Annotated in this window: 49 protein-coding genes, 4 tRNA genes and 2 pseudogenes (1 of these 55 only partly in view); 44 read left to right on the top strand and 11 right to left on the bottom strand. The window is 55.5% G+C overall.

The window, feature by feature from the left end; all coding sequences use genetic code 11:
- Positions 1-83: 83 nt before the first annotated feature.
- Both CPH65_RS20265 and parE read right to left on the bottom strand, forming a co-directional pair.
- Positions 84-443 (bottom strand): TIGR02301 family protein, encoded by a 360-nt coding sequence (locus CPH65_RS20265; protein WP_157747832.1) that lies wholly within the window; start codon positions 441-443, stop codon positions 84-86.
- Positions 444-531: 88 nt separating this feature from the next.
- Positions 532-2,613, bottom strand: a complete 2,082-nt coding sequence (parE, locus tag CPH65_RS20260) for a DNA topoisomerase IV subunit B (RefSeq protein ID WP_096175523.1) — start codon at positions 2,611-2,613, stop codon at positions 532-534.
- Between the two features lie 361 nt (positions 2,614-2,974).
- Here parE and CPH65_RS24030 point away from each other — a divergent pair, with 361 nt between their 5' ends.
- The gene (locus tag CPH65_RS24030; protein ID WP_157747831.1) at positions 2,975-3,148 is read left to right on the top strand and encodes a hypothetical protein; all 174 of its coding nucleotides are present in this window, start codon (positions 2,975-2,977) and stop codon (positions 3,146-3,148) included.
- 29 nt (positions 3,149-3,177) lie between these two features.
- Here the strand turns inward: CPH65_RS24030 and CPH65_RS20255 are convergent, their stop codons facing one another.
- From CPH65_RS20255 to CPH65_RS20245, 3 genes are all read right to left on the bottom strand, one after another.
- The gene (locus CPH65_RS20255; RefSeq protein ID WP_096175522.1) at positions 3,178-3,639 is read right to left on the bottom strand and encodes a hypothetical protein; all 462 of its coding nucleotides are present in this window, start codon (positions 3,637-3,639) and stop codon (positions 3,178-3,180) included.
- 267 nt (positions 3,640-3,906) lie between these two features.
- Positions 3,907-5,316, bottom strand: a complete 1,410-nt coding sequence (gene glnA, locus CPH65_RS20250) for a type I glutamate--ammonia ligase (protein ID WP_096176533.1) — start codon at positions 5,314-5,316, stop codon at positions 3,907-3,909.
- 213 nt (positions 5,317-5,529) lie between these two features.
- Entirely contained in the window at positions 5,530-5,868 is a 339-nt protein-coding gene (locus CPH65_RS20245; protein WP_096175521.1) for a P-II family nitrogen regulator, read from the bottom strand.
- 683 nt (positions 5,869-6,551) lie between these two features.
- Between CPH65_RS20245 and CPH65_RS20240 the strand changes: the two genes are divergently transcribed.
- From CPH65_RS20240 to CPH65_RS20200, 9 genes are all read left to right on the top strand, one after another.
- Positions 6,552-8,183, top strand: a complete 1,632-nt coding sequence (locus tag CPH65_RS20240; protein ID WP_096175520.1) for an NAD(P)H-hydrate dehydratase — start codon at positions 6,552-6,554, stop codon at positions 8,181-8,183.
- A gap of 201 nt (positions 8,184-8,384) precedes the next feature.
- A tRNA-Leu gene (locus CPH65_RS20235) sits at positions 8,385-8,469 on the top strand.
- Positions 8,470-8,683: 214 nt separating this feature from the next.
- On the top strand, positions 8,684-10,033 hold the full coding sequence (gene tig / locus CPH65_RS20230; RefSeq protein WP_096175519.1) for a trigger factor: 1,350 nt from the start codon (positions 8,684-8,686) through the stop codon (positions 10,031-10,033).
- A 645-nt stretch (positions 10,034-10,678) separates the two neighbouring features.
- Entirely contained in the window at positions 10,679-11,326 is a 648-nt protein-coding gene (locus CPH65_RS20225) for an ATP-dependent Clp protease proteolytic subunit (protein ID WP_096175518.1), read from the top strand.
- Between the two features lie 254 nt (positions 11,327-11,580).
- Complete coding sequence (clpX, locus tag CPH65_RS20220; RefSeq protein ID WP_096175517.1) at positions 11,581-12,849, top strand: ATP-dependent Clp protease ATP-binding subunit ClpX; 1,269 nt, start codon at positions 11,581-11,583, stop codon at positions 12,847-12,849.
- A gap of 462 nt (positions 12,850-13,311) precedes the next feature.
- Complete coding sequence (lon, locus tag CPH65_RS20215; protein WP_096175516.1) at positions 13,312-15,744, top strand: endopeptidase La; 2,433 nt, start codon at positions 13,312-13,314, stop codon at positions 15,742-15,744.
- A gap of 238 nt (positions 15,745-15,982) precedes the next feature.
- A complete protein-coding gene (locus CPH65_RS20210) occupies positions 15,983-16,288 on the top strand; it encodes an HU family DNA-binding protein (RefSeq protein WP_256385200.1) in 306 nt (101 codons plus the stop codon).
- A 282-nt stretch (positions 16,289-16,570) separates the two neighbouring features.
- Positions 16,571-17,026, top strand: a complete 456-nt coding sequence (locus tag CPH65_RS20205; RefSeq protein ID WP_172891555.1) for a hypothetical protein — start codon at positions 16,571-16,573, stop codon at positions 17,024-17,026.
- Positions 17,027-17,093: 67 nt separating this feature from the next.
- The gene (locus CPH65_RS20200) at positions 17,094-17,537 is read left to right on the top strand and encodes an acetyltransferase (protein WP_096175513.1); all 444 of its coding nucleotides are present in this window, start codon (positions 17,094-17,096) and stop codon (positions 17,535-17,537) included.
- Positions 17,538-17,615: 78 nt separating this feature from the next.
- Here CPH65_RS20200 and CPH65_RS20195 read toward each other — a convergent pair whose 3' ends face one another.
- Both CPH65_RS20195 and CPH65_RS20190 read right to left on the bottom strand, forming a co-directional pair.
- Positions 17,616-18,776 carry an IS30 family transposase gene (locus CPH65_RS20195; RefSeq protein ID WP_096176532.1) on the bottom strand — a complete coding sequence of 387 codons (1,161 nt, stop codon included), beginning with the start codon at positions 18,774-18,776 and terminating at the stop codon, positions 17,616-17,618.
- Between the two features lie 279 nt (positions 18,777-19,055).
- Positions 19,056-19,132, bottom strand: a tRNA-Val gene (locus tag CPH65_RS20190).
- 392 nt (positions 19,133-19,524) lie between these two features.
- Here CPH65_RS20190 and CPH65_RS20185 point away from each other — a divergent pair.
- Both CPH65_RS20185 and CPH65_RS20180 read left to right on the top strand, forming a co-directional pair.
- A tRNA-Asp gene (locus CPH65_RS20185) sits at positions 19,525-19,601 on the top strand.
- Between the two features lie 51 nt (positions 19,602-19,652).
- Positions 19,653-19,729: transfer RNA gene (locus CPH65_RS20180), tRNA-Asp, on the top strand.
- Between the two features lie 231 nt (positions 19,730-19,960).
- Here CPH65_RS20180 and CPH65_RS20175 read toward each other — a convergent pair.
- Positions 19,961-21,064, bottom strand: coding sequence for a carbohydrate kinase family protein (locus tag CPH65_RS20175; protein ID WP_096175512.1), 1,104 nt, complete (start codon positions 21,062-21,064; stop codon positions 19,961-19,963).
- Between the two features lie 624 nt (positions 21,065-21,688).
- On the opposite strand from CPH65_RS20175, the gene CPH65_RS20170 reads away from it, so the two are divergent.
- From CPH65_RS20170 to dnaE, 28 genes and pseudogenes are all read left to right on the top strand, one after another.
- Entirely contained in the window at positions 21,689-22,054 is a 366-nt protein-coding gene (locus CPH65_RS20170) for an NADH-quinone oxidoreductase subunit A (RefSeq protein ID WP_096175511.1), read from the top strand.
- Positions 22,045-22,626, top strand: a complete 582-nt coding sequence (locus CPH65_RS20165) for an NADH-quinone oxidoreductase subunit B family protein (RefSeq protein ID WP_096175510.1) — start codon at positions 22,045-22,047, stop codon at positions 22,624-22,626. Before CPH65_RS20170 ends, CPH65_RS20165 begins: the two co-directional genes overlap by 10 nt.
- 96 nt (positions 22,627-22,722) lie before the next feature.
- Positions 22,723-23,325 (top strand): NADH-quinone oxidoreductase subunit C, encoded by a 603-nt coding sequence (locus tag CPH65_RS20160; protein WP_096175509.1) that lies wholly within the window; start codon positions 22,723-22,725, stop codon positions 23,323-23,325.
- Positions 23,326-23,342: 17 nt separating this feature from the next.
- Positions 23,343-24,533, top strand: a complete 1,191-nt coding sequence (locus CPH65_RS20155; protein WP_096175508.1) for an NADH-quinone oxidoreductase subunit D — start codon at positions 23,343-23,345, stop codon at positions 24,531-24,533.
- 117 nt (positions 24,534-24,650) lie between these two features.
- Entirely contained in the window at positions 24,651-25,766 is a 1,116-nt protein-coding gene (gene nuoE / locus CPH65_RS20150) for an NADH-quinone oxidoreductase subunit NuoE (protein WP_096175507.1), read from the top strand.
- An 8-nt stretch (positions 25,767-25,774) separates the two neighbouring features.
- A complete protein-coding gene (gene nuoF / locus CPH65_RS20145) occupies positions 25,775-27,079 on the top strand; it encodes an NADH-quinone oxidoreductase subunit NuoF (RefSeq protein ID WP_096176531.1) in 1,305 nt (434 codons plus the stop codon).
- 5 nt (positions 27,080-27,084) lie between these two features.
- A complete protein-coding gene (locus CPH65_RS20140; protein WP_096175506.1) occupies positions 27,085-27,429 on the top strand; it encodes a pentapeptide repeat-containing protein in 345 nt (114 codons plus the stop codon).
- A 2-nt stretch (positions 27,430-27,431) separates the two neighbouring features.
- Positions 27,432-29,516, top strand: a complete 2,085-nt coding sequence (gene nuoG / locus CPH65_RS20135; protein WP_096175505.1) for an NADH-quinone oxidoreductase subunit NuoG — start codon at positions 27,432-27,434, stop codon at positions 29,514-29,516.
- Between the two features lie 11 nt (positions 29,517-29,527).
- A complete protein-coding gene (nuoH, locus tag CPH65_RS20130) occupies positions 29,528-30,577 on the top strand; it encodes an NADH-quinone oxidoreductase subunit NuoH (protein WP_096175504.1) in 1,050 nt (349 codons plus the stop codon).
- Positions 30,578-30,590: 13 nt separating this feature from the next.
- A complete protein-coding gene (locus tag CPH65_RS20125; RefSeq protein WP_096175503.1) occupies positions 30,591-30,836 on the top strand; it encodes a hypothetical protein in 246 nt (81 codons plus the stop codon).
- An 18-nt stretch (positions 30,837-30,854) separates the two neighbouring features.
- On the top strand, positions 30,855-31,127 hold the full coding sequence (locus CPH65_RS20120; protein WP_096175502.1) for a hypothetical protein: 273 nt from the start codon (positions 30,855-30,857) through the stop codon (positions 31,125-31,127).
- On the top strand, positions 31,128-31,616 hold the full coding sequence (gene nuoI / locus CPH65_RS20115) for an NADH-quinone oxidoreductase subunit NuoI (RefSeq protein ID WP_096175501.1): 489 nt from the start codon (positions 31,128-31,130) through the stop codon (positions 31,614-31,616).
- A gap of 66 nt (positions 31,617-31,682) precedes the next feature.
- On the top strand, positions 31,683-32,297 hold the full coding sequence (locus CPH65_RS20110; protein ID WP_096175500.1) for an NADH-quinone oxidoreductase subunit J: 615 nt from the start codon (positions 31,683-31,685) through the stop codon (positions 32,295-32,297).
- A gap of 64 nt (positions 32,298-32,361) precedes the next feature.
- The gene (gene nuoK / locus CPH65_RS20105; protein WP_096175499.1) at positions 32,362-32,670 is read left to right on the top strand and encodes an NADH-quinone oxidoreductase subunit NuoK; all 309 of its coding nucleotides are present in this window, start codon (positions 32,362-32,364) and stop codon (positions 32,668-32,670) included.
- A gap of 8 nt (positions 32,671-32,678) precedes the next feature.
- A complete protein-coding gene (gene nuoL, locus CPH65_RS20100) occupies positions 32,679-34,637 on the top strand; it encodes an NADH-quinone oxidoreductase subunit L (protein ID WP_096175498.1) in 1,959 nt (652 codons plus the stop codon).
- Positions 34,637-36,148, top strand: a complete 1,512-nt coding sequence (locus tag CPH65_RS20095; protein ID WP_096175497.1) for an NADH-quinone oxidoreductase subunit M — start codon at positions 34,637-34,639, stop codon at positions 36,146-36,148. Before nuoL ends, CPH65_RS20095 begins: the two co-directional genes overlap by 1 nt.
- A 34-nt stretch (positions 36,149-36,182) precedes the next feature.
- Positions 36,183-37,631: an NADH-quinone oxidoreductase subunit NuoN gene (nuoN, locus tag CPH65_RS20090; protein WP_096175496.1), complete on the top strand. Its 1,449-nt coding sequence runs from the start codon at positions 36,183-36,185 to the stop codon at positions 37,629-37,631.
- Positions 37,632-37,805: 174 nt separating this feature from the next.
- Positions 37,806-38,573 (top strand): biotin--[acetyl-CoA-carboxylase] ligase, encoded by a 768-nt coding sequence (locus tag CPH65_RS20085; protein ID WP_096175495.1) that lies wholly within the window; start codon positions 37,806-37,808, stop codon positions 38,571-38,573.
- A gap of 122 nt (positions 38,574-38,695) precedes the next feature.
- Entirely contained in the window at positions 38,696-40,360 is a 1,665-nt protein-coding gene (locus CPH65_RS20080) for a ribonuclease J (RefSeq protein WP_096175494.1), read from the top strand.
- 92 nt (positions 40,361-40,452) lie between these two features.
- Positions 40,453-40,857, top strand: coding sequence for a methylmalonyl-CoA epimerase (gene mce, locus CPH65_RS20075; RefSeq protein ID WP_096176530.1), 405 nt, complete (start codon positions 40,453-40,455; stop codon positions 40,855-40,857).
- A 20-nt stretch (positions 40,858-40,877) separates the two neighbouring features.
- A complete protein-coding gene (locus tag CPH65_RS20070) occupies positions 40,878-41,159 on the top strand; it encodes a DUF1467 family protein (protein WP_096175493.1) in 282 nt (93 codons plus the stop codon).
- 204 nt (positions 41,160-41,363) lie between these two features.
- A complete protein-coding gene (locus CPH65_RS20065; protein WP_096175492.1) occupies positions 41,364-41,723 on the top strand; it encodes a transposase in 360 nt (119 codons plus the stop codon).
- A gap of 147 nt (positions 41,724-41,870) precedes the next feature.
- Positions 41,871-43,082 (top strand): annotated as a pseudogene (locus CPH65_RS20060) (IS256 family transposase).
- A gap of 36 nt (positions 43,083-43,118) precedes the next feature.
- Positions 43,119-43,628, top strand: a pseudogene (locus CPH65_RS20055) (IS630 family transposase); the annotation flags it as partial.
- Between the two features lie 635 nt (positions 43,629-44,263).
- Complete coding sequence (gene proS / locus CPH65_RS20050; RefSeq protein ID WP_096176529.1) at positions 44,264-45,586, top strand: proline--tRNA ligase; 1,323 nt, start codon at positions 44,264-44,266, stop codon at positions 45,584-45,586.
- 68 nt (positions 45,587-45,654) lie between these two features.
- Entirely contained in the window at positions 45,655-46,923 is a 1,269-nt protein-coding gene (locus CPH65_RS20045; protein ID WP_197703896.1) for a lipoprotein-releasing ABC transporter permease subunit, read from the top strand.
- A gap of 280 nt (positions 46,924-47,203) precedes the next feature.
- Entirely contained in the window at positions 47,204-47,869 is a 666-nt protein-coding gene (locus tag CPH65_RS20040) for an ABC transporter ATP-binding protein (RefSeq protein WP_244574667.1), read from the top strand.
- A 599-nt stretch (positions 47,870-48,468) separates the two neighbouring features.
- Positions 48,469-51,945 carry a DNA polymerase III subunit alpha gene (gene dnaE / locus CPH65_RS20035; RefSeq protein WP_197703895.1) on the top strand — a complete coding sequence of 1,159 codons (3,477 nt, stop codon included), beginning with the start codon at positions 48,469-48,471 and terminating at the stop codon, positions 51,943-51,945.
- Positions 51,946-51,955: 10 nt separating this feature from the next.
- On the opposite strand, the gene CPH65_RS20030 is transcribed toward dnaE, so the two are convergent.
- Entirely contained in the window at positions 51,956-52,219 is a 264-nt protein-coding gene (locus CPH65_RS20030; RefSeq protein WP_096175491.1) for a LysR substrate-binding domain-containing protein, read from the bottom strand.
- A 62-nt stretch (positions 52,220-52,281) separates the two neighbouring features.
- On the opposite strand from CPH65_RS20030, the gene CPH65_RS20025 reads away from it, so the two are divergent.
- Positions 52,282-53,145: an epimerase gene (locus tag CPH65_RS20025; RefSeq protein WP_256385199.1), complete on the top strand. Its 864-nt coding sequence runs from the start codon at positions 52,282-52,284 to the stop codon at positions 53,143-53,145.
- Between the two features lie 17 nt (positions 53,146-53,162).
- On the opposite strand, the gene CPH65_RS20020 is transcribed toward CPH65_RS20025, so the two are convergent.
- Positions 53,163-54,083, bottom strand: a complete 921-nt coding sequence (locus CPH65_RS20020) for a DMT family transporter (RefSeq protein ID WP_096175489.1) — start codon at positions 54,081-54,083, stop codon at positions 53,163-53,165.
- 186 nt (positions 54,084-54,269) lie between these two features.
- Between CPH65_RS20020 and CPH65_RS20015 the strand changes: the two genes are divergently transcribed.
- The gene (locus CPH65_RS20015; RefSeq protein ID WP_096175488.1) at positions 54,270-55,133 is read left to right on the top strand and encodes an AraC family transcriptional regulator; all 864 of its coding nucleotides are present in this window, start codon (positions 54,270-54,272) and stop codon (positions 55,131-55,133) included.
- A 4-nt stretch (positions 55,134-55,137) separates the two neighbouring features.
- Here CPH65_RS20015 and CPH65_RS20010 read toward each other — a convergent pair whose 3' ends face one another.
- Entirely contained in the window at positions 55,138-55,509 is a 372-nt protein-coding gene (locus tag CPH65_RS20010; RefSeq protein ID WP_157747828.1) for a hypothetical protein, read from the bottom strand.
- A gap of 298 nt (positions 55,510-55,807) precedes the next feature.
- Between CPH65_RS20010 and rpsB the strand changes: the two genes are divergently transcribed.
- Positions 55,808-56,641, top strand: a complete 834-nt coding sequence (gene rpsB / locus CPH65_RS20005) for a 30S ribosomal protein S2 (protein WP_096175486.1) — start codon at positions 55,808-55,810, stop codon at positions 56,639-56,641.
- Between the two features lie 109 nt (positions 56,642-56,750).
- Positions 56,751-57,671 carry the 5' portion of a translation elongation factor Ts gene (tsf, locus tag CPH65_RS20000; protein WP_096175485.1) on the top strand. Its footprint extends 3 nt past the window's final position, so the window shows 921 of its 924 coding nt (coding positions 1-921); the start codon lies at positions 56,751-56,753; its stop codon lies beyond the right edge, outside the window.

Below are 57,671 nucleotides of genomic sequence, written 5' to 3'. Positions count from 1 at the left end.
TTTGCAGGTCGATGAAGGCAAAGGTTTCCAAAAGGTTAAAGTTTTCCGTAGAAATTAACCGGTATGGTTAATTGCGGATGCGCCTAGCGCGTATGTCTCAGCTTGAGATTGGTCAGCAGGTTCTGCCCTTCCGTATGGTAGATCTTGGTGATCTTTTTGGCTTGAGCGTTGCACTGGCTATAGGTGTCGGCGAAGGTCCGATAGCTTTTGTTAAAGCGGTCGGTCAGCTGCCGCTGGCGCGTATCATCGGCATTTTCGGCTTCCAAAATGGCCGCCATCTGATCGTGCCAGACCTGCGGTTTACTGCCATTGCAAAGTGGGTCGAGATACATCAGGGCACCGACCACCGCGCTCAGGCGTCTGAGGCTCTGTTCATAAGGGGGCAGGTTGTTTTCGATGGCGACCGATTGGCCCGGTGCTGCGAATGCCGTGATCAAAAGCATCAGAAACAGCGATATGCGCAAAGGTCGTGCGGCATCAACCCGCTTTCGAGCTGTGTGCGTCTCGTGCCCGGCGCTTCGTGGGGTCGGTCTAGATGTCGAGATCGGTCGCAAAGGCTGCATTTTCCTGAATGAACTCAAAGCGTGACTCGGGCTTGTTGCCCATCAGGCGCGTCACGGCTTCCTTGGTTTCGCCCGGAACCATGTCAACGATCTGCACCCGCAACAACGTCCGATTGCTGGGGTCCATCGTGGTTTCTTTCAACTGAGCGGGCAGCATTTCACCAAGACCCTTGAAGCGCCCGATGTCGATTTTCCCCTTGCCCTTGAACTCGGATGCGAGCAGCTCATCCTTGTGCTGATCATCGCGGGCATAAAGGGTTTTGCCGCCCTGTGAGATACGATAAAGCGGCGGGATGGCCAAATAAAGGTGGCCGTTGTGAATCAGTTGCGGCATCTCACGCTGGAAGTAGGTCAGCAGCAAAGAGGCGATATGGGCACCGTCGACGTCCGCGTCCGTCATGATGATGATACGGTCGTATCTGAGCTCTTCGTCGTTGTAGTTCTTGCGTGTGCCACAGCCGAGGGCCTGTACCAGATCAGCCAGCAACTGGTTGGCGTGCAGTTTGTCTGCGCTGGCGTTGGCGACATTGAGGATCTTGCCGCGCAAGGGCAGGATGGCCTGGGTTTTGCGGTTGCGTGCCTGTTTGGCCGAGCCACCAGCGGAATCGCCCTCGACGATGAACAGCTCGGTGTCGCCCTTGGCGTTTTGTGAGCAGTCCGCGAGTTTGCCGGGTAGGCGCAGCTTGCGCACGGCGGACTTGCGGTTTACATCGCGTTCCTTGCGGCGGCGGAGGCGTTCCTCTGCGCGGTCAACAACCCAGTCGAGCAACTGATTGGCCTGCTGCGGTGCATTGGTCAGCCAGTGGTCGAACTGATCGCGCAAGGCCTGCTCGACGATGCGGGTTGCGGCTGTCGTCGCCAGTCGATCCTTGGTCTGGCCGACAAACTCGGGTTCACGAATGAAGACCGAGAGCAGGGCGCCGGCGCTTGTCATCACGTCGTCGGCGCTGATCAGGGCACCCTTCTTGTTGTTGGTCAGTTCCGCATAGTTTTTCAGGCCACGGAGGAGGGCTGTTCTAAGGCCACTTTCGTGTGTACCGCCTTCCGGGGTTGGCACGGTGTTACAATAGGAGTGAGAAAAGCCGTCACCACCATACCAGCACACGGCCCACTCGACAGCGCCGTGCCCGCCGGTCTTTTCGGTCTTGCCGGCAAAGATCTCGCGCGTCACGAAATTCTGCTTGCCAAGCGTGGCTGAGAGATAGTCCTTGAGGCCACCGGGGAAGTGGAATGTGGCTTTTGCCGGTACATCAGACGCGTGTTCCAGCAATTCGGGAGCGCAGGCCCAACGGATTTCAACGCCGCCAAACAGATAGGCTTTCGAGCGGGCCATATTCAGCAGCTGCTCGGGCTTGAAGCGCGCTTTCTTGCCGAATATCTCGTAATCGGGCTTGAATGAGACCTTGGTGCCGCGCCGATTATGCACGTCGCCCAGCTCCTCGATCTGACCCTGCGCGATGCCGCGGGCAAAGCTCTGGCGATAGAGCTTTTTGTTGCGGGCCACTTCCACAACGAGGCTTTCAGACAGGGCGTTGACCACGGACACCCCGACACCGTGCAGGCCGCCCGAGGTCTCGTAGACCTTGGAATCGAACTTGCCGCCCGCGTGGAGCGTGGTCAAGATGACCTCGAGTGCCGACTTGTCCTTGAATTTGGGATGCGGGTCGACCGGAATGCCGCGCCCGTTGTCCGTTATGACCAAGGTGTTGTTGGCCTGAAGTTCGACCTCAATCCAGGAGGCATATCCGGCTACGGCCTCGTCCATGGAGTTGTCGATGACTTCGGCGAACAGGTGGTGCAGCGCCTTTTCATCCGTGCCGCCGATATACATGCCGGGGCGACGGCGCACGGGCTCAAGCCCTTCGAGCACCTCAATGTCGGCTGCTGTGTAGTCAGCCTTGGCTTCAGGAATGGTTGGGGCTGCCTTTCCCGCGGTCGGGATCGCTGCTGTCGGTTTTGTCTGTGCCGGTTTGTGCGCCGCCTTCTGGGTCTTGTTGTCTGGCCCTTTTGGCGTTGGCATTGCAGCAAAGAGATCATCTGACGCGGACATTGACTACCCATGTTTGGAGAAAACAAAAAAGGTTCGGCGCGGTTGACCTGTCGAATCATACGCCATTTCAAACCCACAATGTCTTCATGTAGCATGGTCCGGTCAAGAGAGTGAGCAGGAAAATTGCTGGCGTTTGGCCAAAGAACAGATCAGCACCTTGTGTCACCTTACCTGCGGCTGCTGTGGGCGATCGGAGACGGGGAGAGTGACCAATTTGTCCGGGTGCAAACTTTTCTCTGCATTTGTCCAGTTCTGTAATTATGGTTAATCTTTCTTAACCTTCGTAGCGGTAGTGTTTTGTGGCAAGTGCTCTGGGCTGCCGATCTATGGTTGCAAACGGGAACGGATAACGGAACGCCACATGGAACGGGTAGAAACCGATATCGATAATCTGCGAACGTCCGTGTTCGAACTGAAATCGAGCCTCTATCGGGCGGATCGTGCGCAGATCCGCGATGATGGAAGCATCGGTCTGCGGTTGGGTATCAATGTGACGGCAACCTTTGTTCTGGCGCTGTTCTTCCTCTTGATCTAGCTTCCACCTCGCTGTGAGAAAAAGCAGCTTCATTTGAATTTGTTGAGGAACCTCGAAATTAGGGTTTCTGTATCGTATTTCTTAAATCCAGCTTCGATTTTCTGAAGCACCTGCTTCGATTTTTTGGGTTCTCTCAACTTTAGGTCGACCTTCATGTGCCGGCGAGATGGTTTTTTAGTTTCGGTATCAATTGTTTCTAGTACAAGATAGTCATGTTTGATTTGGAGCTGGATTGATAATCTGGCGAGGCCCTTGGTATGGAGCAGGTCGAAGGAACATCCGGCTCCGAGGCTTTCGCCCCCTTCAAAACCCTGTAGCGTCTGTTTCAAAACAGGGTGTGCGATCAAAACTACTCCGGATTCTGAAACAAATTTCTTTGCGATGGTTGCCAGAGTGTCTATTGGGGAAATTTGGGTATCGATATACTCATCTAGTTTTGAAAGTGCATCTTTATGCTCCGCATAGATCGTTTGCGGTTGCCAGCGTTTCATTTTACATCCTTAAGAGTTTGCTTTTTACGGTCGTCAATCTTTTCAAAATAGAGCGCCTAAAATTATGGATAGATCTTTAAGCTCTCGGTTGAAATGAAGAATTTTATTTTGGCATAGTTGTGGAATGGATAACCTCTTGCAAAGAAAAAGGGCCAGCATAGCCGGCCCTTTTTTGGTTGTTGCTCTCGGTGCTTTTGAGAAAAGCACCTGCCGCTGCGAAGTCCTTACAAGAGGTTCACTGCGGCGTGTTTGGCTGTGCCAAACACATTAGCAGCTGTAGTACATTGCGAACTCAACCGGATGCGGCGTGTGTTCGAACAGCTCGATTTCTTCCATTTTAAGATCGATGTAGCCTTCGATCTGGCTTTTGGTGAACACGTCACCAGCGAGCAGGAATTCATGGTCTGCTTTGAGGCAATCGATGGCTTCACGAAGCGAACCACAAACGGTCGGGATGCCTTCGAGTTCTTCAGCAGGCAGATCGTAGAGGTTCTTGTCCATTGCCGGGCCCGGATCGATTTTGTTTTTGATGCCGTCAAGGCCAGCCATCAGCAGAGCTGCGAAGCAGAGGTACGGGTTGGCGGACGGATCAGGGAAACGGGCTTCAACGCGTTTTGCTTTCGGGCTTTCAGTCCAAGGAATACGGACGCAGCCAGAACGGTTCCGTGCCGAGTAAGCGCGAAGAACCGGAGCTTCGAAGCCTGGGATCAGGCGCTTGTAGGAGTTGGTGGACGGGTTGGTGAAGGCGTTCAGGGTCTTGGCATGCTTCAGTATGCCGCCGATGAAGTACAGCGCTTCGTCGGACAGGTCAGCATATTTGTCGCCAGCGAACAGCGGAGCGCCGTCTTTCCAGATGGACATGTTGCAGTGCATGCCGGTGCCGTTGTCGCCATAGATCGGCTTGGGCATGAAGGTGGCGGTTTTGCCGTATGCCTGTGCAACGTTATGGATGACATATTTGTATTTCTGCAGTTCGTCAGCCTGATGGGTCAGGGAGCCGAAGATCAGGCCGAGTTCGTGCTGACAGGACGCCACTTCGTGGTGATGCTTGTCGACTTTCATGCCGAGTGCTTTCATGGTGGAAAGCATTTCGGACCGGATGTCCTGAGCGTGGTCGGTCGGGTTCACGGGGAAATAACCGCCCTTGATGCCCGGACGATGGCCCATGTTGCCGGTTTCATATTCGCTGTCGGTATTCCATGCAGCATCAATGGCGTCTACTTCGTAGGACACTTTGTTCATGCTGTTGGAATAGCGCACGTCGTCGAAGAGGAAGAATTCAGCTTCAGGACCCCAGTAGGACACGTCGCCGATACCCGAGGATTTCAGGTAAGCTTCCGCTTTTTCTGCGGTGCCGCGCGGGTCGCGATCATAAGCTGCACCGGTGTCTGGCTCAACGACGGTGCAGTGTACGCAAAGAGTTTTCTCGGCGTAGAAAGGATCGAGGTAGGCGCTGTTGCAATCAGGCATCAGCTTCATGTCAGAAGCTTCAATGGATTTCCAGCCTCCGATGGAGGAGCCATCGAACATCAATCCTTCTTCAAGGAAGTCTTCGTCTACCTGGTCTTCCATGACGGTGACGTGCTGCAGCTTGCCACGCGGATCGGTGAAGCGAATATCAACATATTTCACTTCTTCATCCGCGATCATCTTTACGATTTCAGCAGGTGTGCTCATTCCAGTATCCTTTACTGCCTGTTGACCGAAAGCCCCTTGTTCCAGCACTCCGTCATGCGGCATGTGCTCGGTTTCATGGGAGGACGCTCGGGTTTTACCTGTTGCTGTTGATTGGGTTTGATTTTTTTGGGTCTAGCGACCGATATTGCTCGGGAAAAGGTGTGTGATTGGTAGGGGACGCCTGCGGGCTGTACCCGTAGACGTCCGCATCCATCAGATAGCTTCGTCGCCAGTCTCGCCGGTACGAATGCGAATCGCCTGTTCCACAGAGGAAATGAAGATCTTGCCATCGCCGATGCGCCCGGTCTGGGCCGCTTTCTGGATGGCTTCGATTGCCTGATCGACCTGATCGTCAGAAAGAATGACTTCGACTTTGACCTTTGGGAGGAAGTCTACGACATACTCGGCGCCGCGATATAGTTCGGTATGGCCTTTTTGGCGGCCAAAACCCTTGGCTTCGATGACGGTGATGCCCTGCAGACCAACTTCCTGCAGCGCTTCCTTCACTTCATCAAGTTTGAAGGGTTTAATGATTGCCTCAATCTTTTTCATAGCTGTTAGCTTCCCCAATTGCTGCCCTAGGGCGCCCTGTGCGGTTTTTTGCCAAGGCCAATCTTTATGCGGCAGACCTTACGAGTGGTCGATTTTTTACTGGATGGGCGTTGTTTTCGATGCCAATCTGACGACGAAAGCCGATAGGGCCAACGTTCCAACCAGGTTGTGAAATTTTATGCATTCTGCGTGCCAATCCTGTCGGTGAAAATAAAAGCAGGAAACGTGCGGTTTCACCAGTGGAGTATGGTCGAATTATCAGGCATTTTGGGGAAAGCATGTGATGCAAAAATGTGCAAATGATTAATTTGTGAACAATTCTCTCGGTCGGGTATGGCATTGGCTGCCTCGCAATTGGATTGATTGTGCATCTCGGCGCCTGTGACGGGGCGCCTTTTGCATAATTTGAGGGCATTTTGGTCCGGTTTGATGTGGGCGGGGCTTTTTGAGCGAAATGACGCTTCTTTTTGGACTTGCTACCCTCATTTGCTGTGCTTGGTCTGTCTTTGGGGCGACGAAGATCACGAAGCGGGCAGCCTGCATTCTTTGTGTGCATATCGATGTAAATCGGCCTGAATGGATGCGTGGAGATTGTTCTGAGCTCGCGCTGTGGTTAGTCTCAAACCACCTCAAACTCTGCCATGTGGATCAATTTGGCAGCACATCTATAGGAGAGCGAGCTGATGGTTGAAGCGCTGGAGCATGTCGTGGAGATCCTCACGCCCGAGCAAATGGGCAAAGCTGATCAGCTCACAATAGAGAGTGGAACGCCCGGCATCGAGCTGATGCAGGTGGCTGGCAAGGCCGTGGCCGATGCCGCGATCGATCTCTTGGAGGAGAGGACCGGCTCGGGGGCTTCGGGTATGGTCTGCATCCTGTGTGGTCCGGGCAACAATGGCGGCGATGGATTTGTTGCCGCGCAATTGCTCGAGGAAGAAGGCTGGAGTGTCCTTCTGGGCTGCCTGGTTGATGTGGAGGAGCTGTCAGGAGATGCGCGGCTCGCCGCCGATGAGTGGGGCGATGAGGTGTTCTCGATTTCGCCGCGTCTCTGGGAGGACGCCGATCTGGTGATTGATGCCTTGTTCGGTGCCGGTTTGACGCGGCCAATCACTGGCGAGTTGGCCGAGATTGTTGATGCGCTCAACAAGAGCGGCTTGCCGATTCTCTCTGTCGATTTGCCCAGCGGTGTCGATGGGCGCAGTGGTCAGATCGGTGGAGCCGCTGTTCGCGCGGATGGCACGGTGACCTTTTTCCGCAAGAAGCCGGGGCATCTGCTCTATCCGGGTAAGGCCTCTTGCGGTCATGTGGATTGTGTCGATATCGGTATCAAGGACGAGGTTCTCGACGAGAGCGGCTCTTGTGCTTTGGAGAATGCGCCGTCCCTGTGGCTCGACAACTGGCCTGAAGCGCTGAAACCTCTGGCAAGTATCGCGTTGGGGCGGCTGGCTGATCACAAGTTTCATCGCGGGCATTGTCTGGTGCTGTGCGGCGATCAGTTTCACAGTGGGGCTGCGCGACTTGCAGCCCGTTCTGCCTTGCGGGCCGGCGCCGGGTTAGTGACTTTGGCGCCTCCCACCAATGCTGCGGCGCTTGTGGCCTCCTGTGTGACGGCGGTGATGGTCGAGCCTGTTGATGACGCGGATGCGCTTGACGCGGCGCTCGCACGCCGAAGCCATGATGTGATTGTTGCCGGGCCGGCACTCGGTACTGATAGTGGCCGCCGCCAGTTGCTCTATCGTACTCTGGAGAAGGATCTTTCGATTCTGATCGACGCCGATGCCATTAGTTGCCTGTCTGACGGGATCGAGGCGGGTGAGATTTCCCTTGCGATCTTGAAGGACAGCCCTGCCGCGCTTTCAGGCTGTCTCGTCATGACGCCCCATGAAGGTGAGTTTGCGCGGCTGTTTCCTGATCTGTCCCACAGAGTGCGTGAGGACAAGGGGCTGTCAAAGCTCGATTGTGCCTTACTTGCGGCCAAGCGTAGCGGCGCTGTGGTTGTGCTCAAGGGTGCAGACAGCGTGATCGCCAGCCCGGACGGGCAGGCGGTGATCCACAGTCAGGGGATCCCGTATCTGGCGACCGCCGGGAGTGGGGATGTGCTGATTGGCGTTGTCGCTGGCCTGATGGCTCAGGGGATGCCGACCCTTGATGCGGCTTGTGCGGGCGTCTGGCTGCATGGCCGGGCCGGGCGATCCTTTGGGCCGGGTTTGATCGCAGAGGATCTGCCGGAGCTTCTTCCGCAGATCTATGAACAACTGGGAGAGTTGATCCCGTCTGACTTCAATGCCTCTGAATGGCTCGGCATGGACGACTGACAGCACCCGCCAAGTCTGCCTGTTGTGAAAGGTCGATAGCGCAAAAATGGGCAAAATTGCAGAATTTCTTTGGCTTTTGGGGGTAACTTCCCCTGCTGGGACGGGGAATTCTGGATGGAATGTGAATTTTCCTTTGCGCTTTCCAGATCGGGTGTTATAGAGGCTCCGCTCGATTTGCTGGCGCGTTGTGCGCTGCGCTGTGCGGGTGTGGTGGAATTGGTAGACACGCCAGATTTAGGTTCTGGTGGCGCGAGCCGTGGGGGTTCAAGTCCCTCCACCCGTACCATTGGCTTCCTTTTTCCGACTGTTTTGGAAAAGGGGAGGAGATTGGGAGAGGCTGCCGGTATGAATGGCGGCCTGTCTTTGTTGATGCTCATGGCGCTAGCGCATTCGGCAACAGCAATCGAAACGAATTTGGGCTCTTTGAGTGATCGTCTGGTAAGGCACACTTGGTCGAATGCCCTGAACCATAGCGAATACAAGAACGAAAGCAGATTGATATGCAGGTAACTGAAACCCTGTCCGAAGGTCTGAAACGCGAACTGAAAGTCGTCGTTCCTGCCTCTGATCTCGAAGCCAAACTCGTGGCCAAAATCGATGAGATCAAGGGCCAGGTTAAAATCAACGGCTTCCGCCCAGGCAAGGTGCCGGCATCTCATGTTCGTAAACTGCACGGCAAGGCTCTGATGAGCGAGATCGTTCAGGAGCTGATCGGCGAGACCACTCGGAGCACGCTTGAAGAGCGTGAGGAAAAGGCTGCCATGCAGCCCCAGTACAAGCTGACCGAAGACGAAGCTGAAGCTGAGCAAATCATGGATGGCAAGGCGGATCTTGAATTCGACATCATCTATGAAGTGCTGCCCAGCTTTGAAGTGGCAGACGTGTCCGGCGTTGAAATCGAGCGCCCGGTCGTTGAAGTGGAAGACAGCGAAGTTGACGAGCGTCTTACCCAGATCGCCGAAAGCTCCCGCCCGTTCGAAGCCAAAGAAGGCAAAGCCGAGAATGGCGACAAGGTTGTCATGTCTTACCTCGGCAAAATTGATGGCGAGCCATTCGACGGTGGTGCTGACGAAAACGGCCAGCTCGTTATTGGCTCTGGCCAGTTCATTCCCGGCTTCGAAGAGCAGCTTGTTGGTCTTTCCGCCGGTGACGAAAGCGTTGTGAAGGTTTCTTTCCCTGCGGATTACGGTGCAGCGCACCTCGCCGGCAAGGAAGCTGAATTCGATGTTGTCGTGAAGGAAGTTCAGGCGCCGGGCGAACTCGAGCTCAATGATGAATTTGCGACCAAGCTTGGCCTTGAATCCCTTGAAAAGCTCAAGGAAATCATCAAGGACCAGATCGTTTCGCAGTATGGTGCCCTGACGCGTCAGCGCGTCAAGCGCCAGCTTCTGGACAAGATGGACGAGTTGCACAAGTTCGACGTGCCGCCGACCCTTCTGGAGCAGGAATTCAACAACATCTGGCAACAGGTCACCGCTGAAATGAATGAAGCGGGCAAGACCTTTGAAGATGAAGACACCACCGAAGAAAAGGCGCAGGAAGAATACAAATCCATCGCCGAACGTCGTGTGCGTCTGGGTCTCGTTCTGTCGGAAATTGGCGAGAAGAACGAAATCAAGGTCGCTGACGAGGAAGTGCAGCGCGGCATCATGCAGCGTGCCCAGCAGTTCCCAGGTCAGGAGCGTCAGGTGTTTGAATATTACACCCAGAACGCTGAGGCGCTTGCATCCATTCGTGCGCCTATCTTCGAAGAGAAGGTCGTGGACTACCTGCTCGAACTGGTGAAGGTTGACGACAAGACCGTCACCAAGGAAGAGCTGGAGAAACTCGCGTCTGAAGATGACGAGTAAGCCTTGCTTTTTGTGAAATAAGAAAAACGCCTGCCAGCTCTGGTGGGCGTTTTTCTTTAAGGGACATTTGTTGGTCTGCCATCAGCGAATGAGCGGCTGCCGGTTTTATCCCGTTCGTTTTGGTGGTTGCGTGGACTGTCTGATGCGCATTTTGGGCGCGAAGAAGCCGCGTAGAATCAAGCGCTTTGCAGCTTTCCACGGCTGAACGAATGGCGAAAAACGAGCGGTAAGGGAAGTGTTCACCATTTCTATTCACTTTGTGCGTTGAATGGGGCTGGTCAGACCCTATGTTACGTGGATAGGATTTCAGCCGACCGAATTCTTCCCCAAGGTGCCGCTCCTGTGGTGCGACGTCAGTAATTTTTTCACTCTCTGAGTGATAGGAGTGACAAAAGATCTGTCGTGGCGATTCGAATGTCGGCTTTGCATCGTCTTTGTCGCAAAGGTTACATGCAGATCCTGTGATCAAAATGCCTCGGTTTGGTGTGTCTTGGTCATGTGTCGGGGCTGGCCCGCGATTTGCTTGGGTTTTCAATGGTGGCTTGTTGCCATCGGATTGCCTTATTCTCGTGACGGGAATTCGGTGACAAAAACGGCGCGGTTTGGTGAGTCGGAATGCCATCCCGCCTGAATAAGGGAAGTGCAATGAAGGATCCAATTGATCTTGCAATGAATTTGGTCCCGATGGTGGTGGAGCAGTCCAACCGCGGGGAACGCGCCTATGATATCTTCTCACGGTTGCTCAAAGAGCGCGTGATTTTTATCACCGGGCCGATCGAAGATCATATGGCGACCTTGGTTAGCGCTCAGTTGCTGTATCTGGAAGCGGAAAATCCGAAGAAGGAGATTTCGCTCTACATCAATTCGCCCGGCGGGGTCGTTACGGCCGGCATGGCCATCTACGACACGATGCAGTTCATCAAGCCGCCGGTTGCCACGCTCTGCATGGGGCAGGCCGCGTCGATGGGGTCATTGCTGCTGTGCGCAGGTGAGAAAGACATGCGTTTTGCCTTGCCGAACGCGCGCATCATGGTTCATCAGCCTTCTGGTGGTTTTCAGGGGCAGGCGTCGGATATCCAGCGTCACGCCGAAGACATCCTGAAGATGAAGCGGCGCCTCAACGAGGTCTATGTCAAGCACTGTGATCAGGATTATGATACAGTGGAGAAGACCCTTGATCGCGACCACTTCATGACCGCTGGAGAAGCCCTTGACTGGGGTCTGGTGGATCAGGTGGTTGAAAACCGGTCTTCGCTCGGTGAAAACGGCGAAGAAGGCAACAAGAAAGACTAAGGCCGGTTCTATGCGGCGGCATTCAAGCTAGGCTGCCGCGACCGATCCCAAATACCAGTGTTAAGTTAATGTTGATGTTTTGGGGTACATGCTTTTAGAAATCTGCCGGTGTTTGAGCCTTTTTGGCAAAATTATGCATTTGGCGGTAGTCAGACGGGTTTATTTTGCTTGCAGCCAGTGCTGTGCACCATAAACTAGACAGCCAGACAGGATATTAGGTTCGGTCTGGTGGCAACGAAAGAAGAGGCACCTACATGAGCAAGGCCGGTGGTGGCGATAGCAAAAACACGCTTTACTGTTCCTTTTGCGGCAAGAGCCAACATGAAGTGCGCAAGCTGATCGCAGGTCCAACTGTGTTCATCTGTGATGAATGCGTTGAATTGTGCATGGATATCATCCGTGAGGAAAACAAGTCCTCGATGGTCAAGTCCAAGGACGGTATTCCCACTCCGCATGAGATTTGCGAAGTGCTCGACGATTACGTCATCGGCCAGGATCGTGCCAAACGTGTGCTTGCCGTTGCCGTTCACAACCATTACAAACGCCTCAGTCATGGCAAGAAAAGCACAGATATTGAGCTTGCCAAGTCCAACATCATGCTGATTGGCCCAACCGGTTGCGGTAAGACCTTCCTTGCCCAGACCATGGCCCGTATCCTTGATGTGCCGTTCACGATGGCTGACGCGACGACGCTGACCGAAGCGGGCTATGTCGGTGAAGATGTCGAGAATATCATTCTCAAACTGCTGCAGGCTGCCGACTACAATGTCGAACAGGCGCAACGCGGCATCGTCTATATCGACGAGATCGATAAGATTTCTCGCAAGTCGGACAATCCATCCATCACGCGGGATGTATCGGGTGAGGGTGTTCAGCAGGCCCTTCTGAAAATCATGGAAGGCACCGTTGCGTCCGTTCCACCTCAGGGTGGTCGGAAACATCCGCAGCAGGAATTCCTTCAGGTCGACACCTCGAACATTTTGTTCATCTGTGGTGGTGCCTTTGCGGGCCTGGACAAGATCATTTCCCAGCGCGGCAATGATACGTCCATCGGGTTCTCGGCCAAGGTCAAGGATGCTGACGAACGCGGCACTGGTGAGCTGTTCCGTGAACTGGAACCGGAAGATCTACTGAAATTCGGCCTTATTCCTGAATTTGTCGGTCGTTTGCCTGTTCTGGCGACGCTTGAAGATCTGGATGAAGACGCGCTGATCTCTATTCTTTCACTGCCCAAGAACGCCATCGTCAAGCAGTATCAAGCTCTCTTTGAGATGGAAGGCGTGCGCCTGACATTCCATGAGGAAGCCTTGCGTGCGGTCGCCAAGAAAGCCATTGACCGCAAAACCGGTGCTCGTGGCCTGCGTTCGATCCTGGAAGGCATCCTGCTCGATACCATGTATGAGCTTCCCGGTCTTGAAGGGGTCGAGGAAGTGGTGATCTCGGGTGATGTGGTGACCGGCGAGGCGCGCCCGCTGTATATCTACAGTGACATCAACAAAGAGGCTGAGCCCTCCACGGCTTGAAAGCCAGTGGACGCCGAAATCGAGATTTGAATTGGGCGGCCTCTGGTCGCCCTTTTTTGTCCGGGCTTGATCGCTCGGGGCTTTGCGCGACCCTCAGTCAGGATTGTCTGTAAGGCGGCGGGATCCCGAGTTTTGGGCGTTTGAGTGCCCGGCAATTGGGCATGTGTTCAAGGCTTAATCCATTGGCTCGGGCATTGGCTCTGGCATTGGCTTGGGCTTTGTTCACAATATCGATACTGGATTGTGGAGTGGGTTGAAAAGCCTGTCACCAAGCCCCAACTAGGTGGTACCGTGTAGTCATACATGTTCGTGAATCGCACGATTTAACCGGTGACCGAGATGACCTCATTGGCTCGCTTAAGAGCGTGGGGCAACGTGCCGGAACGATTGCGGGCCATCTACGGCCGCAGAATTGTCCTGTCTATACCGGAAGGGCAAATCAACCAAGAAAGGTAGGAATGCATGACCGAAGCACCTTACAACGAGGATGTCGGCCGTTCGGCTTCCGATACTTATCCGGTCTTGCCGCTGAGAGACATTGTTGTCTTTCCTCATATGATTGTGCCGCTTTTTGTGGGACGCGAAAAATCCATTCGCGCTCTGGAAGAGGTGATGCAGTCTGACAAAATGATTTTGCTGGCGACCCAGAAAAACGCTGGCGACGATGATCCCGCGCCCGAAGAAATCTACAAGATCGGGACGCTCGCGACCGTGTTGCAGCTGCTCAAGCTGCCGGATGGCACTGTCAAGGTTCTGGTTGAAGGCATGGATCGTGCCAAGCTTGGTGACTTCACCAAACGCGACGACCTTTATGAGGCAACAGCGACGGTTATGCACGACGAAGATGGCGATGCTGTCGAAGTCGAGGCGCTGGCCCGCTCTGTCGCGACCGAGTTCGAAAATTACGTCAAGCTCAACAAGAAAGTGTCGCCTGAAGTCATCGGTGCGGTTTCGCAGATCGAAGACTTTTCCAAGCTTGGGGATACGGTTGCCTCTCATCTGGCGATCAAGATCCAGGAAAAACAGGAAATACTGGGCATCGTTAGCATCGTGGAACGCCTCGAGCAGGTGCTTGGCCTGATGGAAAGCGAAATTTCCGTTCTGCAGGTTGAGAAACGCATCCGCAGTCGCGTCAAGCGTCAGATGGAGAAAACCCAGCGCGAATATTATCTGAATGAGCAGATGAAGGCCATTCAGAAGGAGCTTGGGGATTCGGAAGACGGCGCGGACGAATTGCGCGAGCTTGAGCAGACCATCGAGAAGACGAAACTCAGCAAGGAAGCCCGTGAAAAGGCCGAGGCTGAGCTAAAGAAGCTCAAGCAGATGAGCCCGATGTCGGCAGAAGCCACAGTCGTGCGCAACTATCTCGATTGGCTGATCGGTATTCCGTGGAGCAAAAAGTCCCGCGTCAAGGTGGATCTGGCGAAAGCCGAGGAGATCCTCGATATCGATCACTATGGCCTTGAGAAGGTCAAGGAACGCATCGTTGAGTATCTTGCGGTTCAGAAGCGGACCAACAAGCTCAAGGGTCCGATTCTCTGTCTGGTTGGTCCTCCGGGCGTTGGCAAGACCTCGCTTGGCAAATCGATTGCACGGGCAACTGGCCGTGAATTCGTTCGCATGGCGCTGGGCGGCGTGCGCGACGAAGCCGAGATCCGCGGCCATCGCCGGACCTATATCGGCTCCATGCCGGGCAAAGTGATCCAGTCGATGAAAAAGGCCAAGAAAGCCAACCCGTTGTTCCTTCTCGACGAGATCGACAAGATGGGTATGGACTTCCGAGGCGATCCATCTTCGGCTCTGCTTGAGGTGCTGGATCCGGAACAGAACCATGCGTTCATGGACCATTATCTGGAAGTGGAATATGACCTGTCGAACGTGATGTTCATCACCACGGCCAATACGCTCAATATTCCGGCTCCTCTGATGGACCGTATGGAAGTCATCCGCATTGCCGGCTACACCGAGGATGAGAAGGTCGAGATCGCTCGCCGCCACCTCATCCCGAAAGCCCGCAAGGATCATGGCCTCAAGGAGAATGAGTTCACCCTTGATGATGATGGTCTGCGCATGATCGTCCAGCGCTATACGCGTGAGGCTGGTGTGCGTAACCTTGAACGTGAGCTGATGAAGCTGGCGCGTAAGGTGACCAAGGATCTGATCATGAAGCAGCTCGACAAGGTCGAGGTAACGACGGACAACATTGAGGACTATCTTGGTGTGCCGCGCTTCCGCCACGGCGAGATCGATTCGGAAGATCAGGTCGGTGTCGTCACGGGGCTTGCCTGGACGGAAGTCGGCGGGGAACTGCTGACCATCGAAGGCGTCATGATGCCCGGCAAAGGCAAGATGACGGTGACGGGTAACCTGCGTGATGTGATGAAGGAATCGATTCAGGCTGCAGCAAGCTATGTGCGCTCGCGGGCGGTTGATTTCGGTGTCGAACCTCCTGTGTTCGACAAGAAAGACATCCACATGCATGTGCCCGAAGGGGCAACACCCAAGGATGGGCCGTCGGCCGGTATTGCGATGGCAACTGCCATCACGTCGATCATGACCGGCATTCCTGTTCGCAAGGATGTCGCGATGACTGGCGAGATCACCCTGCGTGGTCGCGTTCTGCCTATCGGTGGTCTCAAGGAAAAACTCCTTGCTGCACTGCGTGGTGGCATCAAGACCGTTCTCATTCCGGAAGAGAATGCCAAGGATCTGGCAGACATTCCGGACAATGTGAAGAACGAGATGGATATCATCCCAGTCTCCAATGTTGGTCAGGTTCTCGAGCATGCTCTGGTCGAGATGCCCGAGCCCATTGAGTGGGATGAAAGCCAGATGCCTGACCCCAGCATGGCGAGTGATTCTGAGTCTGATGAAGCACCTTCGCTTCAACACTAGGTTCAGAAGCGCTTTGTTCGTGCCCCTTGGCTTGTGAAGAAAAAGGCCCTTCCTGTGCAGGAAGGGCCTTTTTTCGTTGAACAAGTGAGAAATCCTGTTTAAACCGCAAAAAATGGCAGTTTTCTGCGAGTTTTGTACTTGATTTCTATCCGGTTTCGAAAGATTGTCGCAACTCGCGTCTGGTATTTGCCCAAGGTGTGTTGATTCTTAATGGTGACGGATTGTGCGAGGCTGCGGCGTGCACAATCGAACCGAAAAGGAAGTAATTATGAACAAGAACGAACTGATCTCTTCTGTTGCGGAAAAGGCTGAACTGACCAAGGCACAGGCTGGTGAGGCTGTGGATGCTCTGTTCGACATCATCGCAGACACTCTGAAATCTGGCGATGAAGTCCGCGTCATCGGCTTTGGCAACTTTTCCGTAACCGAGCGTGCTGCTACCGAAGGCCGTAACCCGCGTACTGGTGAAACCATCCAGATTCCGGCGTCCAAAACGCCGAAGTTCAAGGCTGGTAAAGGTCTGAAAGACGCTGTCAACAGCTAAGGCGGTCCGTCGCCTGGCGACAGGTTGATCACATGCCCCCGGTTCATCCGAGCCGGGGGCATTTTTGTTCGTGTTAACCGATCTCCTGATCTTGTCGATGGGGTCTGCGTTCGGCTTGCTGTCATGGACTCCATGGCCATGGCCGTTATCATTGAACGTGTGGCGCGATTCATTCTGTATGAAGCGCCCGCTTACTTGTTACGAATTTTGGGAAAGGGAACTGTTTTGGTGGATCCTTCGCTTCTGGTCGCTGATTGCAACAATTGTGCTGCTTTATGCTGCGTGTCACTGGCCTTCGACCGGTCGGATGACTTTCCCATAGAAAAGCCCAATGGCGTGCCCTGTCCGCAGCTTGGAGAGCGCAACCAGTGCAAGATTTATGAGACACGCGAGCAAGAAGGCTATCGTGGCTGTTGTCATTATGATTGTCACGGGGCAGGGCAGCGGGTGACGCAAGAGGTCTTCAAGGGCCGCAGTTGGCGCACAGAGCCGCAACTGCTGGGCGACATGACCAGCGCCTTCGTGATCATGTTGCGTGTCCACGGGCTCCTGGAGCTGCTACAGGCGGCTTCTCAGCTGCCGCTGACCGACGAGGAGCAGGTCGTGTATGACGGCCTCCTGGTGGATCTGAACCCGGTTGATGGCTGGTCCGAGGACAAGCTCGAGGCCTTTGAGGGGCAGGGGACTGAAAAACGCGTCCGGGCGTTCCTGATGTCCTTGAGGCACCACGTGGCGTGAGGCCTTCCGTGGTGGCTGCTGGTTTGAGGCCATTGCGGACAGTGGGACGGTTATGTGAACGAGCACCATGCTTACTTTCAGACCTTCAACAGATAAGGACTTACCGCGCGTCATGGAGATATGGCGTCGGGCGGTCGACGCCACTCATCACTTCCTTGCGCCCGTCGACAAGTCGGCCATTGAGGCCGAGCTTATGGAGTTCTTTCCACAGGTGAGCCTGCAACTTTCAGTTGATGCCGCAGACATACCGCAGGGTTTCATGTTTCTGCATGACGGTCATCTGGAGGCACTGTTTATCGACCCGGATCAACATGGACAAGGGATCGGCAAAGCCTTCATATCGCGAGCCATCGCGGCCCATCCTGAGCTGACAGCCGATGTGAATGAGCAAAACCCAGAGGCGCTCGCGTTCTATGAGCAGGTCGGTTTCGTCCGCACGGGAACGTCTTCCCATGATGGGCAGGGAAGGCCTTATCCCCTCATTCATTTGCGGCATCAGTCACCTATGTGAGCGGCGGCCCCGTCGCCTTGCTGTCGGACGCAGCGTTTCTCTTGCTTGTGCGGCGAATGACCGAAACGTCCGGTGGGTTCAACTGATCGATGCAACACATGCTTGGAAACGCTCAGCAGGAGTTTCGTAGTTGAGCGTTTTGCGTGGTCGTTCGTTCAGTTGCCTTGCAATAGCGCTTAGCTTTGCCTGACTATGTATGGACAAATCAGTGCCCTTTGGGAAGTACTGACGTAGCAGACGGTTGGTATTTTCGTTTGTACCGCGTTGCCACGGCGAATGAGGCTCGCACACAAAGACATCAATATTGGTCGCCCAGGAGAATGCTTTGTGTCCAGCCATTTCACAGCCACGATCCCAAGTCAGCGAACGATAAAGCTCTTTGGGCAACTTGCATGACTGTTTGATCAACGCCTGAATGACGCTGTGACTGTCTTTGTTGCTTACTTTTGCCAACATCACAAAGCGGGTGTGGCGCTCGACCAATGTTGCAATGAAGCTATTGCCGGAGCCGGCGATCAGGTCTCCTTCCCAGTGACCAGGTACGGCCCGATCGTCGACTTCTGCAGGTCTATCGCGGATCGAAATCGCATCGTTGAACTTACCTATCCCACTGCGCTTCAGCGTGGCATGGCGAGACCGGCGAATGGACCGTGTCGCTCGCAAATGCACCAGCAATTCTTTCTTAAGTACACCACGTGTCTGGATAAACAGGCTCCGGTAGATCGTCTCATGCGAGACGCGTTTGCCTTCATCATCGGGATGTTTACGCATCAGCCAGCCTGCGATTTGCTGCGGGGACCATTTGCGCGCCAGCTTGGCAGATATCGCACGACACAGATAGTCATTGCCTGCCAACTTACACGGTTTTGGGCGATGGGCACGATCCCACGCTGCAGCATCTGACAGCGTTGCTCGGTAGTTCTTGGTACCTCCATTGCGTCTAACCTCGCGACTTATTGTCGATACTGAGCGTTGCAAAGATCGCGCAATTGCCCTCAAGGACATTTGGGTGATGAGGCCCCTCGATATCTCTTCGCGTTCAGAAAGAGTAAGCGCCAAGCGCGATCTCACACGTTCGGCTGGTCGGATGCCACCAGTGCGCGCCAGAAACGGATAAATCGAGGACGAGGCACGATTAAACCTGCGCCCAATAGAGCTCAATGATTCTCCGCGCTGCCATCGATCCCACATCTCTGACTTTTGACTATCTGTATAAAATGTTCGTTGGCGGTACTTCATGACATCCACTCCAATCCTTCTCATAGATTAAAGTGTTGCGTCGACCCGTTGAAACTACCCCGCATAGCTGCCAATTAGGTGGTGCGGCTGGGGCGGGCAGGCTTTCGGCGCTTTTTATTGAAAATTGCCTGTCGCTGACGATGCTGGGCAGTGAGGGAGGGTGTTGCGCTTTTGCGGAGAGAAGGGTGCTGGCTCTCGGTGATTTCCTACGGAAATGCACCTGCCGCTGAAAGTTCGCAATGTTTGGGAACTCTGATCCATCTTTTGCGAAGCAAAAGATGGTGGGTGATGAGAGATTCGAACTCCCGACCCTCTCGGTGTAAACGAGATGCTCTAACCAGCTGAGCTAATCACCCGTACGCCAAAGCGTGTGTGAGGTGCTTTTAGAGGCTGGGTCTCGGTCATGCAACAAAAAAATGACGGTCCTGATCATTCTCTGGGGAAATCGCCAAGGCGCTATACCTTGTTGGCCAAAAGCGGCTGTGTTGAGAATTTCGTCCGTCCATTTTACACCAATGAACAGAGTCTGGCGAGCTGATCGACGGCGGCGTTTCGAGCGCGGCGCAATGTTGGATAAGTCCTTTTTCACACAAGAAAAAACACGCAGAAATATGCCGATATGGCAAAGGGGTGTGAAGTTTACACAAAAAGAATTCCCTGTGCGCTTGACTTAGAAACTCTGCCATCGTATTTCAGCGCCACTCCACACGAACATGTCGCTTTGACGACGTCGTGTGGTTCGGGTACTGGGGGTGTAGCTCAGTTGGTTAGAGCGTCGGCCTGTCACGCCGAAGGTCGCGGGTTCGAGTCCCGTCACTCTCGCCACCCAGATCCTGCAACCGGATATAATGCGATAATATCTGGTCCGCCATGTGCGGGGGTGTAGCTCAGTTGGTTAGAGCGTCGGCCTGTCACGCCGAAGGTCGCGGGTTCGAGTCCCGTCACTCTCGCCACTTTTCTGGCAGATTTTCTTTCCCCAATATGACGAAATGCACGTAGCTTATTGCGCCGGCGCTTGCGCGAAACCCCTCGATATCGATAGCCTTCTGCGATGCTCCACGATGCCGTGTGCGCGCGGTCGCGCGTCCCCATGGGCCTCATCCGCCAATGCACCAAAAAAGGGCCACAGCGCGTGCTGAGGCCCTTTTATTGCTTTGCCGGATCGGTATGTTCGGGATGGTTGCTTAGTCAACCCATGGCCAGAAACCGACGGGAAGGTCTTTGGCAAATTCCTCAAGGCGTTTTTCCAGTTCTTCGCGCATAAGCAGCCCGGACTGGGTGTCGACATATTCAACCACCGAGGAGGAGTTGATTGCTGCCATCTGGAGGGCTTTTTCCTCGCCCAGTCCCTCAGCCAGAAGAGCGCCGAAGGTGGAGGTGAAGCTGTCGCCAGCCCCTGCGGTGCCGCGGACTTTGGCCTTCTTGATTGGTGCGTGATAAAGCCCGTCCTTGCACCCCAGATAAGAGCCGCCGGTGCCATCGGTGACGAGCACATATTTGGGCCCAAGTTCCATCAGCAAGGACATGAAGCCTGCCAGAGAGCAGTGGACGTGATCCATGATGAGCCCGCGCGACAGCAGGGTCTTGGACGCGTCGGGATCAACCCGGGTGCTGCGCATTTTGGAAGCATCCATGTTCTCGAGCACGATCGGCATCAGGATTTCTGCTTCGGCGCGGTTGATGTTGATCAGGTCGATGTCTTTGCAGGCCTCAAGGAATTCAGTGCCGCGCCGGTTGATCTGGCGTTCGCCGGGGTTGGCGACAACAAAGGCACCGGATTCGCGACCGCGCTGGCAAATCATCGGGAATGCTTCGGCGGATTCGTTCGACATGGGTGCGATGTGAAGAAGCTTGGCACCATCGAAGAGGCCCTCGACGACATCATCATCGGTCACGCGGCAGTTCGCGCCGCGGGCAGTGAAGATCGAGGCGTTGCGGTCATGCGAGGCAATGATGACCGAACAGCCGGTGATGGCCTTGTCAGTGGTCATAAGGCCGTCGAGGCTCATGTTTTCGCGGTTGAGCAGCTGGCGTACCATTTCGGCTTCGATGTCTTCACCGATCTTGACGTGCGGTGTGGCGTCGTGCCCAAGGCGAGACAGCGCAACAGCGGCATTGATGGCACCACCCCCAACATGGGTGGAAATATTGTGAGCGTCGATCTTGCGCCCCTGTTCCAGCAGCAAGAATGAATTGTGCGCATTGGTCATGGAAATGCGTTCAATGTCATTGTCGGCAACAATGGTAATGATATCGATCATTGCGGAGCCGATTGTTGCAGTTTTCATTAGATGTGCCTCTTTTCACGTTGAACCGTCGTGTGGGTTTTGAATGAGCGCTTTGCCGCACCCAAAATAGGTGCATTATCCTTTAGTGTATAGCGGGCAATTTATTCACTGCTTGAAAAAAGATCAAAGCTGGATTTTCTGCAGCGATAAAAGGCCTGAATTTCACAGTTTTTTGTATCCACTAGCAAGAAAACTATCCTTTGGTTTAGCAGTTCGCCGCGCCGGATATGCGTCGTCGGGGACTGCCCTGTCCTATAGGCTCCCATATATGTTTGACCCTAACCTAGATCAATTGTGCGGGCCATCCTGTTATCATATCGACAAGAGTTTCTCCTGTTTTTTTGTTGCCTGCTAATTTTGATATTGTTTTTGCAGTGATTTTTCTTTGAAATGAGGCCGAATCCGGCGATTGTGATTTGTTCACAGTACTATCGGATTGGTATGTGACAAAATTGCAGGGCGACTCTTGCCTAAGCGTTTGCACTGAGTTAAGCGTGCTTTCAACCGGTATGCATTCTGACCAAAATGCGACCCATCAGAGGTTTATCGCCTGACTGACGATCCTTCAAAGCTGGATCGCCCGCATCTGGGGCGAAAGACCAATGTAGAAAGGACTGTCAGGTTATGGAAGACTTGCTAGGGACCTATCTTCCCGTCGTTATCTTCATTGGCATATCCCTCTTCATCGGCCTTGCCTTGCTGATCTCGCCCTTTATCGTTGCCTTCAAGAACCCTGATCCGGAAAAGCTCTCCGCTTATGAATGTGGATTCAATGCGTTTGATGATGCCCGGATGACCTTTGATGTGCGGTTCTATCTCGTTGCCATTCTCTTTATCATATTCGATCTGGAGGTGGCATTCCTGTTTCCCTGGTCGGTGGCCTTTGGCGATCTGGGGATATTTGGATTTGTCTCCATGATGATTTTCCTTGCTGTTCTGACCATCGGCTTTGCCTATGAATGGAAGAAGGGGGCGCTGGAATGGGATTGATTACAGACAATCAGACACTGGTCGCCGAGCAGCCCAAGGGCGTGCTGGACCCCAAGACGGGCAAGCCCGTGGGGCATGATGATCCATTCTTCTCTGGTGTCCGCGAAGAGCTGTCCGACAAGGGCTTTCTTGTTACCGCGACCGATGACCTGATCAACTGGGCGCGCACCGGATCCCTGATGTGGATGACCTTCGGTCTTGCCTGCTGCGCCGTCGAGATGATGCACATGTCGATGCCGCGTTATGATGGCGAACGGTTCGGCTTTGCGCCGCGCGGGTCGCCGCGTCAGTCCGACGTGATGATCGTTGCAGGCACCCTGACCAACAAGATGGCGCCCGCTCTGCGCAAGGTCTATGACCAGATGCCAGAGCCGCGCTATGTGATCTCGATGGGATCCTGCGCCAACGGTGGCGGCTATTACCATTATTCCTACAGTGTGGTGCGGGGATGCGATCGGGTTGTGCCGGTCGATATCTATGTGCCTGGCTGCCCACCAACTGCAGAAGCGCTGCTTTATGGTGTGCTGCTCCTGCAAAAGAAGATCCGGCGTACCGGATCAATCGAACGATAGAAGCGACAAACGCTTGCTGAAGGCGCGGACCGCTCGGTCCGGGCCAATCAGGACAACATCATTGGGTCCAACAGGCCCGACACGGGATGGCGAACGATGGACGAGACATTACGAGATCTCGGGGATTTTATTGCCTCCGCCCTTGGCGGAAAGATACTCGGTTGGACGGTTGCCTTCGGTGAGTTGACGGTCAATGCCAACCGGTCCGATATTGTCGAAGTGGTGCGGTTTCTGCGCGATGACCCGCGCTTGCAGTTTGCCTGCTTCATTGATCTGACGGCTGTCGACTATCCCGGGCGCGAAGAGCGTTTCGAAGTGGTCTATCATCTGCTCAGCCCGAAACAGAATATGCGCATTCGCATCAAGATCACCACGGAAGAGGGCAAGCCGGTCAAGTCGATCTGTGGTGTCTTTGCTGGTGCCAACTGGTTCGAGCGCGAGACCTATGACATGTATGGCATTCTGTTCAGTGGCCATCCCGATCTCAGGCGGCTCCTGACAGATTACGGATTTGATGGGCATCCTCTGCGCAAGGATTTCCCGCTCACCGGTTATTATGAAGTGCGCTACGACGACGAAAAGAAGCGGGTTGTCTATGAACCGGTCAAGTTGCCGCAGGAATTCCGCTCGTTTGATTTTCTCAGCCCTTGGGAAGGCGTTGACTATGCGCTGCCGGGCGACGAGAAGGCGAACGGTTAGGAGGGGAGCGGACTTACATGGCTGAAGCACACGTTAGAAATTTCAATATCAATTTCGGTCCCCAGCATCCGGCCGCGCATGGCGTGCTGCGCATGATTCTCGAGCTGAATGGCGAGATCGTCGAACGGGTTGATCCGCATATCGGCCTGCTGCATCGCGGCACAGAGAAGCTTATCGAGCACAAGATCTATGCACAGGCGACGCCTTATTTTGATCGGCTCGACTATGTGTCGCCCATGAATCAGGAGCACGCCTTCTGTCTCGCCATCGAGCGGCTTTTGGGGCTTGAGATACCGCGCCGGGCGTCGCTCATCCGTGTGCTCTACTCCGAGATTGGTCGCATTCTCAATCATCTTCTCAATGTGACGACACAGGCCATGGATGTGGGCGCGCTGACGCCGCCTCTGTGGGGCTTTGAAGAGCGCGAGAAGTTGATGGTCTTTTACGAGCGGGCTTGCGGGGCACGGCTTCACGCCAACTATTTCCGGGTTGGCGGGGTGCATCAGGATCTGACCGAAGACCTTGTTGATGATATCGAGGCCTGGTGTGATCCTTTTCTCAAGGTGGTTGACGATATCGACCGTCTGCTGACCGACAACCGGATTTTCAAGCAGCGCAATGCTGACATCGGAATCGTCGAGCTCGAGGATGCATGGGCTTGGGGGTTCTCGGGCTGCATGGTGCGCTCTTGCGGCGTGCCGTGGGATTTGCGCAAGAGCCAGCCATATGAATGCTACGGCGAGATGGCGTTCGACATCCCCGTCGGCAAGCATGGCGATAATTACGACCGCTACCTGATGCGCATGGAAGAAATGCGCCAATCGGTGCGGATCATGCGCCAGTGCATCACCAAATTGCGCGAGCCGGAAGGGCGTGGCCCCGTGATGGCAAAGAACGACAAGATCGTTCCGCCCCGGCGCGATGAGATGAAGCGCTCGATGGAAGCGCTGATCAATCACTTCAAGCTGCACACAGAGGGTTTCCATGTGCCTGCTGGCGAGGTGTATGCCGCGGTTGAGGCGCCCAAGGGCGAATTCGGGGTCTATCTGGTCTCGGACGGCAGCAACAAGCCTTACAAATGCAAGATCCGGGCGCCGGGGTTCGTGCATCTCTCGGCAATGGATTTTCTGTCGCGTGGCTACCAGCTTGCTGACGTGTCAGCCATTCTGGGCTCGCTCGATATCGTGTTCGGTGAAGTCGACCGTTAGTCGGCTGGCCAATAGGAAAATCAGTCTGGTCTCTTTAAACAGGGAAGCAGGCAAATTTGAACAAAGCCCCGGTGGCCGCGCCGGTCGATTGGGGTTCAAGCACAAGGAACGGCAGACATGAGTGTCCGTCGCCTGCACAGCGAACAGCCTGATTCATTCGAGTTCTCAGCCGAGAATCTCGATTGGGCCAAGCATGTGATCAGCAAATATCCCGAAGGTCGTCAGGCCTCGGCTGTGATTCCGCTTCTTATGCGGGCGCAGGAGCAGGAAGGCTGGGTTACTCAGCCAGCGATCGAGTGTGTGGCAGACATGCTCTCAATGCCCTATATCCGCGTGCTTGAGGTGGCCACCTTCTACACACAGTTCCAACTGCAGCCGGTTGGCAAGAAAGCTCATATTCAGGTTTGCGGGACGACGCCCTGCATGTTGCGCGGGGCAGAAGATCTGATCCGTGTCTGCAAGAATAAAATCGCCGCTCATCCCTTCGCCCTATCAGAGGACGGCAATTTCTCGTGGGAAGAGATCGAGTGCGCGGGGGCTTGTGTCAATGCGCCGATGATCCAGATTTTCAAGGACACCTATGAAGATCTGACACCGGAAATTCTCGAAGATCTGATCAGCAAGATTGACGCGGGTGAAGACATCACGCCGGGAACGCAGCAGGAGGGCCGCATTCATGGGGCGCCTGCTGACGGGCCGGTGACGCTGACCGATCCAGCGCTTTATGATGGGTCGCGTGTGAAATACGGCCTTGGCGCAGGCATGGATGACGCGGATAGCGACGCTTCCACTTCAGCAGAGGTCGAAAAGGAAGACCAAAAGCCGATCAAGGCTGCCAAGCCCGAGAGCGCTCCTGCCAAGAAAACGCCTCCGAAGACCAAATCCAAACCGGCGGTCAAGACGCCGTCAGAAAAAGTCCCGGAGGGGGATGCCCCCCAATTGCTGGACGCGCCAGCCGGTGGTCAGGCGGATAACCTCAAGGAAATTTCCGGTATCGGTCCGAAGATCGAGGAAAAGCTCAATGCGATGGGCGTTTTCCATTTCTCGCAGATCGCCAGCTGGACCAACGAGAATTGCGCCTATGTCAACGGCCAGCTGTCCTTCAAGGGGCGGATCGAGCGGGAAGACTGGATTGCGCAGTCCAAGGTTTTGGCCGAAGGCGGCGATACGGACTTTTCCAAGCGCGTTGCCGCGGGCAAGGTTGACTCCAGCAAGAGCGAAGGAGGCAAATAATGGTCGCGATGCTCCAGGATAAAGACCGGATCTTCACCAATATCTATGGCCTGCATGACTGGGGTCTTGAGGGTGCGCTCAAGCGCGGCAGTTGGGATGGTACCAAGGGCATTCTGGCCAAGGGGCAGGACTGGATCATCAACGAGATGAAGGCCTCGGGCCTCAGGGGGCGCGGCGGTGCTGGCTTTCCGACCGGTTTGAAATGGTCCTTCATGCCGCCCAAACAGGAAGGGCGGCCGCAATATCTCGTCGTCAACGCTGATGAATCCGAGCCGGGCACCTGCAAGGACCGGGAAATCCTGCGTCACGATCCCCACCATCTGGTTGAGGGCTGTCTGATTGCCGGTTTCGCGATGAACGCGGATGCGGCCTATATCTATGTGCGCGGCGAATTCATCCGCGAGCGTGAACGCCTTCAGGCGGCGGTTGATCAGGCCTATGAAAAAAAGCTGATCGGCAAGAATAACATCCACGGCTATGACTTCGACATCATCGTGCATCACGGGGCCGGGGCTTATATTTGCGGTGAGGAAACCGCGCTGCTCGAATCGCTGGAAGGCAAGAAGGGCCAGCCGCGCCTCAAGCCGCCATTTCCGGCCAATGTCGGGCTTTATGGCTGTCCGACCACGGTCAACAATGTGGAATCCATTGCCGTGGCGCCGACGATTCTGCGGCGCAGCGCCAGCTGGTTCAAAGGCTTCGGGGCCGAGAACAACCACGGCACCAAGCTTTTCTGCGTCTCTGGACATGTCAATCAGCCCGCCACCTTCGAAGAGGCCATGTCGGTTCCCTTTAAGGAACTGATCAACAAGCATTGCAGCGGCATTCGCGGCGGCTGGGACAATCTCCTTGCGGTGATTCCGGGCGGCTCGTCGGTGCCTTGTGTGCCTGCCGATCAGATCACGGATTGTCCGATGGATTTCGACAGCCTCAAGGAGCTGGGCTCGGGACTTGGAACCGCTGCTGTCATCGTCATGGACAAGTCGACCGATATCATCAAGGCGATTGCGCGACTGAGCTATTTCTACAAGCACGAAAGCTGTGGCCAGTGCACACCGTGCCGGGAGGGAACCGGCTGGATGTGGCGCGTCATGGAGCGCATGGTGCGGGGTGAAGCCTCGAAGAAAGAAATCGATATGCTGTTCGAGGTCTCCAAGCAGGTGGAAGGTCACACGATCTGCGCTCTTGGCGATGCGGCAGCCTGGCCGGTGCAGGGGCTTATCCGTCATTTCCGCCCGGTGATTGAACAGAGAATTGATCAGTATACGGCCAATCCGAAAGAGGATGCGGCCCCGCTGGCGGCTGCGGAGTAGGGCAGATGAAACTTAATAAGGAAAATCATCGGATTGAAGTGAAGACCTGCGATCTGTCCGGATCTGACTTCGACGACGTGAATTTGTGTGGCTCCAAATTTCACAATGTGAACCTGTCAGGTGGCCGCTATGACGATGTCAATTTTTCAGGCTGTGTAGCCGAGAATTTGAATATGTCCGGTTGGTCGGTGACGGATGCCAATCTGGCAGGGTTTCGCGTTGAAGCAGCCAATCTTTCCGGCGCTTCCCTCAAAGCCTGCCAGATGGAAGGCATGACCATCGACGGGATCGAGGTTTCTGATCTTCTGTCGCTCTGGAAAGCGCAAAATGCGAACGGCGGGGAAAGCTGATCATGGCAAAGCTGATCGTTGATGGCGTCGAGATTGAAGTGCCGGGTGAATATACCCTGCTGCAGGCTGCCGAAGAGGCCGGCGCGGAAATCCCGCGTTTCTGCTATCATGAGCGCCTGTCGGTGGCGGGCAACTGCCGCATGTGCCTTGTTGAAGTGAAGGGCGGTCCGCCAAAGCCGGCAGCGTCCTGTGCGATGCGCGTGGCGGACATGCGTCCCGGTCGGGATGGCGAGCCGCCGGAGATTTTCACCAAATCGCCGATGGTCAAGAAGGCCCGTGAAGGCGTGATGGAATTTCTCTTGATCAATCATCCCCTTGATTGTCCGATCTGTGATCAGGCCGGGGAATGCGATCTTCAGGATCAGGCCATGGCTTACGGCAAAGGCGGCTCTCGCTTCACCGAGAACAAGCGGGCGGTCGAGGACAAATATATCGGGCCGCTGGTCAAGACCGTGATGACCCGCTGCATTCATTGCACCCGCTGTGTGCGCTTTACCACCGAGGTGGCGGGCATTCAGGAGCTTGGGCTTGTCGGGCGCGGTGAGGATGCCGAAATCACCACGTATCTGGAAGCGGCGCTGACGTCCGAATTACAAGGCAACGTGATTGATCTGTGCCCGGTCGGCGCGCTGACCTCGCGGCCTTATGCCTTCACGGCCCGCCCGTGGGAGCTAACCAAGACCGAGACCATCGACGCGATGGATGCGGTGGGCAGCAACATCCGGGTGGACACGCGTGGCCGTGACGTGATGCGCATTCAGCCGCACAACAATGATGCGGTCAATGAGGAATGGATTTCTGACAAGAGCCGCTTCATCTGGGATGGGCTCAAGTCGCAACGTCTTGATCGGCCCTATGTGCGCAAGGGCGGCAAACTGACGCCTGCGAACTGGGACGAAGCCTTTGCTGTTGTTGCCGAGCGGGTCAAAGGGACATCTGGTGACCGGATCGGTGCGATTGCCGGGTCTATGGCCAGCGCCGAAGAAATGTATGCCATGAAGCTGCTGATGGCCTCGCTGGGGTCAGGCAATATCGATGCGCGTCAGGACGGCTCGGTTTTGCATGGCGCCATGGGACGGGCGGCTTATTTGTTTAACGCCACCATCGAGGGCATCGAGGATGCGGACGCGATCCTGATCGTCGGCTCCAATCCCCGCATGGAGGCCGCTGTCCTCAACGCCCGCATTCGCAAGAGCTGGCTGGCTGGCGGTACACGCATTGGCGTGATTGGTGAGCAGGCCGATCTCAAATATGGTTACGATTATCTGGGGTCAAGCTCCCATGTTCTGGCTGATCTTGCTCAGGGCAAGGGAGATTTCTTCCCTGTTCTGGAGGGGGCAGAGCGTCCCTTGATCCTGATCGGGCAGGGAGCAATCAACCACGATGACGGCTACAATGTGCTGACGCAGGCCGCCAAGCTGGCGGTCAAGTGTGGTGCGCTGGGTGAGGACTGGAATGGCTTCTCCATGCTGCACACCGATGCGAGTGCCGTGGGAGCCTTCGAAGTTGGTTTCGTTCCGGAAGAAGGCGCCAAGGATATCGGGGCGATGCAGCAGGGCGGCGTTGATCTGTTGTTCCTTCTGGGGGCGGACGAGCTCAGCTTTGATGCCTTTGGCGATGCCTTCAAGGTCTATATCGGCAGCCATGGCGACGCTGGGGCGCATGCAGCGGATGTGATTCTGCCCGGCGCGACCTACACCGAGAAGTCTGGCCTTTATCTCAACACCGAAGGACGGGTGCAAATGGCGATGCGGGCCAATTTCGCGCCCGGGGATGCCAAGGAAGACTGGGCGATCCTCCGGGCACTGTCGGCCAAGCTTGACAAGGTGCTGCCCTTTGACAGTCTTGCGGCGCTGCGCAGCAAGCTCATTGCGGATCATCCGGACCTTGATCAGCTGGATGACTGTCTGGTTGGTGATGTCGCTTCGATCAAGGCGCTGGCCAAAGGGGCCAAGCGCGGCAAGGGGCAGGCCATGGTCTCGCCGATCACTGATTATTATCTCACCAATCCGATTGCGCGCGCGTCTGCCGTCATGGCCGAGTGCAGCGCGCTGGCAAAGGGGCACGCGGCGCAAGCTGCGGAGTAGGGGGCTGACTGATGAATGGTTTTGTCGACAATTGGCTCATCCCCGGCGCGATCATGGTGGGGCAGTCGCTGCTTCTGCTGGTCGTCCTCTTGGTGATCGTTGCCTATGTCCTGTTGGCGGATCGAAAGATCTGGGCGGCGGTGCAGATGCGCCGTGGCCCCAATGTGGTCGGGCCGTGGGGGCTGTTGCAGTCCTTTGCCGATCTGTTGAAATTCATCCTCAAGGAACCGGTGATTCCATCTGGCTCAAACAAGGTTATGTTCCTGCTCGGGCCTCTTGTGATGGTGACGGTGTCGCTGGCCGCCTGGGCCGTGATCCCGGTGTCTGAAGGCTGGGCGATCGCTGATCTCAATGTCGGCATTCTCTACATTCTTGCGGTCTCTTCGCTCGGTATCTACGGCATCATCATGGGCGGTTGGGCTTCGAACTCGAAATATCCCTTCCTGTCAGCCTTGCGCTCGGCAGCGCAGATGGTCTCGTATGAAGTGTCCATCGGCTTCGTGATCATCACGGTTCTCTTGTGCGTCGGCTCGCTCAATCTGACTGACATCGTGCTCGCCCAGAAGGAAGGGCTTGCGTCGTACCTCGGACTACCGGCGCTCAGTTTCCTCAACTGGTACTGGTTGCCGCTGTTCCCGATGTTCATCGTCTTCTTTATCTCGGCCTTGGCGGAGACCAACCGGCCGCCGTTCGATCTGGCCGAGGCGGAATCAGAGCTGGTCGCGGGCTTCATGGTGGAGTATGGCTCCACGCCCTACATGATGTACATGCTGGGGGAATATGTCGCGATTACGCTGATGTGCTCGCTGACGACGATCCTGTTCATGGGGGGATGGCTGCCGCCATTCGACTTTGTTCCCTTTACCTGGGTGCCCGGTGTTGTCTGGTTCTTTTTGAAGGCGAGTGCCGTCTTCTTTATGTTCGGGATGGTGAAGGCCTTCGTGCCGCGCTATCGCTATGATCAATTGATGCGCCTTGGCTGGAAGGTTTTCCTGCCGTTGTCGCTGTTTTATGTGGTGCTGGTGGCGAGTGTTCTGCAGTTCGCTGGCTGGGCACCTTAAAGGATGGGCAGAGATGTTTGATTTGTCACTGCCGGGAATGGTCGGCGCCTTGATTGGCGGTGTGATCGGATGGGCCGATTTCAAGATGATCGGCGGTCTGCTCGGGGCCAAATGGATGAAAATGCGTTCGGAGAAGGGCCTCGCCAACCATCCGAACACGAAGAAATATGGTGACTGGATACAGTTCGGGATCTGGTGTGGAACCCAGCTTCTGTTTCCCTTCATCGGTTATTGGGCGGGCGCGTCCTTGGCGGGCTGAACACGGCTGGAGACTGGCATGGAACAGGCATTCTTGATGGCTGGCTTGATGGCTGGCGGGTTGGGAGCATTCATTGGGCTGGCGATAGCGATCGTCGCCAATGTCGTTGTGCTGCCAGCTGTGCTGAAAGCGCAGGAAGATGGGTTTGTCATGGGGCGCAAGACGGAACTGGCCACCATGAGCAATGAGACACTGGCTCGGCTGACGCGCTTCTTCTACCGCGTGCCGATGCCGATTATTTTTGCCTTCGTCGGATTCTTTGCCGGCTTGAAGGTTGCGGGAGGACACTAGATGGCACTTGCACAGGCTGCAAAATCGCTGATGCTGAAGGAGTTCGTCTCGGCCTTCTTTCTTGCTATGCGCTATTTCTTTGCGCCCAAGTCGACGCTCAACTATCCCTTCGAGAAAGGGCCGGTGTCCCCGCGGTTTCGCGGCGAGCACGCGCTTCGGCGCTATCCCAACGGGGAAGAGCGCTGCATTGCCTGCAAATTGTGCGAAGCGATCTGTCCGGCGCAGGCGATCACCATCGAAGCGGGCCCGCGGCGTAATGATGGCACGCGCCGCACCACGCGCTATGACATCGACATGACCAAATGCATCTATTGCGGTCTGTGTGAGGAGGCCTGTCCGGTGGAGGCCATCGTCGAGGGACCGAATTTCGAATTTGCGACCGAGACGCGCGAAGAGCTGTTCTACGACAAGGCAAAGCTGCTTGAGAATGGTGATCGCTGGGAGCTGGAACTGGCGCGCAACATCGCACTGGATGCACCCTATCGCTAAGAGCGGGACAAGCACTGGATTTGATATGGGGGAGACTTCCCTTCCGGGAACAGGAAAAAGAGTGACATGATCCTTCAAAGCATATTCTTCTATCTGTTTGCAGCGGTGCTGCTGGGCTCTGGCCTGATGGTCATTGGCGCGCGCAACCCCGTGCATTCCGTTCTGTTCCTGATCCTTGCTTTCTTCAATGCGGCCGGACTCTTTGTCCTGCTTGGCGCGGAGTTCCTCGCCATGTTGCTGGTGGTGGTCTATGTCGGGGCGGTTGCGGTGTTGTTCCTGTTCATCGTGATGATGCTCGACATCGACTTTGTCGAGTTGAGGGCAGGGTTCCTGCAATATATGCCGATTGGCCTTGTCGTTGGTGTTGTCCTTCTGGCTGAACTCCTCGTTGCGTTCGGTGGCTGGGTGATCAGCCCTGAGCTGAGCGGACATCTGGGCGAGCCGATGCCGGCGCTCGCGGAGATGTCCAACATCGAGGCCATCGGGAGCCTGCTCTATACAAAGTATGTCTATTATTTCGAAACGGCGGCACTCATTCTGCTTGTGGCGATGATCGGGGCAATCGTTCTGACGCTGCATCATCGCAAGGATGTGAAACGTCAGGATATCGTGCGGCAGAATGCGCGCACTGTCGAGAATTCAATTGAAATCGTGGAGGTGGAATCGGGCCGGGGCATTTAGCTCCACCGGTTCCCCTTTGCTTGGCTCTGCCACAAGGCAGGGCAGGGAGAAGGGACAGCCAGAGATGGAAATCGGACTGAGCCATTATCTGACCGTAGCGGCGATCTTGTTTGTGATCGGAATGTTCGGCATTTTCCTCAACAGGAAGAATGTCATTGTCATTCTGATGTCGATCGAGTTGATCCTCTTGTCGGTCAATATCAATTTTGTTGCCTTCTCCAGCTATCTTGGCGATCTGACGGGTCAGATATTCGGGTTGCTCGTTCTGACGGTTGCAGCTGCAGAGGCGGCTATCGGTTTGGCCATTCTGGTCGTGTTCTATCGCAATCGCGGCACCATCGCGGTTGAAGACATCAACATGATGAAAGGCTGAGGGTTCTCATGTATACGGCCATCGTCTTTCTACCGCTTATCGGATTCCTGATTGCAGGATTGTTCGGGCGCTCGATTGGGCACAAGGCTGCGGAATATATCACCAGCAGCCTTTTGGTGATTGCGGCTTTGCTCAGCTGGATTGCCTTCTTCGTTGTTGCCATCGGTCACGAGGGGCATACCGAGATTGTCACCCTTGTCAGCTGGATTCACTCTGGCGATCTGTCGATTGACTGGACGATCCGGGTTGATACCCTGACGGCGGTCATGCTGGTGGTGGTCAATTCGATTTCGGCGCTCGTGCACATCTATTCCATCGGCTACATGCATCACGATCCGAATCGTGCGCGGTTCTTTGCCTATCTGTCGCTGTTCACATTCGCGATGCTGTCCCTCGTCACGGCGGACAATCTGTTGCAGATGTTCTTTGGCTGGGAAGGGGTGGGCCTTGCCTCCTACCTGCTGATCGGTTTCTGGTATCAGAAGCCGTCGGCCAATGCGGCGGCGATGAAGGCCTTTATCGTCAACCGCGTCGGCGACTTCGGCTTTGCCCTTGGTATTTGCGGTGTCTATGTGCTGTTCGGCACGATCAGCTTCTCCGAGATCTTCGCCGGAGCTGACGCCATGAAGGGACAGACAATTGTCTTCCTTGGTCACGAATGGGATGCCCTGACCACGATCTGTCTTTTGCTGTTCATGGGTGCGATGGGCAAGTCGGCGCAGTTCCTCCTGCATACATGGTTGCCGGACGCGATGGAGGGACCGACGCCGGTCTCCGCACTGATCCATGCGGCGACCATGGTCACCGCAGGCGTTTTCATGGTGGCGCGGCTGTCGCCCTTGTTTGAGCTGTCCCCCACTGCGCTTGAATTTGTCACCTTTATTGGTGCGACGACGGCCTTCTTTGCGGCAACCGTGGGATTGGTGCAGAACGACATCAAGCGGGTCATTGCCTATTCGACCTGTTCGCAGCTTGGCTACATGTTTGTTGCCTTGGGGATTGGCGCTTATGGGGCGGCGGTGTTCCATCTGTTCACCCACGCCTTCTTCAAGGCGCTGTTGTTCCTTGGTGCCGGTTCGGTCATTCATGCCGTGTCGGACGAGCAGGACATGCGCCGGATGGGCGGTTTGGCCAAGCACATCAAGGTCACCTACTGGATGATGATGGTTGGCACGCTGGCGCTGACCGGCGTTGGTATTCCGGGCACCCTGATCGGCTTTGCCGGCTTCAATTCAAAAGACGCCATCATCGAAAGTGCCTTTGCTGCACAAAACCTGATGAGCAACTACGCCTTCCTGATGACTGTGGTGGCGGCGCTCTTCACCAGTTTCTACAGCTGGCGGCTGATTTTCATGACCTTCCATGGACGTGAACGAATGAATGCCGACGTCAAGGCCAAGATCCACGAAAGCCCCAAAGTGATGACCGTGCCATTGATGGTCCTTGCTGTTGGTGCGGCCTTTGCGGGCATGGTCTTCTCGGGCTTCTTCTACGGACATCACTATGATGACTTCTGGAAAGGCGCGCTGTTTACCGCTGCGGAGAATGATCTGGTGCATGTGTTCCATGATGTCCCATGGGCTGTGAAACTGGCTCCGTTTGTGATGATGCTTCTTGGTTTGGCAACGGCCTATGTGTTCTACATTCGCAAGCCGAACTTGCCCAAACGCCTGGCTGAACGTCACGACTGGCTTCACAAGTTCCTCCTCAATAAATGGTACTTCGACGAGCTGTATGATCTCGTTTTCATTCGCCCGGCCCTGTGGCTCGGTCGTATCCTGTGGAAGGGGGGCGATGAAAGAATTATCGACCATTATGGCCCGAATGGCATCGCTGCGCGGGTTTCGGATCTGACGGGTCGCATCGTGCGACTTCAGACCGGATATCTCTACCACTATGCCTTTGCCATGATGATTGGCGTGGCGCTGCTGGTCACCTACATCATGCTGAGCGGGGGGGCACATTGATGAATGAATGGCCACTACTTTCGACGGTCGTTTTCCTGCCGCTGGTCGGGGCGCTGATGATCCTTCTGGTCAAGGGGGACAGCGAGATTTCACGCCGCAACATCAACAATGTGGCGCTCTGGACCACTGTTGTTACTTTTCTGATATCGCTTTTGATCTGGAACCAGTTCGATCCGGAGAACACCGGCTTTCAAATGCAGGAAAAGGCGGAATGGCTCTCTACGACGATTTCCTATCGCATGGGCGTCGATGGCATTTCGATGCTGTTTGTCATCCTGACCACCGCCCTGATGCCCGCCGCAATCTTTGCCAGTCGCAATGCGATCAATAAGCGCGTGAAGGAGTATATGATCGCATTCCTGGTGCTCGAAACCATGATGATCGGGGTGTTCTGTGCGCTGGATCTGGTGCTGTTCTACGTGTTCTTCGAGGCTGGACTCATTCCGATGTTTCTCATCATCGGTATTTGGGGCGGGAAGAACCGTGTTTATGCGAGCTTCAAATTCTTTCTCTACACGTTGATCGGCTCTGTGCTGATGCTGCTGGCGATCCTTGCGATGTATTGGGAAGCCGGGACAACGGATATCGTGCAGTTGTTGGTGCATCCATTCTCGGCTCAGATGCAGTTCTGGCTCTGGATTGCGTTCTTTGCCTCCTTTGCGGTCAAGATGCCGATGTGGCCGGTGCATACATGGCTGCCTGATGCCCATGTTCAGGCACCCACGGCTGGCTCGGTCATTCTGGCCGGGATCTTGCTGAAGATGGGGGGCTATGGCTTCCTCAGATTCTCGCTGCCGATGTTCCCGCTGGCGTCTGATATGTTTGCGCCGCTGGTCTATACCCTGTCGGTGGTGGCGATCATCTATACTTCGCTCGTTGCGCTGGCGCAGGAGGATATCAAGAAGCTGATCGCCTATTCCTCGGTCGCGCATATGGGCTATGTGACCATGGGTATTTTCTCTGCCACACAGCAAGGGGTGCAGGGGGGCATCTTCCAGATGCTCTCCCATGGCATCGTGTCCGGTGCCCTGTTCCTGTGTGTGGGCGTGGTCTACGACCGGATTCACACGCGTGACATTTCGGCTTATGGCGGCCTGGCCAACCGGATGCCGGTGTTTGCCACGGTGTTCATGATCTTCACGATGGCCAATGTCGGCTTACCGGGGACATCGGGGTTTGTTGGTGAGTTCCTGACCATTCTCGGGGTGTTCAAGGTGAACAATCTGGTTGCCTTCTTTGCCACTACGGGCGTCATTTTGTCAGCGGCCTATGCGCTCTGGCTCTATCGCCGAGTGGTGTTTGGCAAGCTGGAGAAAGAGAGCCTCAAGGGCATTCTTGACATGGACCGCCGGGAGAAACTGATCCTTGTACCACTGGTCGTGCTGACGATCTTCTTCGGCGTCTATCCGGCTCCGATCCAAGATGTGACGGCTGCATCCGTGAGCAATCTGATCAACAATTATCAGGCAGCAATCGAGGCTGCGGACAAGGTTGCCATGCTCGCCCAGTAGGGTGATGGTGATCGATAACTGAAGCGAGTGAGACATGACCTCTGAACTGGCGATGCTACCGGATCTCATGCCGGCCCTGCCGGAAATCCTGCTGGCCGTGGGCGCTATGGTGCTGTTGATGATCGGCGCCTTCGGTGGTCCGCGCACAAGTCAGGTTGTGACCGGTCTTGCGGTGGCTTTGCTCATTATCGCCGGTGCCATTCTGCTACTCAATCCGAACACGACGGTGACCACCTTCAACGGTGCCTTCATTCAGGATCCGTTCGCCCGGCTGATGAAAATTCTGGTTCTGATCGGATCTGGCCTCGCGCTGGCCATGTCCGTTGCCTATGCGCGCGCGCAAAAGTTCGAAACCATCGAATATCCGGTGCTTATCACGCTTGCCACCGTGGGCATGCTGATGATGCTGTCCGCCAACGACATGATTGCCGCCTATTTGGGGCTTGAGCTGCAGTCGCTGGCGCTTTACGTGGTTGCCGCGATCAAACGAGACAGCGCGCGCGCCACGGAGGCGGGGCTCAAGTATTTTGTCCTCGGGTCCTTGTCCTCGGGCATGCTGCTTTACGGCATGAGCCTGATCTATGGCTTTACGGGCCAGACATCCTTCCCCGGTATTGCCGAAGCGCTGCATGTGGACGAAGCCAGCATCGGGGCCGTGTTCGGGCTTGTCTTCATTCTTGCCGGGCTGACCTTCAAGATCTCGGCAGTTCCCTTCCATATGTGGACGCCTGATGTCTATGAGGGGGCGCCGACACCGGTGACGGCTTTCTTTGCTGCAGCACCAAAGGTGGCCGCGATGGGCATGATCGTGCGCATCGTTTATGTCGCCTTTGACCCGATCGAGCTGCAATGGCAGCAGGTGATCGTTTTCGTCTCGATGCTGTCGATGGTGCTGGGGGCCTTTGCCGCGATTGGCCAGCGCAATATCAAGCGTCTTCTTGCCTATTCTTCGATTGGTCACATGGGTTATGCGCTCGTTGGTCTGGCGTCTGGCAATGCGGCAGGGGTTGAAGGGGTGATCGTTTACATGATCACCTATGTTGCCATGACGCTGGGGGCCTTTGCTGCTGTCCTGTCGATGCGCCGCAAGGAAGAGGGCATGGTCGAGCGGATCGAAGATCTATCCGGGTTGTCGCGGACGGATCTGCCGATGGCGTTCCTTATGGCGATCCTCATGTTCTCGCTTGCAGGCATTCCGCCGCTTGGCGGCTTCTTTGGCAAGCTGCTGGTCTTCAGTGCGGCCATTGAGGCGGGGCTCTATCCGCTGGCCGTGATCGGGGTTCTTTCCTCGGTTGTCGGGGCTTACTATTATCTGCGCATCGTCAAGATCATGTTCTTTGATGATCCGGCTCCGGTTTTCGAGAAAGCCTCGGGCGAATTGCGGCTGGTGCTCCTGCTCAGTGGCGCGTTCATGCTGACCATGGTGATATACATCGGACCGATCCGGGCACTGGCAGAGGAAGCGGCCAAAAGCTTCTTTTAGGGCTGACGGACGGGTCCGCTTTTTTCCTGTCTTTTACAAGACACATAAGGTCGGCTATGATATGAGAGGTTTGCCCGGGGGTCTCTCCGGGCATCTTCATATGTGATGGATTGATAAAATGATCGACCGTTTGAGTGCCTAGCACCGGATGGTGACCAATTTCGTGAGCAATCTTTGGTAACAATTCCCGAATCCTATCGTCATATCGCCTTTGACACTATCGGCTCGACAAATCAGCATGCTCTGTCGCTCGCTCTCAAGGGAGAGGCGGGTAATCTCTGGGTGACGGCCGGGGAACAGACCAGCGGGGTCGGGCGACGCGGGCGGGCCTGGTCATCGGAACCGGGCAATCTGTTTGCCAGCCTCCTGCTGATTGATCCGGCTCCTATGAGGGGAATCGGGCATTTGCCCCTGTTGACGGCGACTGCTGTCCATCGGGCCGTCGAGGATGTCATGCCGCCCCATGTGCGAGCCCGGTTGCGCATCAAATGGCCCAATGACCTGTTGTGGGGCGACAGCAAAATTTGCGGCATCCTGCTTGAAAACATGCCGCTTGGGGATGGGCGACAGGCCGTTGTGATCGGCATCGGCGTCAATTGCCGCAAGCATCCCGACAAGACAGAAGGGCTTTCGGCTGCCGATCTGTCGCAAACCAGCGGCTATGATGTTGCACCAGAAAGCCTGTTTGAACGATTGGCCGCGCATATGGCCGAGCGTCTGTCGGTCTGGGACCGCGGCAACGGGCTTGGCCTGATCCGCGAGGATTGGCTTTATCGCGCGCGCGGTGTCGGAGAGCGGGTTGTGGTGCGTTTGCCGAATGAAGAAATCGAGGGCCTTTTCGAACGTCTTGACGAGAGCGGCGGACTTGTTCTGCGCCTTGCGGACGGCAGTGATCGGGTGATCTATGCCGGTGACGTTTTCTGGCCCAGCGTGACACATTAAGGCGCTGGAGCAGCTTTCAAGACCGTTCGGTCGCGAGAATGCGCAAACTCACTGATCTATGGACAGACACGGTGAGCCAGCTTGTCTTCAAAGCGTCCCTGAGGGCGCGGAACGAGAGAATAATGGAATCGTCTGAACTGGTTTTCATGCCCTTGGGTGGCGTGGGTGAGATTGGCATGAATATGGCGCTTTACGGCATTGGGCCGGAAGGTGACAAGCGCTGGATCATTGTGGATTTTGGTGTTGCCTTTGCGCATGAGGCGCATCCCGGCGCTGATCTGATCTTTGCCGATATTCGTTTTCTGGAATCCGAGCGGGACCGCATTGATGGCATCTTTATCACCCATGGCCACGAAGACCATTTCGGGGCGCTTTTCTCCTTGTGGGATCGGCTGGGTGTGCCGGTTTATGGCTCCGGCTTCGTGGCCGATCTGGTCGAAGCAAAAGGTGAGTCCGAACCCTACGCCCCACCCATTCCCGTGACCCGGGTGGAGCAGGGAAGCCGCGTTCAGGTTGGTCCCTTTAATGTTGAATTCGTGGCGATGTCCCACTCTATCCCTGAAGGCAACGCGCTTGCGATCCGCACCGAATTTGGGCTTGTTTTGCATTCCGGGGACTGGAAGCTTGATGACAATCCCGGCGTTGGCCCCTCCACGGATGTGGGGCGGTTGATCGAATTGGGCAAGGAAGGCGTTTTGGCGCTTGTCTGTGATTCGACCAACGCTTTGACTGAAGGCTCTTCCATTTCGGAGAAAGAGGTCGAGGCGGAACTGACCCGCCAGATTGCCAAGGCAAAGCATCGCGTGGCCGTGACGACCTTTGCCTCGAATGTGGCGCGGGTGCAGGCGATTGCGCGGGCAGCACGTGCCAATGACCGGCAGTGTGTGGTTGTGGGCCGGGCGCTTTGGCGTTTCATTGAGGTGGCTCAGGAGCAGGGTTATTTGCAGGATGTGCCGGAGTTTCTGTCCGATGACGACTATGGCTATCTGCCGCGCGAGAATGTCGTTGCGATCCTCACCGGCTCGCAAGGGGAGAAACGGGCAGCGCTCGCGCGTGTTGCCGCCGGTGAACACCCCAATGTGCAGCTGTCGAAAGGCGATCGGGTGATCCTGTCATCCAAGGCCATTCCGGGCAATGAACGCGGCATCAATGAGGTAATCAACAATCTGGCCCGGCTAGATGTCGATGTGATCACCGAAAAGGACGCGCCCGTGCATGTCTCGGGTCACCCCAAACGGGACGATCTGCGCAAGCTCTATGAATGGGTGCAACCCCGAATCTCAGTTCCGGTTCATGGCGAGGAGATGCACCTGAAGGCGCATGGAGATCTGGCGCGTGATATGGGTGTGCGTGAGGTTCTGCATGTGCGCAATGGCTGGATGGCGCGTCTTGCCGGTGGTAAGGTCAAGAGCTGGGACGAATATCTGGGTGGCCGACTCTACAAGGATGGGGCGCTCATTGGCACATTCGAAGAGATGGGCATTCAGGAGCGACGCAAGCTGTCGTTCGTGGGCCACATCGCGGTCGCCATCACGGTCAACCGGCAGGGGGATATCCTTGGACATCCCCAGATGGCGCTCAATGGAATCCCGGACCGGGACAAAGATGACAGGCTGTTTATCGAGATCGTAGAGGCCGGAATCTTCGGCGCGCTCAAGGGAATGCCAGCCAAGAAGCGTAAAGATGTTGATATTTTGCGAGAAGCGGTCCGTCGATCGGTCAGGTCTGAGGTCAATCAATGCTGGTCCAAAAAGCCAGTTGTATCGGTAATGATCAACCTTGTATGAACAGGGCGGTGAATTTTCCTTGTGACTGATCAGGCATCCCTCCCTTTGCGAGCCTGATGCTGCACAAGCGGTACTGAGAAAGGATGAAGGAAATGATTGGTCGTTTGAACCATGTTGCGATTGCTGTTCCGGATATGAAAGCCGGGGTTGCCACCTATGGCGGAACCCTTGGTGCCAAGGTCTCCGAACCGCAGGATGAGCCGGATCATGGCGTGAAAGTCGTGTTCGTCGAGCTTCCGAACACCAAAGTCGAGCTGCTGGAGCCGCTTGGCGAAAACAGCCCGATTGCGAAATTCCTCGAGAAAAACCCGATGGGTGGCATTCATCATGTCTGCTACGAAGTGGAAGACCTGATTGCTGCCCGCGACAAGCTGAAAGCCGAAGGCGCACGCGTTCTTGGTGATGGCGAGCCGAAAATCGGTGCCCATGGCAAACCGGTTCTCTTCCTGCATCCCAAGGATTTCTGCGGCACCCTTACTGAGCTGGAACAGATCTGAGGATCAGACAGGATTGCTGAATGAGTCTGGTTAGTGGCCTTGCCATCTACTTTGTCATCTGGTGGATCGCCTTGTTGCTCGTGCTTCCGTTTGGCGTGAAAACGCAAGTGGACTCGAGCGAGCAGGAACGGCATCTTGGAACGACGAAAAGCGCTCCGACAAAACCCATGATGGTCAGAAAGATACTGGCAACCACGATCCTGGCAGCAGTCTTGTTCGGGCTGTATTACACAGCCATCGAAGTCTGGGGCTTTGGGCTTGAGGATCTCGATTTCCTGCCCATGCCCGACAGTTTGAGATAAGGCATCCGACAGGGTGATCTGATGCGGGCCGGGTTCGGCAAGCCAGATAAATCGAAGACAAGATGAGACGGGTCGTTGCCACATGTGCGGCGGCCCGTTTTTTATGCGTTTTTGACTGGAAAGGCTAAAGCGTGTCGCAGTTAATGAGATTCAGGATTCCCATTTTTTGCCAATTGTGATTCCCTTTGAGAAAAGGGGATCATCATGGGCAAATCACTTCCTATTGCATTGCGCGAACGTGTTGCTTCATTTGTTGATGCCGGTCATTCGCATCGGGCAGCCGCCAGCCATTTCCGCGTGTCACCACGGTTTGTCAATAACCTGATGCTTCTCAAGAAAGAGACGGGTTCTGTGCAGCCTCGCAAGCAAGGCCGACCAGACAAAGGCAAGTTGGGTGTGCATCATGAATGGATCACAAGGCGCATGTCTGAGAATGGCGATCTGACGCTTGATGAGCTTTGTCTGGAATTGGCTGAACGCGGGGTCCATGTGCATCGCTCCAGCGTTGGGCGCCTGCTTAACAGGCTCGGCCTGAGCCATAAAAAAAAGTCTGGTAGCCACTGAACAGCTACGGGCCGCGATTGCTCATGATCGGTATGTATGGATCAATCAGCGCCGGCCTTTCTTCAACAAAGCATTGTCCCGATTGATCTGGGACTATGGAGAATTTTGTGCCCTGGCGTGGTAACTCTAATATGAGGAGACCCACGTATGAGCATCGACAAAGCCCTTTTGGATCATCTGATGGAAGGCCGCAAAGCGGGCGATCTGTTCGGAGAGGACGGGATTCTGCAAGAACTGACCAAGGCGCTGGCCGAACGAGCCCTGAGCGCCGAACTGGACGAGCATCTGACCGAAGAACGCGCCGATGCGCCGCCTGAAGGCGCGAACCAGGCGCCAAATCGTCGCAATGGCCGCAGCCAGAAGACGGTGACGACCGACAGCGGGAAGGTCATTCTCGACATTCCCCGTGACCGCAACGGCAGCTTTGATCCGCTGCTGATCGCCAAGTATCAGCGCCGCTTTCCCGAGTTCGACACCAAGATCATCAGCATGTACGCGCGCGGGATGACGACCCGCGAGATCCAGGGGCATATCGAGGATATCTATGGTATAGAGGCGTCCCCGAGCCTGATTTCGGCGATCACCGATGCCGTGATGGAGGAAGTGACCGCCTGGCAGAACCGCCCGCTGGAACCGTGTTATCCGATTGTGTTCATGGACGCGATCCGGGTCAAGATCCGCACCGACGGCGTGGTTCTGAACAAGGCGGTTTTTGTGGCCCTGGCTGTTCTCCCGGACGGCACCCGCGACGTTCTGGGGCTTTGGTTCCAGGCCAATGAGGGTGCCAAGTTCTGGGCTAAAGTTCTCAGCGATCTGCGCAACCGTGGCGTTCAGGACATTCTCATCGCCGTCGTGGACGGTCTGAAGGGCTTCCCCCAGGCCATCGAGGCAGCCTTTCCTCAGACCCAGGTCTAGACCTGTATCGTGCATCTGCTGCGCCATTCCATGAGCTTTGCCAGCTACAAGGATCGCAAGGCCGTCGCAGCGGCTCTTAAGGCTGTCTACACCGCTGTGGACGCGACTGCGCTGGCGGAGTTCGAAAACAGCGACCTTGCCGCCAAATACCCGGCAATCGCGCCGAGTTGGCGCCGGGCCTGGAACGAGGTGATCCCGTTCCTCGACTATCCGCCCCAGGTGCGCAGGCTGATCTACACCACGAACGCCATTGAAGCACTGAACTCGAAAATCCGCCGGGCCGTTCGCTCCCGCGGGCATTTCCCCAGTGACGAGGCAGCTGCGAAATTGATTTATCTCGCCCTGAATGCTACTTCTGTGGAATGGAAACGCTCCGTGCGCGAATGGCACTCAATGAAAAGCCAATTCGCCATAATGTTCGAAGATCGTTTCCCAATGGCGTAATTAATGCGCCAGGGCACAAAATTCTGCATAGCCACATTGATCTTTATCGATGAGACATCAACCAACACGAAGCTGACCAAACGGTCTGGATGGTCACCAAAAGGACAGCGCTATCGCGCTCACGCTTCTTTTGGTCATTGGAAATCCCAGACCTTCATCGCTGGTTTGAGATCCCGTGGGATGGTTGCGCCCTGGATCGTCAATGCTCCGATGAACCGACGTATCTTTGAAACTTGGATTGAAACTCAACTACTGCCGACCCTGTCAGCTGGCGACATCGTCATCCTCGATAATGTCGCCTTCCACAAAAGTGAGAAAGCTCAAAAGCTCGTCAAATCAAAGGGAGCATGGCTGCTGTTTCTTCCGCCATATTCACCGGACCTCAATCCCATCGAAATGGCATATTCCAAACTCAAGACACTGCTGCGCAAGCGAGCAGCCAGAAGCTTCGATACAATCTCAGACGCGATCGGTGACATTTGTGACCTCTATTCTGCCAAGGAGTGTCTGAACTACTTCAAAGCTGCCGGGTATGAGGTCAATTAATTGCGATATGCTTTAGAACAGGTCTGATGTGTCACACAATTGTAACCGGCGGCCCCTAGGAAAGGGTCAATAGACCTGACGTACTTTGCGGAACAAAAAAAACAAGGCTCGAAAGCCTTGTTTTGTAAGTAATCGCGACGTGATCTCGATGCTCGACTTTGCTTTTTGGCTAGTTAGAGCGGCAGCAGCGTGAAAGCGCGCCAGAGATCTGTATCCTCCCAAGACATTTTCGCGCGAGGTGAGATAAACGTGGTGAGCGTATCTCTTATAATTATGAGCCGGAGATTAGTCCCATTCCCGACATTTGTCATTACCCTTTTTTGTCAATTGCGTCATTTTTCTCACATTAGTCACTATTTTTGGTTTTAAAAACCATAAGTAGCTTTTTGGACGGCTTTGTAGCGTTTCTCGCGCATGGCTCGTTTTCGGCTTTCTCTTTGAATATTGCCAATTTTGACGATCCTGTGCAGTTGAGAGTTGTTGCGACTCGCATGTCGATAATGGGTGTGGAAAGATCAATCTCGGTCTATAAAGGCGATAAACATCAACAACTGGCTTGAAATTGCCGCTGTCTAGATGCGATACCGATCAATCAAGCCTGTATGACTCAGACCATCCACAAAGAGCCAAGCCTCATGCGTCTTTCCCGATATTTTCTGCCCATTCTGAAAGAGACCCCTAAAGAGGCGGAAATCGTCTCTCACCGCTACATGTTGCGTGCGGGTATGATCCGCCAGCAGCAGGCCGGCATCTACAGCTGGTTGCCGCTTGGTTTGCGCGTGCTGCGCAAGATCGAGCAGATCGTGCGGGAAGAGCAAAATCGCTCTGGTGCGGTTGAACTTCTGATGCCGACCATGCAGCCCGCTGAGCTCTGGAAGGAAAGCGGTCGTTACGATGACTATGGCAAGGAAATGTTGCGCATCGTCGATCGTCATGAGCGGGACATGTTGTTCGGACCGACCAACGAAGAGATGATCACCGACATCTTCCGCACCTATGTGAAGTCCTACAAGGATCTGCCGCTCAATCTCTATCATATCCAGTGGAAATTCCGGGATGAGATTCGCCCGCGCTTTGGCGTGATGCGTGGTCGCGAGTTCCTGATGAAGGATGCCTACAGCTTCGACATGGACGAAGCACGGGCGAGGGAAGCCTATCATCGCATGTTCGTTGCCTACCTTCGGACCTTCAAGCGACTTGGTATGACTGCCATTCCGATGAAGGCTGACACCGGCCCGATCGGCGGCGATCTCAGCCATGAATTCATCATTCTTGCTGACACGGGCGAGAGCGAGGTTTTCTGCCACAAGAGCTATCTCGACAAACCTGTTCCGGGCGATGACCTCGACTTCATGGGCGATCTCAGCGATATCGTCAAAGACTGGACGAGCGAATATGCCGCGACGGACGAGATGCATGATGAAGCGGCCTTCAATGCGATCCCTGAAGCGGATCGGATTGCTGCGCGCGGCATCGAGGTGGGGCATATCTTCTATTTTGGCACCAAATATTCGGACAAGATGGGCGCCAGCGTGATGGCCGCCGATGGCAAGGACTATCCTGTGCACATGGGGTCCTACGGCGTGGGTGTTTCGCGCTTGCTGGGCGGAATCATTGAAGCAAGCCATGACGAAAACGGCATCATCTGGCCGAAATCCGTCGCGCCATTCGATATCGGCCTGATCAACATGAAGGCCGAAAGCGAGGAAACCAGCGCTGTCAGTGAACAGCTCTACGAACGCCTTGGAAATGCCGGATTTGATGTTCTCTATGACGACCGCACCGGACAGGCTGGTGCCAAATTCGCCACCATGGATCTGATCGGCCTGCCGACACAAGTGATTGTCGGGCCGCGAGGTCTGAAGTCGAATGAAGTGGAAATCAAGGATCGCGCCACTGGCGAACGTGAAATGGTTTCCCTCGATGCGGTCGTAGATCGTATCATTGCAAGCAATTGATTCGACTAAACTGCACAAAGATTGGTCCGGCAGATTACTGATCCGGGCCACTCTGTCTGGAGAAGTTCATGTCCGCGTCAGAAGGCCAGCGACCATTCACCCTATTTGAGTGGATGATGGCATTCCGTTACTTGCGTTCGCGCAGGCGGGAGGCATTCATCTCCATTATTTCCTGGTTGTCCTTTTTCGGCATCATGCTGGGCGTTGCGACGCTTATCATCGTGATGGCCGTGATGAACGGGTTTCGCACGGAGCTGCTGGACAAAATCCTCGGGATCAACGGCCATCTGGTCATTCAGCCCATCGACAAGGATTTTACCGACTACAAGGACATGGTGACGCGCATTGAGGGCGTGGATGGCGTGTCGTTCGCCATCCCCTTTGTCGAAGGCCAGATTTTGGCCTCTGCGGCGGGTGGATCATCGGGTGCGCTCGTGCGCGGTATGACCGAGGCTGATATCAAGAAACTGAATCTCGTCTCACAAAAAGTCCTTCAGGGCTCGTTTGATGACTTTGATGATCAGGAGGGCATCGCCCTTGGCTCGCGTCTTGCGCGGACGCTCGGGGTTGTTGCAGGTGACAGCGTCAAGCTGATCTCGCCCAATGGTGCGGTCACGCCCATGGGTGTGGCACCGCGCATCAAGGCCTATCCGGTCAAGGCGGTGTTCGAGATCGGCATGAGCGAGTATGACGGCACCTTCATTTTCATGCCGCTCGAACATGCCCAGACCTATTTCAATCATGACGGCAAGGCATCTGCAATCGAGGTCTATGTCGATGATCCCGACGCTGTTGGTGCGATCCGTCCTGCGATTGAAGAAGCGCTGGGGCGACAGGTCTATATCACCGATTGGCGCTTTCGCAATGTCACCTTCTTCTCTGCGCTCGAGGTGGAGCGCAATCTGATGTTCATCATCCTCACGCTGATCATTCTGGTTGCGGCCCTCAACATCATTTCCGGCCTGATCATGCTGGTTAAGGACAAGGGCAGCGATATCGCGATCCTCAGGACAATGGGCGCGACACGATCCTCGATCATGCGCATTTTCATGATCACCGGAGCGGCCATCGGCTTTGTCGGAACGATGGCTGGGTTTGCGCTCGGGTTGGTTGTTTGCCTGAATATCGAGAGTATCCGCCAGTTTGTTTCCTGGATAACCAGCACCGAGTTGTTCTCGCCGGAGCTGTATTTCCTGTCAAAGCTGCCAGCGGAAATGAATTTCACCGAGACCGTTTCCGTTCTGATCATCGCCTTGCTGCTTTCTTTCCTGGCAACGCTCTATCCGGCCTGGCGTGCCGCGACCCTCGATCCGGTGGAGGCGCTGCGCTATGAATAAAAGGAAGAGTTTCTTTTGGCCTGTGCTGTCTGAAGAAGAGAAAAAGAAAAGCGTGAAGGACGTGTCTGGGCGCGGCGTTTTTTCCGGTCTGACCGGACGCGGCGCTGAGGCTGCAGAGCAAACGTATGTGCCGGTGATGCCAACCTCTGTCTCTCAAACCTCGGAAATGCCCCCCTCAGAGGGCGCCAACTACGCCGGGGCAGGGCCGTCCGGGCAGGCGGATGAGGTCAGCGATTTCGCCTATACGGGTGCGCCAGTCGATCACAGGGGAGAGCCGCTATTGGCGCTTCGCAATGTGACACGCTACTATGAGCAGGCCGAAAACAAGCTTATGGTGCTCGATGACATTGATCTGTCGGTGTATGCGGGCGAAATGGTTGCTCTTGTTGCGCCATCAGGGGCTGGCAAGTCGACCTTGTTGCATGTGGCGGGCCTTCTGGAACGACCGAACGAAGGTGAAGTTTATATCGCAGGTAAGGCCCAGAGTAATGCGCCTGACCGGGCTCGCACCCTTACGCGGCGCAACGAGATTGGGTTCGTCTACCAGTTTCACCACCTGCTCGCGGAGTTCTCGGCCATCGAGAATGTCGTGCTGCCGCAGTTGATCCATGGCGAAAAGCTCGGCGAAGCCGAAAGCCGGGCCAAGGAACTGCTCAGTTATATGAGAATCGATCACCGGGGTTCGCATCGTCCTGCCGAGTTGTCCGGGGGTGAGCAACAGAGGGTGGCCATTGCCCGTGCCATGGCAAACGCGCCGCGCGTTCTGTTCGCTGACGAGCCGACTGGCAACCTCGATCCGACCACGTCGGAATATGTGTTCAAGGCGCTCAATTCACTGGTCAAGCAATCTGGCATCGCCGCGCTTGTGGCCACGCACAATCTGTTTCTTGCCGAGCGCATGGATCGACAGATCACCCTTGTTGATGGCAAGGTTGTCGAGCTTTAGCCCTTTTCTTTTTCACACCTCGATTTATCCGCAGCTGTTCGGCTGGCGGTGACCTGACAGGTGTGTCCATTTGTTGATCAGGCTGTGGAGCAGCTGAGGATAAGCTGTGTCCTAAAGTGAGCCCATACTCACGTCTTCCAAACGCTGTCCACGCCTTGTGGATGCGTGGCATGGATACTGCTGCCACTGGAACAGTTTGTGAACAATTTGTGCTTTTCCGCTTGTAACTTTCTGTAAATGCTAATTTTTCCAGTGACAGCATTCTGTCGAAAAATGTCTTGAATAAAGAACAAAACAAATACATAATGGGTTTAAATAGAGAACGAACCTTAGGGGATTTCAATGCTTATTCGTGATGTACTCGCTCTTGGCTCGCTGGTTACCTTCATGTCCATGTTGACGGTGTGGACGCAAATTCTCGTTTAGTGGATGGACTGTTGATATCTTGGCTTGCTTTTGCGTGAGGATCAGCGGGGGCTGGGTATAAACACGAAAAGCATGCTGGCTGGCTATGCGACTCGCAGGTCATTTTCTATTCTCTTGTCTTTCATGCTGCCTTCGCAGCGCGTAACCGATCATGATCAAGAGGCTGGAGTGTTATGTCTGAGATGCCGACGACGGAAGGGGCGGTAACTGGGGTCTCAAGCGATCTCAAATTCCTGCACCTTCATGTTCACTCTGCCTACTCTCTTCTGGAAGGGGCCTTGCCGGTTGGCAAGCTGATCAAGACGGCCAAGGCGGCTGAGATGCCTGCCGTGGCCATTACGGACACACGAAACCTTTTCGGGGCGCTGGAGTTTTCGCAAAAAGCGGCGGGCGAGGGCCTGCAGCCGATTCTGGGGTGTCAGGTCGAGGTCGACTTTCACGACGGAGATTTCGGCGGTGTCGGCCATACCCACTTTCCAACCCTCGTGCTGATCGGAGCGACCGACACCGGATGGTCTAATCTGGTGCGTCTCGTATCCCGGTCCTTCCTTCAGCCGCACGATGACCAGGACCCCCATGTTCTCGTCGAGGACCTCGCGGAGTTCGCCGAGGGTGTCATCTGCCTGACTGGCGGTGGCAATGGTCCGGTTGATCGGCTTTTGTTCAATCATCATACCGATTCTGCGCGCCACCGGCTCAAGGCTCTTCACGATATTTACGAGGATCGCCTTTATGTTGAGATCATGCGCCACGGTATGGCTCATGAGGCAATTGTGGAGCCGCAGATTCTTGATCTCGCCTATGCGTTGGCCATTCCGCTGGTTGCGACCAACGATGTCTACTTCGCCGAGCGGGACGATTTCGAAGCCCATGATGCGCTGATTGCGATTGCCGCGGGTAAAGTCCTCATTCAGGATGATCGACGCCAACTCACCGCAGAGCATTATTTCAAGTCTCAGGATGAAATGGCAGCGCTCTTCTCCGATCTGCCAGAGGCGCTGGAAAACACCATCGAGATTGCGCGTCGCTGCAGCACGCGTGCCCGGACCATCAATCCCATTTTGCCCCGTTTTGCCGGTGCTGACGCCGACCCGGAAGAAGCGGAGCGTCACGAGGCGGCTGAGTTGAGACGGCAGGCTAAGGAAGGCCTACAGCAGCGACTTGATGTTTATGGTTTGGCGCCGGGCAAGGAAGAAAAAGACTATTGGGATCGCCTCGAATTCGAACTTGATATCATTCAATCCATGAAGTTTCCGGGCTATTTCCTTATCGTCTCTGACTTTATCAAATGGGCAAAGGATCAAGATATTCCGGTGGGGCCGGGGCGTGGTTCGGGTGCAGGCTCAGTCGTGGCCTGGTCGCTGACCATTACTGACCTTGATCCCTTGCGCTTTGCGCTGCTTTTCGAACGCTTTCTCAACCCAGAACGCGTCTCGATGCCTGACTTTGACATCGACTTCTGTCAGGACCGGCGCGAGGAAGTGATCCACTATGTTCAAGGCAAGTATGGTCGGGACAATGTGGGGCAGATCATTACTTATGGAACGCTGCAGGCGCGCGCCGTTTTGCGCGACGTTGGTCGTGTCCTTCAGATGCCGTTCGGGCAGGTCGACAAGCTGTGCAAGATGGTCCCCATGAAAGGGGCCGTATCGGTTTCGCTCCCTGAAGCACTTCAGCAGGAGCCGCGCCTCAAGGAAGCCCGACAGCAAGAAGAGATCGTTGATCGCCTGATCAACATTTCGCTCAAACTCGAGGGACTATATCGGCATGCGTCGACCCATGCGGCGGGGATCGTAATCGGCGACCGCTCGCTCGACAAGCTGGTCCCCATGTACCGGGACCCGCGTTCCGACATGCCGGTGACGCAATATAACATGAAGTGGGTGGAACAGGCCGGGCTGGTCAAGTTCGACTTTTTGGGCCTCAAGACACTGACGGTTCTACAAACCGCCGTTCGGTTCGTGGCACAGCGCGGGATCGAGATCAATCTGGCGGAAATCCCCATTGACGATCCTGCGTCCTATGAAATTCTTGCCAAGGGTGAAACCGTCGGCGTGTTCCAGCTGGAAAGTATGGGCATGCGCAAGGCCCTGCTCGACATGCAGCCTGACCAGTTCGAGGACATCATTGCTATTGTGGCGCTCTACCGGCCCGGCCCGATGGCCAACATTCCGGTCTATTGCGCGCGCAAGAGGGGCGAGGAAAAGCCCGACTATCTGCATGAGCTGCTTGAGCCCGTGCTCAAGGAGACCTACGGCATCATCATCTATCAGGAACAAGTGATGCAGATCGCCCAGATCCTGTCGGGCTATTCTCTTGGCCAAGCTGATATGCTGCGCCGCGCGATGGGTAAGAAAATCCGCGAGGAGATGGAAAAGCAGCGGGTCTTTTTCTGTGATGGTGCCGAGGAGCGCGGGGTGCCGCGTGAACAGGCCTCCGAGATCTATGACCTTGTTGCCAAGTTTGCCGACTATGGCTTCAACAAGTCACACGCCGCCGCCTATGCGCTCGTCGCCTATCAGACGGCTTATATGAAGGCGAATTATCCGGTCGAGTTCCTCGCCGGGATCATGACGCTGGATATGAACAACACCGACAAACTGGCCGAATATCGCCGGGATGCCATTCGTCTTGGCATCGAGGTACGGCCGCCATCGATCAACGAGTCCGGTGTTGAATTTGTCGTGAAGGATGGTGCAATCATCTATTCCATGGCGGCGATCAAGGGCGTTGGCCACCCCGCGGCCGAGCACATCATGGACGTGCGGGGCGACAAGCCGTTCAAGGATCTGGCCGATTTTGCCAAACGCATCAGCCCGCGTGTTCTGAACAAGCGGACCATCGAAAACCTTGCTGCGGCCGGGACATTCGATGTGCTGAGCCCCAACAGGGCTCAAGTGGTTGCGGCTGTTGATGTCATCATGGGGGAAGCGGCGAGCCACGCCCGGGATTCGTCTTCGGGGCAGGGAGGCTTGTTTGGTGAGGAAGAGGCCGCGCCGTTGCCCATGCCCAATGCGCGTCCGTGGACCAATGAGGAAAAGCTTCAGAAAGAATATAGCGTCATTGGCTTTTATCTGTCAGCTCATCCGCTTGATGACTACACCCCTCAGCTTGAGAAAATGCGCGTCCAGTTCTGGCAACCTTTTGAGGCTGCCGTAAAGCAGGGAGCGAGCGCGGGGCGTTTGGCCGGCACCATTACCGGTCGTCAGGAGCGCAAGACCAAGACTGGGAACCGCATGGGGATCATCAATATTTCTGACCCCACCGGGGCCTATGAGGCGGTGCTGTTCTCTGAAGCCCTGCATCGGTTCCGCGATATGCTTGAGCCGGGCAAGACGGTCATTCTGGAGGTCGGTGCAGATCTCAGGCCTGAGGGCGTTTCGGTGCGCATCAACAATGTGCGACCTCTTGATGGCGGCAGCATCCAGAAGAGCATGCGGGTGTTTGTGCGCGACCCCAAACCCCTTACATCGCTCAAGGCACAGCTTGATGACAGAGGGGATGGAGACGTATCTGTCATCGTGATGCTGGACGACGGCGACTGCGAAGTCGAAATGCGGATCAACGGGAAATATTATGTTTCGCCGGAAGTGGGCCGTGCGATGAAAGCCATTCCCGGTGTTGTCGATGTCGAAGTGGGTGCCGGCTAAGCGGGTGGGGTTAGCGATAGGTCTTGAACCCCTCGACCAACCGGTCAAAAAGCGCTCGAACCTTGGGGACATGACGCAAGTCTTCATGGGTGACGACCCATGTATCAAGACGGGGAAGCTCGAGGTCGGGGAGCAGTATCTGAAGGCGCGGATCGGTTTTGATCGTCGGGATCTGGGCGATTGCGATCCCCAGCCCTGCGCGGGCAGCGGCGAGCATGGCCGGATGACTGTCGCATCGCATGACCCAATTGCTGGCCTCCATGGTCCCGTCCATAGATTTCACAAAAGCGATGTCGGGTACGCTGCGGTCCGGTCCGATAAGAGCGTGGATGGCAGGTGCGCGGAATGGTGCGCAATCTGGAAAAATCACAAGCGGCGTCAAGCACCCCCATCGAGTGGATCAGGGGCGATGCTCTGGTTCTTGATGATGTGATGCGTGCCGCTGATGGGGTGAGTGTGATTGTTCATGCGGTGAACCCTCCCGGCTACCAAAACTGGGACAAGCTGGTGATGCCGATGCTGGAAAACAGCATCGCTGCCGCCCGGTCCGTGGGCGGTGCGCGCCTCGTGTTGCAGGGCACGATATACAATTTTGATGCAGCAAGCCATGGCGTCATCGATGAAATGACCGAGCAGGACGGCAACAGCCGCAAGGGCCGGATCAGGGTTGAAATGGAACGTGCGTTGCGGGCAGTTTCAGCCGAAGTGCCGGTGCTCATCCTCAGAGCCGGCGACTTCTTTGGTCCAGGCGCTGGTTCTAGCTGGTTTTCTCAGGCCATGGTGGCAAGAGGAAAGCGGTTGAAACGCATTGTCAATCCGGCGATCCGGGCCGGGCACAGCTGGGCCTATCTGCCTGATCTTGGTGAAGCCTTCGCCATGTTACTGGATCGGGAGGCTGAGTTGCTTCCTTTCGAGGTGGTGCATTTTGAGGGCATCTATGACGATACGGGCCTCGTGATGACCGGCGGCATAAGACAGGCGGTTGGCCGAAAACTGCCGGTCTGGTCGATGCCGTGGTGGCTTTTTCGGCTTCTGGCCCCATTTGGCGGGTTCCCGCGTGAAGTGGCCGAGATCATTCCGCATTGGAAATATCCCTTGCGGCTCGATAATCACCGCCTCCTTACGCTTCTGGGGGCCGAACCAAGAACAGAGCCGTTTGACGCCATCCGTGCGGCCCTGTCGGATCTTGGGTGTTCATAAGGTATGGGCCCGGGTCGTTATGAAGAGGCAACCGTCTCTGCATCCTTGGCGATGGGCGCTGTGCGGCGGGGTCGGCGGCTGGGGGCGAAGATGACGATGTTGCCCAGAAGCGCGAGGCCAAGTCCCACAAAGCCTGTCCAGTGCCAGACATAGCCTTCAAACACGGTCGACAAGCCAAGGGCGATGATCGGGAACAGGACGGTGGCATAGGCCGCGCGCGCCGACCCGATCCGGGCGACCAGAATGAGATATGTGCTGAAGCCAACAATCGAACCGATGGCCGCGAGATAAAGCAGCGCTCCCAGATAGGTGGCGTCTGGAGGGGCTATGAGTGGTGTTCCCGTGAGTATGATGAGCAGCATCAGGACAATCGCGCCATAGCTCATGGCCCAGGCGTTGGCGAAGACAGGAGAGATGCCTTCCCTGCTGTTGCGACGCGAGACCATGTTGCCAAGGGAAAAGAACAGGGTGCCCAGCATGGCAAGGCCGACGCCGGTCAGCGTGCCTGATGCATCAGCATCAAGGATGTCACGGCCGAACAGCAGCACCAGTCCACTGATACCGAGCAGGCTGGCAAGAATGACCTTGCCGCTGATTCTCTCACCATAGAAAATCCGGGCGTTGAGGGCATTGAAGATGGTGGACAGCGAGAAGATCAACGATTCCAATCCCGACGGGATGTAGTGAACGGCATGATAAAAGCAGATGAAATTGAGGCTGAAGAGGCAGAGGGCCTGTGCCACGAGCCAGACTTGATGCTCGCGTTTTGGCAGACGCAAGCGACCGGTTACGGCCAGAATGAACAGAAAGAGGATGCCGGCGAGGGCAAACCGATAGAAAACAGAGACAAGCACGGGGACTGGGCCAGCCTGCAATGCAATGGCGAGCCATGTCGTACCCCAGATGAGCACAGTGGAGAGAAAAAGAACCGGGATCATGTTGGAAACCTCGAAGATTGGATCCTACATGTAGCGCCAGATGTGGTTTGTCTTTTGCACGATCTTGCGGTGAATGATCCGGCGCGCCAATAGAGGGCTTGGTGCCTTGTGTTTGTCGGTGCTAATGTGGCGCCAACGGCATTCGATCCGTTTTCTTGATTATCTTTGTCTATTTCGGCCTTTGTTATGACCCAGACCGGTAAATCCGTCTTTGGATATCTGAAAGACACGTCCGCTGCTGTTCAGGAGAGTTATCTTGATCTCGGCTTTGGTCGCTATGGCGCGATCTGGACGAATGCCAAGGACCATGTTCGTTACGAGAAACTGGAAGGGCACACCTTCAGCTGGTACGCACGCGGCGGGCAGGGTGTCTTTCGGGTCGATGGTGATAAACGGGAAGGGCGGCCCGGGGCCTTTTGCATTTTTCCGCAAGGCCAGACCTCAGAATGGGATATCACAGGTCCGCTGGAAATGATGCATCTGTATTTGCCCAGTGATGAGCTGCGCCGGTGCTATTCGGAAATGCTTGATCGGGATGGGCAATTGCTGGATCTCGCCGATGTGACCTATGCGGACGCGGGAGACCTGGCGCGCGCCTTTGCAGAGATGCTCGTTGCGACCCGAACGGGGCAGTCACTGCGTGCCGAGGAAGCGATGACCGAGCTTGTCGCAGGTGTTTTGAAGGATCAGCGCTTCCACGGGCTGTCGGTCCAGCCCTTGCGTGGCGGACTGTCTGGCCGTGTCAGGCGGCAATTGACCGACTATATCGAGGCCAATCTCGATCAGGTCATCCGGCTGCAGGATCTGGCCGCGATTGCAGGCCTGAGTGAGTTTCACCTCCAGCGCGCCTTCAAGCAGACTTGCGGCGTGTCTCCGCATTCCTTTGCCAGCCATCGAAGGGTGGAGCGTGCAAAACTGCAGATCAGGCAAGGCGCTCCGCTGATTCAAGTCTCAGACGCTTGCGGCTTTTCCAGTCAGAGCCATTTCACGCGGAGCTTCAAGGCTGGAACGGGCGTGACGCCCGCGGCGTATCGCAAGGCGGTTGCCTGAGCGCTCACTCACTGCCATTTGATATCAGTGCAGTATAGTCAAGTTCGGACGCGCGTGTGCAATGGATCGCGCTCCTCGTGCAATCAAGGCGCGGCGTGGTGCAGGAGATCGACATGTCTGGGGCGCGGGTGCATTGGCTGCAGCCGTTCGTTGCCTCAAGGCAGGCTGTTTCCTGCGCCATGAAGGCGGATAGGCTCGTGCTCTGCTGCAGATAGGCTTCGTATTTCTTCCGGCAGTTTGGCGGATCGGCCTGGGCTATCGAGCTGATCAACAACAACAACAGCATGAACGCGACCATGACCGGGGACGCAAGGTGCCGCGCTTGTGGGTGTCGTGTCTTGTTCGTGTATGCTGGTAAGGGGGCTGTTGTTGTCATTGTCGTCCTGAAACTCCGTCCTTTTCGCGTTTGGCGTGTCGTGGACAAATGCAAGGCACAAAGCCTCGAGCCTTCGATCATCCTGCTCTGAGCGTGGGCTTTTCGTCAAGTCGGTGCTTTGTGCGGGATGTCAGGCAAAAGGCGGGCTTTTGCCCTTGCAATCCTTTTCTATAGCGCCTATAAGCCCTCTCGAATCCACATGTGGGATAGGGTGGCAGCATGGAGAAATGTGCTGACATCCATCCGGTGCCCTAATAGGTCACATCCCACAGAGGTTAAACCGGTAAAGGAAATAAACATGGCACTTCCTGAAGTATCCATGCGCACGCTGCTTGAAGCAGGTGTGCATTTTGGTCACCAGACCCACCGCTGGAACCCGAAAATGGGCAAATACATTTTCGGCGCTCGCAACAACATCCATATCGTCGATCTGTCTCAGACCGTTCCCCTGATGAACGAAGCTCTGAAGGTTGTTTCCGACACCGTTGCTCGCGGCGGTCGCGTCCTCCTTGTTGGCACCAAGCGTCAGGCTGCTGGCCCGATCGCTGAAGCCGCAAAGTCCTGCGCTCAGTATTACGTCAACTCCCGCTGGCTTGGCGGCATGATGACCAACTGGAAAACCATCACCCAGTCCATTCAGCGTCTGCGTAAGCTCGATGAGCTGCTTGAAGGCGAAGGCAAAGGCTTCACCAAGAAAGAGCGCCTGACCCTGACCCGCGAACGCGATAAGCTGGAACGTGCTCTGGGCGGTATCAAGGACATGGGCGGTGTGCCTGACCTGATTTTCGTCATCGACACCAACAAAGAAACCATCGCAATCAACGAAGCGCGCCGTCTGGGTATTCCCGTGGCAGCCATTGTTGATACCAACTGCGATCCGGATGGTATCGACTTCCCGGTTCCTGGCAACGATGACGCGTCTCGTGCTCTGGCTCTTTACTGCGATCTGATTGTTGCTGCTGCCATCGACGGCATCTCCCGGTCTGCTGGTGAAACCGGCGTTGATCTGGGCGAAGCTGAAGAAGGCCTTGTCGAGCTTGAAATCGAGGGCGTTGACGAAGGTGCGGCTGAAGCTGAAGTGGTTTCTGAAGAAGCTGCTGTAACGCCTTCAGAAACAACTGAAAACGCTTGAGTTTGATTGCTAAGGTGTTTGGGTCTTGACGGCCCTGCTTAAAATTTAATTTGGTCGCCCGGGCTGCCGGGCGACTTTTTGGCTTGTTTGAAAAGGACGTGAGGCTGCAATGGCGATTACAGCATCTATGGTGAAAGAGCTCCGTGAAACCTCTGGCGCGGGCATGATGGACTGCAAAAAGGCTCTGGCTGAGACCGATGGTGACATGGAAGCAGCAATCGATTGGTTGCGCACCAAAGGCCTCTCCAAAGCGGCTAAGAAATCTGGCCGTATCGCGGCTGAAGGCCTCATCGCCATCGCTGGCGAAGGCAACAAGGCTGCCGTGGTGGAACTCAACGCCGAAACCGACTTCGTTTCCCGCAACGAACAGTTCCAGGAGCTGGCCAGCAAAATTGCTGCAGTGACCATCGAAGCCGGATCCGACCTTGAAGCTATTCTGGCCGCCCCCTATCCGGGTGGTGCCACTGTTGCAGACACCATCACCAACGCTGTTGCCACGATCGGCGAGAACATGAACCTGCGTCGCGGTGCGGTCATGAGCGTCGACAAGGGCATTGTTGCTACCTACATGCACAACGCAACGGCTCCCGGCCTTGGCCGTCTTGGTGTTCTGGTTGCTCTGGAATCCGAAGGCGATGCAGCAAAGCTTGATGCTCTGGGCAAACAGATTGCCATGCATGTAGCTGCGACCAACCCGTTGGCTGCGACCACGGATGAATTGGATCCTGCTGCTGTCGAACGTGAAAAAACCGTGTTCTCCGAGCAGGCCAAAGCATCCGGCAAGCCGGAAAGCATCATCGAGAAAATGGTCGAAGGCCGTCTGCGCAAATTCTATGAAGAAGTTGTTCTTCTCAAGCAGACTTTCGTGATCGACGGTGAAAACACCGTTGAGCAGGCGATCAAAAATGCCGAAGCCGAAGTTGGCGCTCCGATCAAACTCGTTGGCTTTACCCGCTTTGCGCTGGGCGAAGGCATCGAAAAGAAAGAAGAAGATTTCGCTGCTGAGGTTGCTGCCGCTTCCGGCAATGCC

It is taken from the genome of Cohaesibacter sp. ES.047 (genome assembly GCF_900215505.1).
In the GTDB taxonomy this organism is placed as follows: Bacteria; Pseudomonadota; Alphaproteobacteria; order Rhizobiales; family Cohaesibacteraceae; genus Cohaesibacter.
The sequence above is the reverse complement of the archived record's forward strand: the minus strand, read 5'-3'. Positions and strand labels throughout refer to the sequence as shown.

Excerpts from the sequence above, each read along its gene's own strand:
- CPH65_RS20265 (WP_157747832.1), bottom strand. The coding sequence starts at position 443 with ATGCTTTTGATCACGGCATTCGCAGCACCGGGCCAATCGGTCGCCATC.
- parE (WP_096175523.1), bottom strand. The coding sequence starts at position 2,613 with ATGTCCGCGTCAGATGATCTCTTTGCTGCAATGCCAACGCCAAAAGGG.
- CPH65_RS24030 (WP_157747831.1), top strand. The coding sequence starts at position 2,975 with ATGGAACGGGTAGAAACCGATATCGATAATCTGCGAACGTCCGTGTTC.
- CPH65_RS20255 (WP_096175522.1), bottom strand. The coding sequence starts at position 3,639 with ATGAAACGCTGGCAACCGCAAACGATCTATGCGGAGCATAAAGATGCA.
- glnA (WP_096176533.1), bottom strand. The coding sequence starts at position 5,316 with ATGAGCACACCTGCTGAAATCGTAAAGATGATCGCGGATGAAGAAGTG.
- CPH65_RS20245 (WP_096175521.1), bottom strand. The coding sequence starts at position 5,868 with ATGAAAAAGATTGAGGCAATCATTAAACCCTTCAAACTTGATGAAGTG.
- CPH65_RS20240 (WP_096175520.1), top strand. The coding sequence starts at position 6,552 with ATGGTTGAAGCGCTGGAGCATGTCGTGGAGATCCTCACGCCCGAGCAA.
- tig (WP_096175519.1), top strand. The coding sequence starts at position 8,684 with ATGCAGGTAACTGAAACCCTGTCCGAAGGTCTGAAACGCGAACTGAAA.
- CPH65_RS20225 (WP_096175518.1), top strand. The coding sequence starts at position 10,679 with ATGAAGGATCCAATTGATCTTGCAATGAATTTGGTCCCGATGGTGGTG.
- clpX (WP_096175517.1), top strand. The coding sequence starts at position 11,581 with ATGAGCAAGGCCGGTGGTGGCGATAGCAAAAACACGCTTTACTGTTCC.
- lon (WP_096175516.1), top strand. The coding sequence starts at position 13,312 with ATGACCGAAGCACCTTACAACGAGGATGTCGGCCGTTCGGCTTCCGAT.
- CPH65_RS20200 (WP_096175513.1), top strand. The coding sequence starts at position 17,094 with ATGCTTACTTTCAGACCTTCAACAGATAAGGACTTACCGCGCGTCATG.
- CPH65_RS20195 (WP_096176532.1), bottom strand. The coding sequence starts at position 18,776 with ATGAAGTACCGCCAACGAACATTTTATACAGATAGTCAAAAGTCAGAG.
- CPH65_RS20175 (WP_096175512.1), bottom strand. The coding sequence starts at position 21,064 with ATGAAAACTGCAACAATCGGCTCCGCAATGATCGATATCATTACCATT.
- CPH65_RS20170 (WP_096175511.1), top strand. The coding sequence starts at position 21,689 with ATGGAAGACTTGCTAGGGACCTATCTTCCCGTCGTTATCTTCATTGGC.
- CPH65_RS20165 (WP_096175510.1), top strand. The coding sequence starts at position 22,045 with ATGGGATTGATTACAGACAATCAGACACTGGTCGCCGAGCAGCCCAAG.
- CPH65_RS20160 (WP_096175509.1), top strand. The coding sequence starts at position 22,723 with ATGGACGAGACATTACGAGATCTCGGGGATTTTATTGCCTCCGCCCTT.
- CPH65_RS20155 (WP_096175508.1), top strand. The coding sequence starts at position 23,343 with ATGGCTGAAGCACACGTTAGAAATTTCAATATCAATTTCGGTCCCCAG.
- nuoE (WP_096175507.1), top strand. The coding sequence starts at position 24,651 with ATGAGTGTCCGTCGCCTGCACAGCGAACAGCCTGATTCATTCGAGTTC.
- nuoF (WP_096176531.1), top strand. The coding sequence starts at position 25,775 with ATGCTCCAGGATAAAGACCGGATCTTCACCAATATCTATGGCCTGCAT.
- CPH65_RS20140 (WP_096175506.1), top strand. The coding sequence starts at position 27,085 with ATGAAACTTAATAAGGAAAATCATCGGATTGAAGTGAAGACCTGCGAT.
- nuoG (WP_096175505.1), top strand. The coding sequence starts at position 27,432 with ATGGCAAAGCTGATCGTTGATGGCGTCGAGATTGAAGTGCCGGGTGAA.
- nuoH (WP_096175504.1), top strand. The coding sequence starts at position 29,528 with ATGAATGGTTTTGTCGACAATTGGCTCATCCCCGGCGCGATCATGGTG.
- CPH65_RS20125 (WP_096175503.1), top strand. The coding sequence starts at position 30,591 with ATGTTTGATTTGTCACTGCCGGGAATGGTCGGCGCCTTGATTGGCGGT.
- CPH65_RS20120 (WP_096175502.1), top strand. The coding sequence starts at position 30,855 with ATGGAACAGGCATTCTTGATGGCTGGCTTGATGGCTGGCGGGTTGGGA.
- nuoI (WP_096175501.1), top strand. The coding sequence starts at position 31,128 with ATGGCACTTGCACAGGCTGCAAAATCGCTGATGCTGAAGGAGTTCGTC.
- CPH65_RS20110 (WP_096175500.1), top strand. The coding sequence starts at position 31,683 with ATGATCCTTCAAAGCATATTCTTCTATCTGTTTGCAGCGGTGCTGCTG.
- nuoK (WP_096175499.1), top strand. The coding sequence starts at position 32,362 with ATGGAAATCGGACTGAGCCATTATCTGACCGTAGCGGCGATCTTGTTT.
- nuoL (WP_096175498.1), top strand. The coding sequence starts at position 32,679 with ATGTATACGGCCATCGTCTTTCTACCGCTTATCGGATTCCTGATTGCA.
- CPH65_RS20095 (WP_096175497.1), top strand. The coding sequence starts at position 34,637 with ATGAATGAATGGCCACTACTTTCGACGGTCGTTTTCCTGCCGCTGGTC.
- nuoN (WP_096175496.1), top strand. The coding sequence starts at position 36,183 with ATGACCTCTGAACTGGCGATGCTACCGGATCTCATGCCGGCCCTGCCG.
- CPH65_RS20080 (WP_096175494.1), top strand. The coding sequence starts at position 38,696 with ATGGAATCGTCTGAACTGGTTTTCATGCCCTTGGGTGGCGTGGGTGAG.
- mce (WP_096176530.1), top strand. The coding sequence starts at position 40,453 with ATGATTGGTCGTTTGAACCATGTTGCGATTGCTGTTCCGGATATGAAA.
- CPH65_RS20070 (WP_096175493.1), top strand. The coding sequence starts at position 40,878 with ATGAGTCTGGTTAGTGGCCTTGCCATCTACTTTGTCATCTGGTGGATC.
- CPH65_RS20065 (WP_096175492.1), top strand. The coding sequence starts at position 41,364 with ATGGGCAAATCACTTCCTATTGCATTGCGCGAACGTGTTGCTTCATTT.
- proS (WP_096176529.1), top strand. The coding sequence starts at position 44,264 with ATGCGTCTTTCCCGATATTTTCTGCCCATTCTGAAAGAGACCCCTAAA.
- CPH65_RS20045 (WP_197703896.1), top strand. The coding sequence starts at position 45,655 with ATGTCCGCGTCAGAAGGCCAGCGACCATTCACCCTATTTGAGTGGATG.
- dnaE (WP_197703895.1), top strand. The coding sequence starts at position 48,469 with ATGTCTGAGATGCCGACGACGGAAGGGGCGGTAACTGGGGTCTCAAGC.
- CPH65_RS20030 (WP_096175491.1), bottom strand. The coding sequence starts at position 52,219 with ATGGACGGGACCATGGAGGCCAGCAATTGGGTCATGCGATGCGACAGT.
- CPH65_RS20020 (WP_096175489.1), bottom strand. The coding sequence starts at position 54,083 with ATGATCCCGGTTCTTTTTCTCTCCACTGTGCTCATCTGGGGTACGACA.
- CPH65_RS20015 (WP_096175488.1), top strand. The coding sequence starts at position 54,270 with ATGACCCAGACCGGTAAATCCGTCTTTGGATATCTGAAAGACACGTCC.
- CPH65_RS20010 (WP_157747828.1), bottom strand. The coding sequence starts at position 55,509 with ATGACAACAACAGCCCCCTTACCAGCATACACGAACAAGACACGACAC.
- rpsB (WP_096175486.1), top strand. The coding sequence starts at position 55,808 with ATGGCACTTCCTGAAGTATCCATGCGCACGCTGCTTGAAGCAGGTGTG.